The 54,366-nt window shown below is 66.3% G+C and carries 59 protein-coding genes and 1 pseudogene (2 of these 60 running past the window's edge); 34 read left to right on the top strand and 26 right to left on the bottom strand.

The genetic code is table 11. The annotated features are described in order from the left end of the window. A protein-coding gene (locus tag C265_RS01530) for a LysR family transcriptional regulator (RefSeq protein ID WP_010810292.1) crosses the window boundary here: on the top strand, positions 1-424 show its 3' end. It extends 479 nt beyond the left edge of the window; 424 of the gene's 903 nt are visible here — the last part of the coding sequence; its start codon lies off the left edge, out of view; it ends in the stop codon at positions 422-424. 224 nt (positions 425-648) lie between these two features. After that, on the top strand, positions 649-1,149 hold the full coding sequence (locus C265_RS01525) for a DUF6496 domain-containing protein (RefSeq protein WP_037023434.1): 501 nt from the start codon (positions 649-651) through the stop codon (positions 1,147-1,149). Positions 1,150-1,312: 163 nt separating this feature from the next. Here C265_RS01525 and C265_RS32720 read toward each other — a convergent pair. Then, positions 1,313-1,498 (bottom strand): annotated as a pseudogene (locus tag C265_RS32720) (biotin carboxylase N-terminal domain-containing protein); the annotation flags it as partial. Between the two features lie 77 nt (positions 1,499-1,575). Here C265_RS32720 and C265_RS01520 point away from each other — a divergent pair. Then, positions 1,576-2,538 carry a tripartite tricarboxylate transporter substrate binding protein gene (locus tag C265_RS01520; RefSeq protein WP_010810290.1) on the top strand — a complete coding sequence of 321 codons (963 nt, stop codon included), beginning with the start codon at positions 1,576-1,578 and terminating at the stop codon, positions 2,536-2,538. A gap of 15 nt (positions 2,539-2,553) precedes the next feature. On the opposite strand, the gene C265_RS01515 is transcribed toward C265_RS01520, so the two are convergent. The 9 genes from C265_RS01515 to C265_RS01475 all read right to left on the bottom strand — a co-directional run bounded on the left by C265_RS01515 (position 2,554) and on the right by C265_RS01475 (position 10,448). Next, a complete protein-coding gene (locus C265_RS01515) occupies positions 2,554-3,543 on the bottom strand; it encodes a D-glycerate dehydrogenase (RefSeq protein WP_010810289.1) in 990 nt (329 codons plus the stop codon). A 20-nt stretch (positions 3,544-3,563) separates the two neighbouring features. Continuing rightward, a complete protein-coding gene (locus tag C265_RS01510) occupies positions 3,564-4,508 on the bottom strand; it encodes a sugar kinase (protein WP_010810288.1) in 945 nt (314 codons plus the stop codon). Continuing rightward, positions 4,505-5,293: a sugar phosphate isomerase/epimerase gene (locus tag C265_RS01505; RefSeq protein ID WP_010810287.1), complete on the bottom strand. Its 789-nt coding sequence runs from the start codon at positions 5,291-5,293 to the stop codon at positions 4,505-4,507. Before C265_RS01505 ends, C265_RS01510 begins: the two co-directional genes overlap by 4 nt. After that, positions 5,290-6,024: an amino acid ABC transporter ATP-binding protein gene (locus C265_RS01500; protein ID WP_010810286.1), complete on the bottom strand. Its 735-nt coding sequence runs from the start codon at positions 6,022-6,024 to the stop codon at positions 5,290-5,292. The genes C265_RS01505 and C265_RS01500 overlap by 4 nt, the downstream gene beginning before the upstream one ends. Beyond that, on the bottom strand, positions 6,011-6,661 hold the full coding sequence (locus tag C265_RS01495) for an amino acid ABC transporter permease (RefSeq protein WP_010810285.1): 651 nt from the start codon (positions 6,659-6,661) through the stop codon (positions 6,011-6,013). The genes C265_RS01500 and C265_RS01495 overlap by 14 nt, the downstream gene beginning before the upstream one ends. Beyond that, entirely contained in the window at positions 6,658-7,416 is a 759-nt protein-coding gene (locus C265_RS01490; protein WP_010810284.1) for an amino acid ABC transporter permease, read from the bottom strand. Before C265_RS01490 ends, C265_RS01495 begins: the two co-directional genes overlap by 4 nt. 54 nt (positions 7,417-7,470) lie before the next feature. Beyond that, positions 7,471-8,274 (bottom strand): transporter substrate-binding domain-containing protein, encoded by an 804-nt coding sequence (locus tag C265_RS01485; protein ID WP_010810283.1) that lies wholly within the window; start codon positions 8,272-8,274, stop codon positions 7,471-7,473. A gap of 245 nt (positions 8,275-8,519) precedes the next feature. Beyond that, a complete protein-coding gene (locus C265_RS01480; protein WP_052181581.1) occupies positions 8,520-9,575 on the bottom strand; it encodes a LacI family DNA-binding transcriptional regulator in 1,056 nt (351 codons plus the stop codon). A gap of 129 nt (positions 9,576-9,704) precedes the next feature. Next, positions 9,705-10,448 (bottom strand): SDR family oxidoreductase, encoded by a 744-nt coding sequence (locus tag C265_RS01475; protein ID WP_010810281.1) that lies wholly within the window; start codon positions 10,446-10,448, stop codon positions 9,705-9,707. 98 nt (positions 10,449-10,546) lie between these two features. On the opposite strand from C265_RS01475, the gene C265_RS01470 reads away from it, so the two are divergent. After that, positions 10,547-11,443 (top strand): AraC family transcriptional regulator, encoded by an 897-nt coding sequence (locus tag C265_RS01470; RefSeq protein ID WP_010810280.1) that lies wholly within the window; start codon positions 10,547-10,549, stop codon positions 11,441-11,443. A gap of 138 nt (positions 11,444-11,581) precedes the next feature. Next, entirely contained in the window at positions 11,582-11,950 is a 369-nt protein-coding gene (locus tag C265_RS01465; protein ID WP_255266277.1) for an AraC family transcriptional regulator, read from the top strand. Between the two features lie 78 nt (positions 11,951-12,028). Here the strand turns inward: C265_RS01465 and C265_RS01460 are convergent, their stop codons facing one another. From C265_RS01460 to C265_RS01450, 3 genes are read right to left on the bottom strand one after another with little or no spacing between them, the layout of a single operon-like run. Further along, positions 12,029-12,544 carry a DUF1097 domain-containing protein gene (locus C265_RS01460; protein ID WP_010810278.1) on the bottom strand — a complete coding sequence of 172 codons (516 nt, stop codon included), beginning with the start codon at positions 12,542-12,544 and terminating at the stop codon, positions 12,029-12,031. A 59-nt stretch (positions 12,545-12,603) separates the two neighbouring features. After that, the gene (locus C265_RS01455; RefSeq protein ID WP_010810277.1) at positions 12,604-13,023 is read right to left on the bottom strand and encodes an organic hydroperoxide resistance protein; all 420 of its coding nucleotides are present in this window, start codon (positions 13,021-13,023) and stop codon (positions 12,604-12,606) included. A 33-nt stretch (positions 13,024-13,056) separates the two neighbouring features. Next, a complete protein-coding gene (locus C265_RS01450) occupies positions 13,057-13,368 on the bottom strand; it encodes a hypothetical protein (RefSeq protein ID WP_010810276.1) in 312 nt (103 codons plus the stop codon). A 414-nt stretch (positions 13,369-13,782) separates the two neighbouring features. Between C265_RS01450 and C265_RS01445 the strand changes: the two genes are divergently transcribed. The 8 genes from C265_RS01445 to C265_RS01410 all read left to right on the top strand — a co-directional run bounded on the left by C265_RS01445 (position 13,783) and on the right by C265_RS01410 (position 21,191). After that, a complete protein-coding gene (locus C265_RS01445; RefSeq protein ID WP_010810275.1) occupies positions 13,783-14,718 on the top strand; it encodes a dioxygenase in 936 nt (311 codons plus the stop codon). 42 nt (positions 14,719-14,760) lie between these two features. Further along, on the top strand, positions 14,761-15,510 hold the full coding sequence (locus tag C265_RS01440) for an SDR family NAD(P)-dependent oxidoreductase (protein WP_037023341.1): 750 nt from the start codon (positions 14,761-14,763) through the stop codon (positions 15,508-15,510). 51 nt (positions 15,511-15,561) lie between these two features. Continuing rightward, a complete protein-coding gene (locus C265_RS01435; RefSeq protein WP_010810273.1) occupies positions 15,562-16,446 on the top strand; it encodes a 3-keto-5-aminohexanoate cleavage protein in 885 nt (294 codons plus the stop codon). Between the two features lie 41 nt (positions 16,447-16,487). Beyond that, positions 16,488-17,465, top strand: coding sequence for a zinc-binding alcohol dehydrogenase family protein (locus tag C265_RS01430; protein ID WP_010810272.1), 978 nt, complete (start codon positions 16,488-16,490; stop codon positions 17,463-17,465). Further along, a complete protein-coding gene (locus tag C265_RS01425; RefSeq protein WP_010810271.1) occupies positions 17,462-17,803 on the top strand; it encodes a cupin domain-containing protein in 342 nt (113 codons plus the stop codon). The genes C265_RS01430 and C265_RS01425 overlap by 4 nt, the downstream gene beginning before the upstream one ends. 86 nt (positions 17,804-17,889) lie before the next feature. After that, complete coding sequence (locus tag C265_RS01420; protein WP_010810270.1) at positions 17,890-18,993, top strand: porin; 1,104 nt, start codon at positions 17,890-17,892, stop codon at positions 18,991-18,993. A gap of 87 nt (positions 18,994-19,080) precedes the next feature. Continuing rightward, positions 19,081-20,064 carry a tripartite tricarboxylate transporter substrate binding protein gene (locus C265_RS01415; protein WP_010810269.1) on the top strand — a complete coding sequence of 328 codons (984 nt, stop codon included), beginning with the start codon at positions 19,081-19,083 and terminating at the stop codon, positions 20,062-20,064. Between the two features lie 92 nt (positions 20,065-20,156). Next, on the top strand, positions 20,157-21,191 hold the full coding sequence (locus tag C265_RS01410; RefSeq protein ID WP_010810268.1) for a LacI family DNA-binding transcriptional regulator: 1,035 nt from the start codon (positions 20,157-20,159) through the stop codon (positions 21,189-21,191). Between the two features lie 21 nt (positions 21,192-21,212). On the opposite strand, the gene C265_RS01405 is transcribed toward C265_RS01410, so the two are convergent. Both C265_RS01405 and C265_RS01400 read right to left on the bottom strand, forming a co-directional pair. Then, complete coding sequence (locus C265_RS01405; RefSeq protein WP_010810267.1) at positions 21,213-21,524, bottom strand: hypothetical protein; 312 nt, start codon at positions 21,522-21,524, stop codon at positions 21,213-21,215. 303 nt (positions 21,525-21,827) lie between these two features. After that, positions 21,828-22,631, bottom strand: coding sequence for an SDR family oxidoreductase (locus C265_RS01400; RefSeq protein ID WP_010810266.1), 804 nt, complete (start codon positions 22,629-22,631; stop codon positions 21,828-21,830). A gap of 171 nt (positions 22,632-22,802) precedes the next feature. Between C265_RS01400 and C265_RS01395 the strand changes: the two genes are divergently transcribed. Next, positions 22,803-23,753: a GlxA family transcriptional regulator gene (locus C265_RS01395; RefSeq protein ID WP_010810265.1), complete on the top strand. Its 951-nt coding sequence runs from the start codon at positions 22,803-22,805 to the stop codon at positions 23,751-23,753. Positions 23,754-23,902: 149 nt separating this feature from the next. Next, the gene (locus C265_RS01390) at positions 23,903-24,367 is read left to right on the top strand and encodes a RidA family protein (RefSeq protein ID WP_010810264.1); all 465 of its coding nucleotides are present in this window, start codon (positions 23,903-23,905) and stop codon (positions 24,365-24,367) included. Positions 24,368-24,382: 15 nt separating this feature from the next. Here the strand turns inward: C265_RS01390 and C265_RS01385 are convergent, their stop codons facing one another. Further along, positions 24,383-25,294: a LysR family transcriptional regulator gene (locus tag C265_RS01385; protein ID WP_010810263.1), complete on the bottom strand. Its 912-nt coding sequence runs from the start codon at positions 25,292-25,294 to the stop codon at positions 24,383-24,385. A gap of 289 nt (positions 25,295-25,583) precedes the next feature. Here C265_RS01385 and C265_RS01380 point away from each other — a divergent pair, with 289 nt between their 5' ends. The 3 genes from C265_RS01380 (at position 25,584) to C265_RS01370 (ending at position 28,486) form a co-directional block, all read left to right on the top strand. Next, a complete protein-coding gene (locus tag C265_RS01380) occupies positions 25,584-26,294 on the top strand; it encodes an SDR family NAD(P)-dependent oxidoreductase (protein ID WP_010810262.1) in 711 nt (236 codons plus the stop codon). A gap of 147 nt (positions 26,295-26,441) precedes the next feature. Continuing rightward, the gene (locus C265_RS01375; protein WP_010810261.1) at positions 26,442-27,185 is read left to right on the top strand and encodes a response regulator; all 744 of its coding nucleotides are present in this window, start codon (positions 26,442-26,444) and stop codon (positions 27,183-27,185) included. Positions 27,186-27,214: 29 nt separating this feature from the next. Then, positions 27,215-28,486, top strand: a complete 1,272-nt coding sequence (locus C265_RS01370) for a sensor histidine kinase KdpD (RefSeq protein ID WP_010810260.1) — start codon at positions 27,215-27,217, stop codon at positions 28,484-28,486. A gap of 16 nt (positions 28,487-28,502) precedes the next feature. On the opposite strand, the gene C265_RS01365 is transcribed toward C265_RS01370, so the two are convergent. Continuing rightward, positions 28,503-29,981 (bottom strand): efflux transporter outer membrane subunit, encoded by a 1,479-nt coding sequence (locus C265_RS01365; protein ID WP_010810259.1) that lies wholly within the window; start codon positions 29,979-29,981, stop codon positions 28,503-28,505. 122 nt (positions 29,982-30,103) lie between these two features. On the opposite strand from C265_RS01365, the gene C265_RS01360 reads away from it, so the two are divergent. The 4 genes from C265_RS01360 to C265_RS01345 all read left to right on the top strand — a co-directional run bounded on the left by C265_RS01360 (position 30,104) and on the right by C265_RS01345 (position 34,797). After that, positions 30,104-30,592 (top strand): helix-turn-helix domain-containing protein, encoded by a 489-nt coding sequence (locus tag C265_RS01360; protein WP_010810258.1) that lies wholly within the window; start codon positions 30,104-30,106, stop codon positions 30,590-30,592. An 84-nt stretch (positions 30,593-30,676) separates the two neighbouring features. After that, positions 30,677-31,783, top strand: a complete 1,107-nt coding sequence (locus tag C265_RS01355; RefSeq protein WP_010810257.1) for an HlyD family secretion protein — start codon at positions 30,677-30,679, stop codon at positions 31,781-31,783. Continuing rightward, positions 31,783-33,381, top strand: coding sequence for a DHA2 family efflux MFS transporter permease subunit (locus C265_RS01350; RefSeq protein ID WP_010810256.1), 1,599 nt, complete (start codon positions 31,783-31,785; stop codon positions 33,379-33,381). The genes C265_RS01355 and C265_RS01350 overlap by 1 nt, the downstream gene beginning before the upstream one ends. Positions 33,382-33,744: 363 nt before the next feature. After that, on the top strand, positions 33,745-34,797 hold the full coding sequence (locus C265_RS01345; protein ID WP_010810255.1) for an alpha/beta fold hydrolase: 1,053 nt from the start codon (positions 33,745-33,747) through the stop codon (positions 34,795-34,797). Between the two features lie 209 nt (positions 34,798-35,006). Here C265_RS01345 and C265_RS01340 read toward each other — a convergent pair whose 3' ends face one another. From C265_RS01340 to C265_RS01330, 3 genes are all read right to left on the bottom strand, one after another. Continuing rightward, a complete protein-coding gene (locus C265_RS01340; protein ID WP_037023336.1) occupies positions 35,007-36,326 on the bottom strand; it encodes an epoxide hydrolase family protein in 1,320 nt (439 codons plus the stop codon). Between the two features lie 33 nt (positions 36,327-36,359). Next, on the bottom strand, positions 36,360-37,181 hold the full coding sequence (locus C265_RS01335) for an alpha/beta fold hydrolase (protein ID WP_010810253.1): 822 nt from the start codon (positions 37,179-37,181) through the stop codon (positions 36,360-36,362). A 71-nt stretch (positions 37,182-37,252) separates the two neighbouring features. Beyond that, positions 37,253-37,642 carry an MAPEG family protein gene (locus tag C265_RS01330; protein WP_010810252.1) on the bottom strand — a complete coding sequence of 130 codons (390 nt, stop codon included), beginning with the start codon at positions 37,640-37,642 and terminating at the stop codon, positions 37,253-37,255. Between the two features lie 123 nt (positions 37,643-37,765). Here C265_RS01330 and C265_RS01325 point away from each other — a divergent pair, with 123 nt between their 5' ends. Both C265_RS01325 and C265_RS01320 read left to right on the top strand, forming a co-directional pair. Continuing rightward, positions 37,766-38,725: a GlxA family transcriptional regulator gene (locus C265_RS01325; protein ID WP_010810251.1), complete on the top strand. Its 960-nt coding sequence runs from the start codon at positions 37,766-37,768 to the stop codon at positions 38,723-38,725. Positions 38,726-38,821: 96 nt separating this feature from the next. Further along, positions 38,822-39,256 (top strand): MarR family winged helix-turn-helix transcriptional regulator, encoded by a 435-nt coding sequence (locus tag C265_RS01320; protein WP_010810250.1) that lies wholly within the window; start codon positions 38,822-38,824, stop codon positions 39,254-39,256. A gap of 32 nt (positions 39,257-39,288) precedes the next feature. Here the strand turns inward: C265_RS01320 and C265_RS01315 are convergent, their stop codons facing one another. Continuing rightward, entirely contained in the window at positions 39,289-40,065 is a 777-nt protein-coding gene (locus tag C265_RS01315) for an enoyl-CoA hydratase (RefSeq protein ID WP_010810249.1), read from the bottom strand. Positions 40,066-40,359: 294 nt separating this feature from the next. Here C265_RS01315 and C265_RS01310 point away from each other — a divergent pair, with 294 nt between their 5' ends. The 4 genes from C265_RS01310 to C265_RS01295 all read left to right on the top strand — a co-directional run bounded on the left by C265_RS01310 (position 40,360) and on the right by C265_RS01295 (position 43,626). After that, a complete protein-coding gene (locus C265_RS01310) occupies positions 40,360-40,848 on the top strand; it encodes a helix-turn-helix domain-containing protein (RefSeq protein ID WP_010810248.1) in 489 nt (162 codons plus the stop codon). A 116-nt stretch (positions 40,849-40,964) separates the two neighbouring features. Then, positions 40,965-42,152, top strand: a complete 1,188-nt coding sequence (locus C265_RS01305; RefSeq protein ID WP_010810247.1) for a thiolase family protein — start codon at positions 40,965-40,967, stop codon at positions 42,150-42,152. A gap of 65 nt (positions 42,153-42,217) precedes the next feature. Beyond that, a complete protein-coding gene (locus C265_RS01300; protein ID WP_010810246.1) occupies positions 42,218-42,691 on the top strand; it encodes a MaoC family dehydratase in 474 nt (157 codons plus the stop codon). Beyond that, positions 42,688-43,626 carry a 2-dehydropantoate 2-reductase gene (locus C265_RS01295; protein ID WP_010810245.1) on the top strand — a complete coding sequence of 313 codons (939 nt, stop codon included), beginning with the start codon at positions 42,688-42,690 and terminating at the stop codon, positions 43,624-43,626. The genes C265_RS01300 and C265_RS01295 overlap by 4 nt, the downstream gene beginning before the upstream one ends. Before the next feature lie 103 nt (positions 43,627-43,729). On the opposite strand, the gene C265_RS01290 is transcribed toward C265_RS01295, so the two are convergent. Together C265_RS01290 and C265_RS01285 are read right to left on the bottom strand one after the other, a co-directional pair. Next, positions 43,730-44,071 (bottom strand): putative quinol monooxygenase, encoded by a 342-nt coding sequence (locus tag C265_RS01290; RefSeq protein ID WP_010810244.1) that lies wholly within the window; start codon positions 44,069-44,071, stop codon positions 43,730-43,732. 73 nt (positions 44,072-44,144) lie between these two features. Next, positions 44,145-44,894 (bottom strand): SDR family oxidoreductase, encoded by a 750-nt coding sequence (locus C265_RS01285; protein WP_010810243.1) that lies wholly within the window; start codon positions 44,892-44,894, stop codon positions 44,145-44,147. Positions 44,895-45,007: 113 nt separating this feature from the next. Between C265_RS01285 and C265_RS01280 the strand changes: the two genes are divergently transcribed. Both C265_RS01280 and C265_RS01275 read left to right on the top strand, forming a co-directional pair. Further along, positions 45,008-45,925: a LysR family transcriptional regulator gene (locus C265_RS01280; protein ID WP_010810242.1), complete on the top strand. Its 918-nt coding sequence runs from the start codon at positions 45,008-45,010 to the stop codon at positions 45,923-45,925. Between the two features lie 68 nt (positions 45,926-45,993). Then, complete coding sequence (locus C265_RS01275) at positions 45,994-47,373, top strand: FAD-containing oxidoreductase (protein WP_010810241.1); 1,380 nt, start codon at positions 45,994-45,996, stop codon at positions 47,371-47,373. A 29-nt stretch (positions 47,374-47,402) separates the two neighbouring features. Here C265_RS01275 and C265_RS01270 read toward each other — a convergent pair whose 3' ends face one another. Together C265_RS01270 and C265_RS01265 are read right to left on the bottom strand one after the other, a co-directional pair. Continuing rightward, positions 47,403-47,999 carry a DJ-1/PfpI family protein gene (locus tag C265_RS01270; protein WP_010810240.1) on the bottom strand — a complete coding sequence of 199 codons (597 nt, stop codon included), beginning with the start codon at positions 47,997-47,999 and terminating at the stop codon, positions 47,403-47,405. A gap of 83 nt (positions 48,000-48,082) precedes the next feature. Further along, positions 48,083-49,207: a nitronate monooxygenase family protein gene (locus C265_RS01265; RefSeq protein WP_010810239.1), complete on the bottom strand. Its 1,125-nt coding sequence runs from the start codon at positions 49,205-49,207 to the stop codon at positions 48,083-48,085. A 264-nt stretch (positions 49,208-49,471) separates the two neighbouring features. Here C265_RS01265 and C265_RS01260 point away from each other — a divergent pair, with 264 nt between their 5' ends. Next, positions 49,472-50,371: a hypothetical protein gene (locus C265_RS01260; protein ID WP_052181580.1), complete on the top strand. Its 900-nt coding sequence runs from the start codon at positions 49,472-49,474 to the stop codon at positions 50,369-50,371. Positions 50,372-50,479: 108 nt separating this feature from the next. On the opposite strand, the gene C265_RS01255 is transcribed toward C265_RS01260, so the two are convergent. Beyond that, positions 50,480-51,148, bottom strand: coding sequence for a GntR family transcriptional regulator (locus tag C265_RS01255; RefSeq protein ID WP_010810237.1), 669 nt, complete (start codon positions 51,146-51,148; stop codon positions 50,480-50,482). Positions 51,149-51,483: 335 nt separating this feature from the next. On the opposite strand from C265_RS01255, the gene C265_RS01250 reads away from it, so the two are divergent. The 3 genes in view from C265_RS01250 to pxpB are tightly spaced (at most 28 nt apart) and all read left to right on the top strand, a layout consistent with a single transcriptional unit that may run on beyond the window. Further along, positions 51,484-52,737, top strand: a complete 1,254-nt coding sequence (locus C265_RS01250) for an MFS transporter (RefSeq protein WP_010810236.1) — start codon at positions 51,484-51,486, stop codon at positions 52,735-52,737. A gap of 28 nt (positions 52,738-52,765) precedes the next feature. Next, a complete protein-coding gene (locus C265_RS01245) occupies positions 52,766-53,578 on the top strand; it encodes a putative hydro-lyase (protein ID WP_010810235.1) in 813 nt (270 codons plus the stop codon). A gap of 27 nt (positions 53,579-53,605) precedes the next feature. Then, positions 53,606-54,366, top strand: the 5' portion of a protein-coding gene (gene pxpB, locus C265_RS01240) for a 5-oxoprolinase subunit PxpB (RefSeq protein ID WP_010810234.1). The gene runs 883 nt beyond the window's last position; only the first 761 of its 1,644 coding nucleotides appear in the window; it begins with the start codon at positions 53,606-53,608; its stop codon lies off the right edge, out of view.

Here is a 54,366-nt window from a genome sequence, read left to right as displayed (position 1 = left end):
GCAGGTCGACTTTGTCTGGGTCGCGAGCGAGTCTTTTATCGACCAGACCGGCACCGACGATCCCCGGCGGCTGATGGCGGAGCAATTGCTGCTGTCCCTGCCGGTCGGCGCGGGCGGCACCCGGGTGCTCGACCAGTGGCTGGCCACCCGTGGCATGGCGGTCAACCGTCGCCTGGTGTGCAACAGCTGGGGCGCTGTGGTCGGCATGGTGGCGGAGGGGCTGGGTTTCGCCTTCATGCCAAGGCAGTGGGCCGAAGCGCTGGAAGCGCGCGGGGTGTTGCAGATCCTGAAGAAGGGCGGCGCGCTGGAACCGCTGCACTATGTCGTGCAATGGCGTCGCGACGACGCGCGCCTGCTGATCACGGAGATGCGCGATGTCATCAAGGACGTGATCGAATTCCAGGCGCCGCGTTGCCTGGTGTAGACCGCGTCTCGCAGGGTAGATTTGGCCCAAGGTGTGCAGATTTCGCACGCGGCAGTACAACCGTCGCCTCTATGAGTGGCAGTGGCGCGCCAGTTGCACGCCTGGAACGACATTTGCGAGGGATTTTTTTAACCCGCCGGCAGATGGCGGGCCCTGAACAGCGCCGCGGACATTGCATCTGCCATGGCCCGTGCCGGATGACCGCGGCCGTCATGGAGACGACCATGCCAAGGGCATCGAGCATAGCCCAAGCCAGGGCAGACAAGAGAGCAGGCAAGTCGCCGACCACCCAGGCCGGCCATTTCGTTCACGACGAGATCGAAGCCGTGCGAAAGGGTAAGCACGGCGTGCGCTCGGCCAAGCAGGCCATAGCGATCGGCTTGTCGGAGGCGCGCCGCGCCGGCGTCGAGGTACCGCCGAAGAAGGGCGCGACCAAGGCGGAAACCAAGGCTGCTGCCGCCAAGGCCGCACCGCGACGGGCGAGTTCAGAAAGCACGGCCAAGCGGTCCCAGGCCGCGCTCAAGGCACTCAAGCGCGAGAGCACCGCCGGTGCTTCTCCCAAGGCGCTGTCTGCCCAGGCCAAGAGCGCGGCAAGCAAGCGCACGGCGACCGATCGCTCGGCTGCCGCGAAGAAGGCCGCCAGCACCAAGGGAGCTGCCGGTCGCTCCGAAGCGGCCCGCAAGGCCGCTAGAACGCGTGCGGCAAGGAAGGAGTCAGCCCGTTAGCGAACCAGCGTACCGCTGTCGGCAAGCTGCGCGCCTGGCACGCCGCGTTCTCCGGCGTTCACCGCACTGAACCGACACGGAGGTAAGCCACCCACTCTCTCGCCGGCTTCGACTGTGCGGTCGAGCAGCGAGTAGGTCTCTTCGGCCAGGGGGCTGGCGTAGAATCTGTCGGTGCGCCCTCGGAGCCCGGAACGCCGGGGACACCGGCTTCGATCATGGCGCGTTTGGCGCTGACCTTGTCGCCCATGCGCCGGATCGAAGCCGCGGTAGGCCCGATGCCCAACCCGTCCCTTCCAACGGCTTCGGCAAAATCCGCGCTCTCGGACAAGAACCCATATCCGGGATGCGATGGTCTTTCACGTCGTGTGTCCGAGGCTTCCCCCAACGGAATCAACTTCTCCGCCCCCCCTGAATTGAGAGCCATAGATGCGATCGCCCCGCAAGCTGTTTCACATGGCCGCCCTGCTGGCCTCACTTGCCGCCGTCGGCCATGCGCCCGCGGCGCCCTACCCGGATCATCCTGTCGAACTCGTGGTGCCAAGCACGGCGGGCGGTGGTACCGACACGGTTGCGCGGGCCTTCAGCGAAGCCATGCGAAAGTACCTGCCGCAGCCGCTGACCGTGGTGAACAAGCCAGGTGCCAGCGGCGCCATCGGCATGACGGAAGTGGCCCGCGCCAGGCCCGATGGCTACAAGCTCGGCATCATCATCGCGGAAGCCGTGATCGTCCCGCATCTCGGGCCGACCACCCTCGACGCCGCCGAGCTGGTGCCGATCGCGCGCCTGAATGCCGATCCGTCGGCGATCACGGTCAAGGCCGACTCGCGCTGGAACACCATCGAGGCGTTCCTGGCATTCGCCGCGGCGCACCCGGGGGAGGTGCAGGTCGGGAATTCCGGCCCGGGCTCGATCTGGCACCTGGCGGCGACGGCGCTGGAGGACAAGGCGCACGTCAAATTCAATCATGTGCCGTTCTCCGGTGCGGCGCCGGCCCTGGTGGCGTTGATGGGCGGGCATATCGACGCGGTGGCCGTCAGTCCGGCCGAAGTATCGGCCTATGTGGCCGCAGGCAAGGTGAAGACGCTCGCGGTGATGGCCGGGCAGCGTGTCAGGGGCTTCGAGAACGTTCCGACGCTGCGTGAGCGCGGTATCGACCTCTCGATCGGCACATGGCGCGGACTGGCCGCGCCCAGGGGCACGCCACCTGAAGTGCTCGAAACCCTCGCGGCCGCCAGCCGCAAGGCGGTGGCGGACCCTGTCTTCGTGGCGGCGCTGGGCCGGCAGAACCTTGGGATTGCCTATGCCGACGCGGCGACCTTCAAGGCGATGATCGCGGCAGACAACGCGGTGATGAAGGTACTGGTGGCCAGGACCAACCTGCGGAAGTGAGGCAGCGTGTCCGTATCAGGCGGCTGCCCGGGCGGCAAAGGCCGCGAGGTCGAAGCGCGCGGCGGGCTGCCGCCCGGCGAGCGTATCCAGCAGGTTGCGCGTGGCGAGTTCGGCCATGGCGCGCCGGGTCTCATGCGTGGCCGAGCCGATATGGGGCAGGGCTGTCACCCTGGGATGGCTGCGCAGCGGTGAATCCTGCGGCAGGGGCTCGGTGGCGAAGACGTCCAGCCCGGCCGCGCGCAGGTGGCCGCTTTCGAGCGCCGCGAGCAGCGCGTCTTCCTGCACGATCTGGCCGCGGGCGCCGTTGACGAAGATGGCGCCCGGCTTCATCAGCGCGAACTCGCGCCGGCCCATCAGGCCACGCGTGCTGTCGGTCAGGGGCAGCGTGACGGCGACGATATCGGCTCGCTGCAAGGCATCGTCGAGATCCGTCCGGGTGGCGCGTCCCACCAGGTCAGGCGGTTCCGCCGCGGTCTCGTTGACGTAGAGCACCTCCATGCCGAAGCCGAGCGCCGCGCGTCGCGCCACGGCCTGGCCGATGCGTCCGAAGCCCAGGATCGCCAGGGTCTTGCCGTGCACGTCCCAGCCGAACAGGCCCTCGCCGATGTTGGCGGCCCAGCGGCCTTCGCGCACATGCGCCGCAAGCTCGACCAGGCGGCGGCTCGTGGCCATGATGAGCGCGAAGACAGTGTCGGCGGTGGTCTCGGTGAGTACGCCGGGCGTGTGGCACAGGGTGATGCCGCGCCGGTGCAGGCAGGGAAGGTCGTAGTTGTCGACTCCGACCGAAATACTCGAGATCACCTCCAACTGGCCCGCTTCGGCCAGTTCCGCTGCGCCCAGCTTCACGCTTGAGCCGATCAGGCCATGAGCATTGGCCAGCGCGGCGTGGAAGGCCGGCAGTTGTGCCGGCTGGCGCGGGTCGGCCACGATCACATCGTGCTCCGATTCGATCCTGGCGAGCAGGTCATCAGGAATCGGGCGGAACACCAGGACATTCTTGCGCATCGGTAATCCTTGCAGTGGCTTCACAAACTGGCGGCCGCCAGCTGGGCATGGGTCGGCAGGCCTTCGGTATCGCCGCGCACCTGCACCGCGCGGGCGCCGATCCAGGCGCCGCGCCGGACGGCGTCGCGCACTGGCCGGCCCTCCAGCAGCGCGCTGATCACGCCGACGGCAAAGCCATCGCCGGCGCCAACGGTATCGACAACATGCTCGACGCTGAATGCCTCGACATGGCCGGTGCCGGCCTCGCCATCGAAGTAGGCGCCGTCGGCGCCCAGCTTCACCACCACCAGCCTGGCGCCGCGGGCACGGTAGAAGGCGGCAATGCGTTCCGGCTCGGCGTGGCCGGTGAGGAAGCGGCCCTCTTCGATGCCGGGCAGCACCCAGTCGCACTGCTGCGCCAGGTCGTTCAGCGTCTCCCGCATCAACTCGGGCGAGGCCCACAGCGTGGGCCGCAGGTTGGGATCGAATGAGATCGTGCGGCCGGCGGCCTGCATGGTGGCGATGGCCTGGCGCGTGGCAGCCTGCGTGCCTGCGGCCAGCGCGGGGAACACGCCGGTGACGTGCAGGTGCCGCGAGCGCCGCAGCCACCTGCCGTCCAGGTGCTCCGGGTTCATGCGGCTCGCCGCCGAGCCGCGGCGGTGGTATTCGACGGGCGGATCGCTGCCGTCGTCGACCCGGCCCTTGAACTGGAAACCGGTGCGCTCACCGGGCTCGCACACCACCTGGCTGCAATCCACGCCTTCGCGCTGCATTTCGCCGAGCAGGTAGCGGGCCATCGAGTCGTCGCCCAGCCGGCTGGCCCAGCCAACCTTCAGGCCCAGGCGCGACAGGCCGATGGCCACGTTGGTCTCGGCACCGGCGGTGCGCTTGTGGAACGTCTGCGCGCCTTCGAGCGGCCCGGCTTCGCCGGCGACCAGCATCAGCATCGCCTCGCCCAGCGTGACCACGTCAAGATCGGTGCTCATGCGGGGACCTCCACCGAACGCAGCAGTTCGACATGATGGCGCGTGACCTGCACCAGGTCTTCGCCTTGCAGCGGGAATTCGATCGCACGCGCAACGTGCGTGGGCAGGCGGCGCAAGACGCTGCGCCATGGTGCCGCTGACTGATCAAGCGGGACCGCGATCCATTTGGCAGGCGTGCGCTGCACGCCTTTGCAGTGCACGTAGCCGACGCCGGCGCCGAAGACCTGCGCGGCGTCGAGCGGGTCTTCGCCGGTCCAGTGCCAGTTGCCCATGTCGAAGGTCATCGGCACGTTCTCGCCGAGCGCCGTGATACGCGCGAAGAAGTCGCGCAGCGGCGGTACGGTGCCGGCCTGGGCGGTCTGGTCGTTTTCCACGACGAGTTCGATGCCATCGTGCCGCAGCCAGGGAAGCAGTGCTTCCAGTGCCGTGCCTTCCCGATAGCCGCCAAGCGACATCTTGACCCGGGTCGCACCGAGCGCCAGCGCGGTCGTGAAGGCACGGTCGAGCGCGGCGGCATCGAGGCTGCCGGCTTCGCTCCAGAGGCCTTCCGGGCTGGACCAGACCACGCTCAGCCCATGCTGCCGGGCGACCTCGCGCTGTTCAATGACTTCATCCTTGTGCCCGCGCTGGAGTTCGCCGCGGAATTCCACGCCGTCCGCGCCGGCTGCCGCGGCAATCCGCGCGAGTGCGGCCTGTCCGTCGCGCAGGGCGAAGTCGGCGCCATAGGCTGTCAACGAGATCAGCACCGGCGGGCGCGAAGCACCATCTGCTTGCCAATGGCTCATTTCAGTGCTCCCGCGCCGAGGAATTGCTGCAGTTCCGGTGTCCGCGGCTGCGCGAACAGCGCCTTCGATGGCCCCGCCTCGTGGACCTTGCCCTGGTGCATGAAGATGGTGGTATGCGCCATGCGGCGCGCGAACTCCATTTCATGCGTGACCAGCACCATGGTCATGCCGGAGGCAGCGAGGTTCTCCATGACCCGAAGCACTTCCGCTGTCAGCTCGGGGTCGAGCGCGGAGGTGACCTCGTCGAACAGCATCACCTTGGGCTCCATCGCCAGCGAACGGGCGATGGCCACGCGCTGTTGCTGGCCACCCGAGAGCTGCTCGGGGTAGCAGTCCTTCTTGTCGAGCAGGCCGACCTGGGTCAGCACCTGGTCGACGATGCCGTCGATCTTGCTGGCTGCCATCTTCTTCACGATGGACGGCGCCAGCGCGATGTTCTCGCCCACGGTCAGGTGCGGAAACAGGTTGTAGCTCTGGAACACCATGCCCACGTCGCGGCGCAGGTCGAGCAAGCGCTTGCGGTCGTGATCCAGCTTGTGCCCGGCGACGGTGATGTCGCCGGCGTTGATCGTCTCCAGGCCATTCAGGCAACGCAGCATGGTGCTCTTGCCGGAGCCGCTGCGGCCGATGATGGCGACCACCTGGCCCGGCTCGATCGCAAACGAAACGCCCTTCAGGACTTCGACAGCGCCATATGACTTGTGCACGCCTTGTGCTTCAACGATTGACATGGAGCCTCCTTTCCATGCGCCGCGCCGCCGCCGACAGCGGGAAGCAGAGCGCGAAGTAGATAAGTGCGACGACGACGAAGACCGCGAAGGGCTGGAAGGTCGCGTTGTTGATCAACTGGCCGGCGCGGGTCAGTTCGATGACGCCGATGATGGAAGTGATCGAGGTGTTCTTGACCAGCTGGACCGAGAATCCCACCGTGGGCGGCAAGGCCAGCCGCACGGCCTGCGGCAGCACCACGTAGCGCAGCTGCTGCCAGCGGGTGAGGGCGAGCGCTTCGCTGGCTTCCCACTGTCCTTGCGGCACGGCCTCGATGCAGCCGCGCCAGATTTCGCCAAGGTAGGCGCTGGCGTAGATCGACATCGCCAGCATGGCCGCGACCATCGGCGACAGCTTGAGCCCGAGCACGGAGAGTCCGTAGTAGCTCAGGAACAGCACGATCAGCACCGGCGTGCCTTGCACGACCTGGATATAGGCCGTGCTGGCGAGGCGCAGCATCGGGCTTCTGGAGGTACGTGCCAGCGCCACCAGGAAGCCGGCCAGCGTGCCGCCGACGAAGGCGAGCAAGGTCACCCACAGCGTCCAGCGCGCTGCCAGCAGCAGGATTTCAAGATGATTCCAGGAGAACTCGGTGATCATTGCGCGCTCCCTGCAGCCGCTGCCGTCAGTTCCGCCTGCGCCATTGGCGCGATGCGGGCCGTGCGGGCCAGCTTTCGTGCGCGCGCCACCACGCGGCGCCGCTTGAACACGAGGTTGCCGATCAGGCCGAATATGGCGCGCAGCATCAGTGCCAGGCCGATATAGACGAACATGACCAGGATGTAGCTCTCGAAGGTGCGGAAGGTCTGCGAATCGACCTGGCTGGCGACCGCTGTCAACTCTTCCACCGAGATCGTCGACACCACGCTCGACGTCAGCATCATCAGCGTGAACTGGCTGGTCAGGGCCGGATAGACCTTCTCGAAAGCCGGCACCAGCGCGACGTGGCGGATCAGCTGCCAGCGTGTCATGCCCAGCGCGGCAGCGGCCTCGAGTTGCGAGCGGTGAACTGCCTGCAGGCCGGCCCGGATGATTTCCGTCGAGTAGGCGCCGAGGTTGACGGTCATGGCAATCACCGCGGCGGTGACGGCATCGATCTGCAGGCCCACGGTTGGCAAGCCGAAGAAGATGATGAAGAGCTGGATCAGGAAGGGCGTGTTGCGGATGGCTTCGACATATGCCCTGGTCGCACGCTGCAGCCAGGGGCCGCCAAAAGCGGCGGCAATCGCGCCGGCGGTGCCGACCACGGTGCCAAGCAGGATCGAGCCGAAGCTGAGCGCCAGCGTCATCGCCGCGCCTTCCGCGAAGCGGTCCAGCTGCGACAGCACCGGGGTCCATTCGAATTGGTAGTTCATGGGGGTCTCCTGGCACGCCGGCTGGCGCCGGCGCGCAACCTCAGACGGCCTGGTTCAGAACGCTTGCAGCGCAGGCAGCGCCTTGCCGGTCCACTTCTGCGCAATGGCGTCGAGTTCGCCATTCAGCTTGACGTAGGAGATGGTGGTGTTGAGCCACTGGCGCAGCTCGAAGGCGTCGCGGCGCACGGCCATTGAATTGGGCTGCACCGAGAACGCGAACTTGGCGTCGAACTTGCCGGCACCGCGCGCCTTCATGATCTCGTTGCCGGTGGTATTGGGCAGGGCAATGGCTTCGACCTGGTTGCTGATCAGCGCCTGCGCGCAGGTGGCATCGTCCTCGAAGCGGACGATGTTCATGCCGGGCACGGCCAGCCGGGTCAGCGCGGTGTCCTGCGTGGTGCCGCGCGTCACGCCCACCTTCTTCTTCCCGAGTTCCGTCAGCCTGGCGTACTTGGCAGCGACGGGCGCGAAGATGGTCAGCTCGAACGCGCTGTAGGGTGCACTGAACATGATGGCCCGCGCCCGCTCGGGCGTCGGCGCCAGCGTGGCGACCAGGAAATCGACCTTGCCGGCCTCCAGCGCCGGAATCCGGCTGGGCGAGGTGAGCGGAACGATATCGACCGGCACGCCCAGGTACTTGCCGAGCAGGTTGGCCACGTCGACGTCATAGCCGGCGGGCTTGCCGGTGGCGTCCGTGGTGCCGAAGGGCGGGGCGCCGGTCACCACGCCGATGGTGACCCTGCCCTTCTTGACGATCTCGGCGACGGTCTGCGCCTGGGCGGTGAAAGCGGCGCTGGTCAGGACCAGCAGAGTCAGCACGGGCGCGGCTGCGCGGCGCAACAAGCGTTGGACGTTCATCATGTCTCCTGCACGTTTATGGAATGTGTCGCTGGCGTCGCAGCGTTCGGCAAGCACCGTCTTGAAACCGGTTTCAGGATTATAGGAAACCGGTTTCAGAGATCCAGCAGTGGAAACCCTTACGGTCAAAAACTGCGTTTGGCGGATGTGGAAACAGGCACGTCAGGCACCCGCTGGACGTGCGCAGCGGGTGCAGGCGTGGATCAGGCGGGCACGGCGGGCGCCGGTGGGGAAGGGCTCTGCGATCAGGCGCGGCGGGTCGATCCGCGCGTGACCAGCGTGCCGGGCAACAGCACCCGGCGCGGCGGCAGCTGCGTGCCTTGCAGGCGCTCTATCAGGCAGTTGGTGGCAACGCGCCCGATATCGTCGGTGGGCTGGGAAATGGCGCTGAGGCCAGGACCGACCAGTGCAGCCCATTCCGGATCATCGAAGCCGATCAGGCCCAGGTCGGCGCCAAGCTGCCACCCTAGTCTGGCGGCCGATGCGGCCACGCGCAGCGAGATCACGGCGTTGGCCGCCAGCACGGCAACGGGTGCCTGTCCGGCGCCACGGCGCAGCGCGCGCAGCGCTTCATCCAGGGCATCGTCGTCACCCCGCTGGGCTTCAAAAACGGTCCCTCCAACCGTGTTCACGTGTTCGGCGACAAAGGCCCGGAACGCGCGCGCCCGCTCGTTGCGCGAGCTGATGGCCTTGATCGGCTCGCTGATGAACAGCAGGCGCCGGTAGCCGGCTTCGACCAGGTGGCCGGCGGCTTCCTGGACGGCGGTCTGGTTGTCCAGGGCCACCAGGTCGACTTCGGCATCGCCGACCTTGCGGTCGACCAGGACCACTGGCTTGCCCAACTGCGCCGCATCGGCCAGGGCGCCGGCATCGTGGCCCAGCGTGTGCAGGATAAAGCCCTCGACCCGGTAGGCCGACAGCGAGCGAATGGCTTCGCGCTCCAGTTGCTCGTCATTGCCGAGGTTGAACAGCATCACCATGTAGCCGGCGTCGCGACAGGCCTTCTCAACGCCGCGCAGCACGGCCACCGAGAACGAATTGGAGACATCCGCGACCACCAGGCCGATCAGGCGCGACTTGCCGCGCTTGAGCCCCTGCGCCATCGGGCTGGGGCTATAGCCGAGCGCGCGGATGGCCGCGGCGACGCGCGCCTCCACGTCCGCGGAAAGCTGCTCGCCGCCCCGGTTCAGGTAGCGCGATACGGTTGCCTTGGACACGCCCGCATAGTCGGCAACGTCCTGGATGGTGAGTTTCTCTGCAGGTTTCTGGTCGGACACAGGTCGGATAACAGGGCGCGGCATAGGGTTCGGGTCTCGGTGAAACCAGTTTCACGATTATGCCTCGGGCCTGTGGGGATGTGCCAGCCTCCGAGGCGATTGGGCTCCGATACCTGGTGCGGCGAACCGTCGAAGGGCCAGACCCTTCGACGGTTATCCCGAATGAGCCAGCGCTACCGCATCGGCACCTGCCGGAAACCGAAGCAGCCCGGACCTGTCGTTGGCGGCACGCCAAACCGCTTCGGCCACCTCGGCCTCGGTCGTCACCGCTGCCGGTTGCGAGAGGGAAGCAAAGATGCCCTGCGCGCAAGACGCGTATGCCTCGGGGATCAGGCCCTCCATGCGCGGTCCCCCGTTGCTGGTAAAGCGCGTGGTCGGTCCGTAGCCTGGCTCGACCAGCTTCACGCTCACGTTGAACGCTTCGAGCTCGAACGCGAGCGATGCGGTGAAGCCTTCGATGGCCATCTTGCTCGCGGTGTAGACGGCTACCATCGGCATCGGCGCCAGCGTCGTGCTCGAGGTCACGTTCACCACCACGCCCGACCTGCGCGCACGGAACTGGGGCAGCACTGCCTGGGTCATCGCCATCACGCCGAACGTGTTGGTCTCGAACACCTCGCGCGTCGTGGCCATCGGAGTGGCCTCGAAGGCGCCAAACAGGCCGATGCCCGCGTTGTTGACGAGCACGTCGATGGCTCCGCTCGCTGCAAGCGTGGCGGCGATGCTGTCGGGCTTCGTCACGTCGAGCGCCAGCACGCGGATCCGGTGGGATCGGGGCAAGAGTTCTTCGTTCGGCGTTCGCATGGTGGCGATGACGTTCCAGCCCTGCGCGTGGAAGTGGCGCGCGGTTTCAAGGCCATAGCCAGAGGAGCAGCCGGTAATCAGCACGGTTTTCATGAGGGTTTCGGTGGTGGTTTGGATGCCGGCAACGATAGCGGGGATGCGACGGACTGCCTACAATGAAAAGTCCAGATTTCATTTGCAATCGTCCGGCGATGAGCGATCCCCTGTCAGAAGTCATCTCGCTGCTTCAGCCGCGTGCCGTGTTCTCGAAGTCCATCAGCGGCGCCGGCCGCTGGGGTGTTCGCTACGCTGACTTCGGCCAGCCAAGCTTCTGCGCCGTGCTCGAGGGCAGTTGTCGTCTCGCCGTCGACGGCCAGCATGCCCTCACGCTTGAGGCGGGCGACTTCGTGCTCCTGCCGGCAACGCCGGGCTTCACCTTGTCGGGCTTTGAGCCGGTGGCGCCCGAGCGCATCGACCCCAAAGTCACGCCCGCGCCGATGGGCGAAGTTCGTCACGGCAGGCGCGGTGGACGCCCCGATGTGCGACTGCTCGGCGGCTACTTCGTCTTTGACTCGTCCAATGCTGCGTTGCTGGTGTCGCTGCTGCCGGCGCTGGTGCATGTGCGCGGCGCCGAGCGGCTTTCGGCAATCGTGCGGCTCGTCAGCGAGGAATCGGGTGAACGGAGGTCGGGGCGCGAGCTCGTGCTCACGCGCCTGGTGGAGGTGCTGCTGATCGAAGCGCTGCGCTCAACTTCGGGGGAGGACGCGCCCCCGGGGCTGCTGCGTGGCCTGACCGATACGCGACTCGCGTCAGCGATGCGGCAGATGCACGCCGATCCCGCGCGCTCGTGGACGGTGGCCCAACTCGCCAGGAAGGCAGCGCTGTCGCGCTCGACCTTTTTTGAGCGCTTCACGCGCGCCGTGGGAATGCCACCGATGGAATACCTGATCGCCTGGCGCATGGCCGTGGCGAAGGACCTGCTCCGTCGCCATGACATCGGGATCGCCGAAGTGGCTGAACGGGTCGGCTACGGCTCGGCAACTACCTTCAGCACCGCGTTCAGCCGGCACGTCGGCCAACCACCGAGTCTCTACGCGCGCAAACGCTAGAACGTCGTGTTCCACGCAGGGGCGAAGAAACCCTGATAGACGCAGATCGACTCACCGTCGAGCGCATCGCCAGCCTGACGGGCTTCACCGACCCGAACGCATGCGGCGGGCATTCCTGCGAATCTTCGGCGAACCCACCTGCACGAAGACCTCTCGGTTGAAAGGCTCGCAGATTCCGTGCATATGAGCCCACGCCACTTCGGCCGCGAGTTCCGGCTGAACACCGGTCAATCACCCGCACGTGCAGTCGAGCAGCTGCGCGTTGAAACGGCGCGCATCCTGGCAGCCAGGAAGATAAAGATTGCACTGCCAGAGAACGTGGCCATCGACGCCGAAGTCGACCTCGGCATGGCGGGCGATGCGTATTGCCTGCAGGCGCGCCTCAACGTGCACGTCCCAGGCGTGGAGCGCGAGACCGCGGAGGCCCTGGCGCACGAGGCGCATCAGACCTGCCCGTATTCCAAGGCCACGCGGGGCAACATCGACGTCACGATCAACGTGGTCTGAGGGGCGCGCGCGTGAAAGCGATAGGCGATCCCGCGCCGGCTCGGCTGAGCGTTGCCTGCTCGGCGCAGACAAGCCGGCTCAAACTGCGCGCGCCAGTCGCGCCTGCAGCACGTTGCTGATACCGGCGCCGATCGCGCCGAGCACACCGGCAGCGGCCAGCGCCCCTAACAACATCAGCGACGGTGGCTGGCTCGCAGCAAAGAAACTGATCAGGCCAAGGAAATAGGCAAGCGGATTGTTGATCCGTGGCAGCGCGCGCAGGCTGAGCACGAGTACCACGTCGCCGAACACCGCGAGCGGTGTAGCCAGGTCACCGAAGCGCGGCGTCAGCCATCCAATCAGCAGTCCGGTCGCAGCACCGAAGACGATGCCGAGCAGGAATGCCGCAAGGTTCGCTGCGCCTTCGCGCGCCGTCTGCGAGCCTGTGTTGAATGCGACCCAGCCAAGGAACATGGCCCAGGCGGGTAGCGCTGCGGTGAGCGTCAGGAAAGTCGTAACGGCAGCCACCACGGCCCCGATCAGGGTAATGCCATGGAACGTGCCTGGCGGGATATTCAGTGCCGCAGCCTGTACCGAAATGCCAATCTTCGGCATGGGAGCCTCCTTCCGGAAGATGACCTGCCCGGTTGGCCTCAGGCAGGTCACGGTGTGTGTCAGACCAGGTTGGTCTCGACGTGGATGTTGCCGTGCAGGGCCTTCGAGTATGGGCAGGTCCGGTGCGCGGTATCCACCAGTGCCTGGGCCACTTCACGGTCGATGCCGGGGATGTGGACATTGAGCCGGGCCTGCAGCAAATAGGCCTCGCCAGCCATGCCCAGGTCAACCTCGGCGTCGACCGAAAGCTCGGCCGGCAGCTTCACTTTCATCTTGCCGGCGGCCAGCCCGATCGCGCCGATAAAGCATGCCGACCATCCCGTGGCGAGCAATTGCTCCGGGTTCGTGCCCGGGCCTTTGGTGCCCGGCGAGGACAGTTGAAGGTTCAGCCGGCCGTCATCGCTATGGGCTTCGCCGTCGCGTCCGCCTGCGGTGATGTGGACTTTGCCGGTGTACAGCACTTTTTCGATACGGGTCATGATGCGCTCCTTGTTTGTTCAGAAAGTCGGGGTTCAGGCGTAGGCGCCGTCAAGATAGGGGTCGACACTGCGCGCCGGGTCCGCTGAAACGCCGGTGCGGTCCAGGCCGGACAGGGTGCGTGCGCCGTCGTAGTACGGATCGACGTTGCGCGCACCGTCCGTGAACGGGTCGACGGCACGCGCGCCGTCGCTGTACGGGCTGCGTGCCTCTTGCACGGAGCGGGCACCGTCGGTGAAGGGGTCTCGCGCGCCCGGCTGGGACAGTGCGGCGGCCTGCGCACCGGCAGCGGCGGCAACCAGGGCGATGGCGAAGACAAAGCGCTTGGCGATGTTGTGGGTAGTCATGATCGTCTTCCTTAAAGGTTTGGGTTCGGTATTGCGCGGCAGGGACTGGCTTTGTTGAGGTTCGCCGCCGGGCCACGGAATGCATTTAAGGCGATCGATGTATCTGGCCCGTAGCGCGTGAGGGGTGTCTCTGTCGAAACACGTATCGTTGCAGCTGCGTGATACAGACGGGTACAAATTCATGCGCGAACGGGCTGGGGAGCCGCATCGGCAGGGGACTCGGACAGGCTTATGCGCCACATTCTGCGCCTCTGCATGCACCTAGGGTTTCTCCCGAAAATCCTCCGTACGCCCTTGTTTTGATTGTGATTCTGGTTGAACGGCAGCCGTTGCTAGTCGTGGCGGTGACCAACTTCGACCTTGACCATCCGTCGAAACCGCCGATAATGCAAACGTTTGCAAAGGAGGCAAAACATGGAAACTTCCAGCGAGCGGCAGGCGCCACAAGGCGAGCGTCTGGCGCTGATCGAGGACGAACACTCGGTGACAGGCGTGGTCCAGGCGGCCATGGCCAATACCGCCAATCCCCGCCTGCGCTTCATCATGGATTCCCTGGTGCGGCACCTTCACGGGTTCCTGTCCGAGGTGCGGCTGTCCGACGAGGAATTCGAGCTTGCCCTGGGGTATATCGCCAGCCTGGGCCATGCGACCAATGCCAAACACAACGAGGTTGTGCTGGCTGCCGACGTGCTGGGGCTGTCGACGCTGGTGACCGTCATGAATAACAGCACCAGGGACGGGCGCACGCCCGGCGCGCTGCTGGGCCCGTTCTATCGCGCCAACGCGCCGCGCTATGACTGCGGTGACTGCGTGGTGCAGGACGACGCGCCTGGCTTGCCGCTGCTGGTCAGCGGCACCGTGCGGGCGACCGATGGCACGCCGCTGCCAGGCGCCCTGGTCGAGATCTGGCAGGCGTCGCCGGTGGGACTGTATGACAACCAGGATCCGGCCCAGCCCGACCGCAACCTGCGCGGCTGCTTCCATACCGATGAAAGCGGCGGCTACCACTTTCGCACGGTACGGCCTGCCGGCTATCCCGTGCCGACCCACGGCCCGGTAGGCACGCTACTGGCCGAGCAGCAGCGCCATCCGTACCGGCCGGCGCATATCCATTTCATCGTCGCGGCGCCGGGTTACCGGACGCTCGTCACCCAGGTGTTTGCCGACGCGCCGGACAAGCTGGAATCCGATGTCACGTTCGGCGTGCATCGGCAGCTGGTTGGCGATCTCCGGCTGCACCACCAAGGCCCCAGCCCGTGGGGCGATGTGCCGGCGCCGTTCTACACACTGGCGTTCGATTTCACGCTCGAGCCCGGCGAGCAGACCTTCCCGAAGCCGCCGATCGACTGATCGCCGGATCGGCTTCCCCTGACCCATTCCCACATTGAAACCATGAGTGCTACTTTTCTTTCCGGCAAGGTGGCCGTGATCCTCGGCGGCACCGGCGCGATCGGCTTTGCCGCCGGTGAAACGCTGGCGCGCCTTGGCGCAAGCGTCGTGCTGACCGGGCGCGACGCCGACAAGGCGGCCAGTGCCGCGGCGGCCTTGCCGGCCGGCAACCATCTTGCCGCTGTGGCCGAGGTTGCCGACAGCGCCTCGCTGCGCGCGCTGGCCGACGAGGTCAGCCATCACTACGGCCGCGTCGATATCCTGGTGAACACCGCAGGCTTTACGCGGGCGATCCCGCACGCCGACCTGGACGCCCTGGACGATGCGCTGATCGATGAACTGTTTGCCATCAACTGGCGCGGGCAGTTTGCTGCGATCCGTGCGTTCGCGCCGCACCTGCGCGCCAATGGCGACGGGCTGGTGGTCAATGTCGGGTCCATCGCCGGCCGTACGGGGCAGGGCAGCAACGTTGCGTACTGCGCTGCCAAGGCCGGGCTCGATGTCATGGCGATGTCGCTCGGGCGCGCGCTGGCGCCGCATATCCGCGTGCTGAACGTATCACCGGGCGTGGTCGATACCGCCTTCGTGCCGGGACGCGACAGCGGCTTCAACGAGCGCGCCGCCAAGTCGACGCCGCTCAAGCGCGTCGGCCAGGCACAGGACGTGGCCGATGCCATCGCGGCGTGCGCGACGTCGCTGCGCTTTGCCACCGGCACCACCATCGTCGTGGACGGCGGCCGCCAGCTTGGATAGGCCGGGCCCCGCTTGTTTACCCAACCGAATTTCCATCACTGACCTTCGCTCATGCACGCACGCAAGACCATCATCACCTGCGCGGTGACCGGTAATATTGTCACCCCGGAGCAGCACCCCGGCTTGCCGGTCACGCCGGCCCAGATTGCCGACGCCGCGCTGGAAGCCGCCGAGGCCGGCGCAGCCGCCGCCCACATCCACGTGCGCGACCCCGAAACGGGGCGCCCGTCGATGTCGCTCGACTACTACGCCGATGTCATCGACCGCATCCGCAAACGCAACCGCTCGCTGATCATCAACCTCACCACCGGGCCCGGTGGCCGCTTCGTGCCGAGCGAGGACGAGCCGCGCGTGGCCGCGCCGGGCACCACGCTGCTGCATCCCGCCAAGCGCGTCGAACACATCGCGGCGCTGCGCCCGGACGTCTGCTCGCTCGACCTGAACACCATGAACTCCGGCGGCGACGTGGTCATCAACACGCCCACCAACGTGCGCAAGATGGCCGGCGTGATCCGCGCGGCCGGTGTCATGCCCGAGCTGGAGATCTTCGATTCCGGCGACCTCAATATGGCGCTCGACTTCATCCGTGAAGGCGTGCTGGACGGCCCCGGCCTGTGGACCCTGGTGCTGGGCGTGAAGTACGGCTTTGCGGCCACCCCGGAAACCATTTTCTACGCGCGCAACATGCTGCCCGCCGGCGCCCACTGGTCGGCCTTCGGCATCGGCCGCGCGGAGTTCCCGATCGTGGCCCAGGCATGGCTTGCAGGCGGACACGTGCGTGTCGGCATGGAAGACAACATCTATCTGGAGAAGGGCGTGCTGGCGCCAAGCAACGCGGCGCTGGTCGCCAAGGCGCGCGACATCGTCAGGTCGCTCGGCGGCGAGATTGCGTCGTCGGCCGAGGCCCGGCGCACGCTTGGCCTGCGCGAGGCCTGATCCCGGCCATACCGAACCAAACATTTCAGGAAGGAATCACCATGAACACGATTCGAGTCAGCGAGAAAGCCGCCAATATCGACGCCCTGCAGCTGGAGCTGCTCGGCGTGCCGCGCCCGGAAGCGGCGCAGGGTCAGGTCATCATCGAAGTGGCCAGTGCCGGGGTCAACCCGAGCGACGTGAAGGCAACGCTCGGCCTGATGCCGCATGCGGTCTGGCCGCGCACGCCGGGCCGCGACTACGCAGGCCTGGTGGTCGACGGTCCCTCCGAACTGCTGGGCCAGCAGGTCTGGGGCAGCGGCGGCGAGCTCGGCATCCGCCGCGACGGCACCCATGGCAAGTATCTACGCATCCAGGCCAGCGCCGTGCGCGCCAAACCGGCGTCGGTGTCGCTGCTGGAAGCCGGCGCCGTGGGTGTGCCGTTCATTACCGCCTATGAAGGGCTGCGCCGCGCGGGCATGCCGCAGGCTGGCAGCACCATGCTGGTGTGTGGCGGCAATGGCAAGGTGGGGCAGGCTACGATCCAGATCGCCACCGCGCTCGGCGCGCGTGTTTTTGCGGTGGAGCGCACCGCGGAAGCCTATCGCGGCCATGCCAGCGGCGACGTGCGCATGATCGATGCCAGCAGCGAATCCATTGCCGCGGTGGTGCGCGAAGAGACCGACGGACACGGTGCGGACATCGTCTACAACACGGTGGGAAGCCCCTACTTCGAACAGGCCAACCAGGCCATGGCGATCGGCGCGGCGCAGATCTTCATCTCGACCATCGAGAAGCCGGTGCCGTTCGACATCTTCGCCTTCTATCGTGGCCAGCACACCTATGTGGGCGTCGACACCCTTGCGCTGGACAGCAACGCCTGCGCGGGCATCCTTGACCAGCTCGCACCGATGTTCGCCTCGGGTGCGCTGCGGCCGTTCCCGGTCTTCTCCGACTACACCTATTCGCTCTCCGACGCCAAGGAGGCCTACCGGGCGGTCCTGCAAGGCGCGACCGAACGCGTGGTGCTGAAGCCGTGAACACGACCCGGTTCGCGCAGGCGCCGGCCTACTTTCCGGCCAATCATGAAGGCATGCACTGCCTGCGCCTGCAAGGGCATGAAGCGGGACCGTCCGAAGCCTTGTGGATGGGGGTCTCGGTGCTGTTGCCGGGCGGCCATACGTCGATGGATGCCGCGCCCGTGGAAAAGCACTACGTCGTGCTGGAAGGCGAAGTCTGCATCGCCACGCCCGACGAGCGCGTGACGCTGGCCCAGTTCGATTCCGTGCGCGTGGCGCCGGGTGAGGCGCGGCAGGTGTTCAACCCGGGCAATCGGCCGGCGATGCTGTTGCTGGCGATGCCGTATCCCAAGAGCTGATGTTTTTTGGGCCGGACTGCAAACGATTGCAAAAGAGCGGGGCAGACGGCCCGCCCACAACAACCACGACAAACCAGGGGAGACAAATGAAGTCCATCAGAAAGCCCAGCCATCTGCTCATGCTGGCCATGGCCGCAGCCTGTGGCGGCGAGGCCAGCGCGCAGTCGGCCGTGACGCTGTACGGGCGCATCAATACGGCACTGGAGTATTCCTATGCCAACACCGCGACCGACGGCACCCGCCTTGGCGGCGTGGGGCGCCTGACCAACAACCGCTCAGTCTTCGGCATGCGCGGCGAAGAAGGCCTGGGCGGCAGCCTGAAAGCCATCTGGCAGATCGAAAGCAATTTCTCGCTCGATACCGGCCAAGGCCAGGTGGCCGGGCGCAATACGCGGGTGGGGCTGCAGGGCGATGCCGGCACGCTGTTCCTGGGGCATTGGCAGACCCCATACACCGAATCGACAACGGCCTACGATCCGTACTATCCGACCACCGCCGGCTATATGGCGCTGATCGGCAACGGCTCCACGTCCAGCTCCGACAACGTCCAGGACACCAGCTCGTTCGACCGCCGGCAGAAGAACATCATCGTCTACAAGTCGCCGTCGTTCGCCGGCTTCAGCGGCGCTGCGGCGTGGGGCGTGAATGAGGAGAAGACCACCGTACCGCGCAATCCCGGGTTGTATTCGTTCTCGGCGGCCTACGACAACGGCCCGCTCAACGTGGTGCTGGCCTATGAAGTCCACCAGCACTACCAGACCGCCGGCCGCAACGATGATGCGATGAAGGCGGGCGTCTCGTACAAGTTCCCCACCACCACCGTGGCGCTGCTCTATGAACGGCTCCACTACCGCACCGCGACCGGCGACCTGACCCGCAACGGGTACTACGCGTCGCTGGTGCAGAAGCTCGGGCCGGGCAGCGTGCGCGTCGGTTTTGGCCTTGCCAGCAATGGCGCGGGCAATGCGACCGAGACCGTGGGCTTCTTCCGCAGTGGCGCGGAAACGGGTGCCACGCAGGTCACGGTCGGCTACGACTATCCGCTGTCCAAGCGCACCGCGCTGTATGCGTACTACAGCCGCATCAACAACAAGCGCAATGCGATCTACGACTTTGCCATCAATGAACTGGGCGTGAGCGCGGGTTCAGACCCGCAGACGGTCGCGCTCGGCATGCGGCACTTCTTCTGAAGCAGGGCGGCACGCCCGGCATGGGCATGCCGCATTCATCGGCGATGCGCGGTGTTCGCGCTCGCTTCTGGAGTGAGGAGACACAGAATGATTCGATCCATCCAAGGCACCGTGCTGGCGCTGGCGTCATCGCTCATGCTGGCGGCCGCACCCGCCGCCCACGCGCAACCGCAATATCCCAGCAAGCCGATCCGGCTGGTGGTGCCGTTCTCGGCCGGCAGCGCCACCGACATCCTGGCGCGCATCATCGGCAGCAAGATGGGCGAGGGCGGCACTTACCAGGTGATCGTGGACAACCGCCCCGGCGCCGGCGGCACCCTGGGTGCCACCGGCGTGGCCAAGGCGGCGCCGGATGGCTACACGCTGATCCTGGTTTCGGTCGGGCACGCCATCAACGCCACGCTGTATCCCAAGCTCTCGTATGACACGGTGAAGGACTTCGCGCCGGTCTCGCTGGTGGCCACGGTCCCCAATGTGCTGGTGGTCAATGCCGCCAGCAAGTACAAGTCGGTGCGGGACGTCGTCAACGCCGCCAAGGCGACGCCGGGCGGGCTGAATTTCGACTCGGCGGGTTCGGGCAGCTCCACCCACCTGAGCGGCGAGATGTTCAAGATGCAGGCCGGCATTGACATCGTCCATATCCCGTACAAGGGCACGGGCGAAGCGCTGACCGACGTCATGGCTGGCCGGGGCGACATGATGTTTGCGCCCAGCGTATCGGCCATGCCGTTCGTCAGGCAGGGCAAGCTGCGGGCGCTGGCGGTCACCACGGCCAGGCGCGCCAGCGCGCTGCCGGAGATTCCCACGGTGGCGGAGTCCGGCTTCCCCGGCTACGCGTTCGACTCCTGGTTCGGCGTGCTGGCGCCCGCCGGCACCCCGAAGGAAATCGTCGATGCGCTCAATGCCGAGATCGGCAAGGCCTTGGCCGCGCCGGATGTGCGCGAGCGCCTGGCCGCCCAGGGCGCGGAGCCAAAGCGCTCGTCGCCGCAGGAGTTCGCTGCCTATATCCAGGCGGAGATCGGCAAGCTGGCGCCGGTGGTCAGGCAATCCGGCGTGAAAGCGGGGCAGTAGCGGCACCCGGCAGGCGTGCGGCGACGGCGCGGGGCTGGCTTAGAATGGTGGTTTCCAACCCTCCCCGGGCTGCCGCCCCGCCAACTGCCGTCATGCCTGAGCGCAAGCGCCTCACCCTGAAAGACCTGGCTGCCGAGATCGACGTGCATTACTCGACCATCTCGCGAGTGATGAACCCGGCCACGCGGCACCTGGTGGCTGAGGACGTGGCGGCCCGCATCCTGGAGGTTGCCGAGGCGCGCGGCTTTCGCCCCAACCGCATCGCGGCGGGGCTGCGCACCCAGCGTTCCGGACTGGTGGGCGTGGTGCTGCCCGATATTTCCAACCCGGTGTTTCCGCCCATCCTGGCCGGGATCGAATCCGTGCTGGCGCAGCAGGGCTACGTGCCGATCGTGGTCAATGCCGGTACCGACAAGAGCCGGCAGCGCTTTGTCATCGACCAGATGATCGGCCGGCAAGTCGAAGGACTGGTGCTTGCCACCGCAGAACGGGACGATCCGATCCTCGCCTACTGCCTTAAGCAGCATATCCCCGTGGTCACGGTCAACCGGGGCGATGACACGGGCCGGGTGTCCTGCGTGGTGAGCGACAACCTGCTGGCCATGCGGCAGACGGTCGACCACCTGGTCGGCCTGGGCCACCGCCGCATCGGGCATATTGCCGGGCCAGCCACGCTGTCGACCGGCTTCCTGCGTCGCGAGGGCTTTCTTCAGGCGGTCAAGCGCCACCGCCTGCGCCGCGGGGAATGGCAAGTCATGGAGGCCGCCAGCTATTCGCGCGAGGCCGGCCGGCTCGCATGCGAGCAGCTCTTCGCGGCATTTCCGCAGGTGACCGCTATCGCCGCCGGCAATGACCTGGTGGCGATGGGCTGCTACGACTACCTGCGCGAGCACGGCATGCGTTGCCCCGAGGATGTCTCGGTGGTGGGCCACAACGACATGCCTTTCGCCGACGCCCTGACGCCGCCGCTGACCACCGTGCGCATTGCCGTCCACGAAATGGGCGAGGAGGCTGCCCGCCTCCTGCTCAGGAAGATCGACAAGCCAGCCTCCGATGCCGTCACCGTGCAACTGACGCCGCAGCTGATCGTGCGGGGTTCCACGGCTGCGCCGCGCGCAGCGGAATAGCCGAGGGTCAATGCCCTGCTATCAGGCGTGGGCGCCGTCCTGGTAGGGATCGAAGCTGCGCGCCGGATCAGCGGACGGACCCGTGCGGTCCCACCCGGCCAGGATGCGTCCGCCCTTGTCGTACGGATCGACATTGCGCGCGCCCTCGGTGTACGGGTCGCGTGCGTCCAGCACGGCGCGGGCGCCGTCGGTGAATGCGTTGCGTGCGTCCTGCACGGAACGTGCGCCTTCGCTGAACGGATCGCGCGCACCGGGACCGGCGGCCTGGGCGCCGGCGGCGGCAGCTGCCAGGGCGAGGGCGAGAACAATGCGCTTGGTGAGATCGGTAATCATGGTCGGTTTCCTTGAGGTCTGGGTTGAACTGCGCGGCCGGGGGATCGTCTTGTCGACGCATGCCGTCGGTCCACGAGATGCATTAAAGGAAACCGGTGTATCTGCGCTATAGCGTGGAGACCCTGTTTCTGTCAGGGCACGTATCGTCCCCTGTGCTTGATACATAGCGGTACAAGAGGACCATGGGAGGCGCCTGCTGGCGTAGGTGGCAGGGAGGAGGCGCGCGGCGGCCGGAGCGCTTGCCGGATACCGCGCGCCCCGGGGAAGGTGGTGTAAAGGCCGCGCGCGTCCGCGAGCCGTCAGTTACCGGGCAACGCCGTACCGGGTAGCGGGCTGGTCACGCGAAAGATTGGGGCCGAGCGCGGCGCGTGCTGCCTCGAACGTGTTCCAGTCGGCCACGTCGGGCAACGACGGCACGGTAATCACCTCGCCCTGGTCCAGCCCTGCCAGGGCCGCGTCGACCAGGTCGTCGCCGCTCATGACTATCGATTGCGGCAGGTTCTCGACCGGCTGGCCGGCGGTGTCCCAGAACTCGGTGCGGGTGGCCCCCGGCAGGACCGCCTGGATGCGCACGCCCTTGCCCGCAAGCTCATGTTGCAGCGACTGGGTAAAGGCCAGCACAAACGCCTTGGTGGCGCCGTAAACACCGTTCAGGACCTCGGGCGCGACCGCCACGATCGAGGCGATATTGATGATGGTGCCCTCGCCGCGCGCAACGAACGCCGGGGCGGCGGCGTAGGTGAGCCGGGTCAGCGCCGTGACGTTGAGCTCGATCATTGCCTGCATGGTGTCGACATCCGATTGCAGCAGCGGTGCAGCGCCGCCGAAGCCGGCGTTGTTGACCAGCGTGGTGATGCTTGCATCCGTGCGCAGGATCTCTTCGATGCGTCGTACATCGGCTGCCTGGCCAAGGTCCGCGGTCACGATCTCGACCGAGCGGCCGGTATCGTCGGTAATCCGGCGGGCCAGTGCTTCCAGCCGCGCGCGGTTACGCGCCACCAGGATCAGGTCGTGGCCCCTGCGCGCCAGGCGCTCCGCATAGATGGCGCCGATGCCGGAAGAAGCACCGGTGATGAGGGCGGTGCCGGAATGGTTGTGCGTGGTCATGTCAAAGCTCCAGATTCAGTGAGGGCGGGGATGTTGGTGGCGGTCGGCGCTGGATCGGCCGGCTGCGTGAAGCCAAGATTAGGCGCACAATGGCGTTGGCACCAATGTCATAGATGCCACCTTTTCTGCCATCCGGGAAGGACACCTTCCTGCTGCCCTCGGGAGATCGACATGCATCACGTGGCCCTTGCCCTCTATCCCGGCTTCCAGGCGCTGAACCTCGCGGTCTCGACGGTGCTGGAGTTCGCCAACCGCTCGCTCGGAGAGCCGCTGTACAAGGTCCACCTGCTGTCCGAGCATGGCGGCCCCGTGTTGAGTTCCGGTGGCTTTTCCGTCGGCACCGAGCCGTTCGGCAAGCGTCGCTTCGACACCGTGCTGGTGGTGGGAGACAACGACGTGCTGCCCACGCCGCCCGCCCTGGTGAAGTTCCTGCAGCGTGCGGCGCGGACTTCGCGGCGCATCGGCGCCACCTGCACCGGTGCCTTCAACCTGGCCGAGGCCGGGGTGCTGGACGGCCGCCGCGCCACCACGCACTGGTACTACGCGGAGCAGTTGCGGCGGCGCTTTCCGAACGTCGGCGTGGAAGAGGACCGCATCTTCATCATCGATGGCCCGGTCTGGACCTCGGCCGGGATGTCGGCCTGCATCGACCTGGCGCTGGCGCTGGTGGAGAAGGACGCGGGCGCCGCGGTTGCGCGCGATGTGGCGAAGTTGCTGGTCGTGTATCACCGGCGCGCCGGCGGCCAGTCACAGTTCTCGGCACTGCTGGACCTGGAACCGCGCTCGGACCGCATTCGTGCCGCGCTGGATTTCGCGCGGCAGAACCTGCAACAGGAACTTTCGGTGGAACAACTGGCGGATGCGGCGCACCTGAGCCCGCGGCAGTTCGCGCGCGCATTTCGTGACGAGACCGGGCAGACCCCCGCCAAGGCCGTGGAGCACCTGCGCGTGGAGGCGGCCAGGCTGATGATGGAAGGCGGCCGCCATGCCATCGATGTGGTGGCGCGGGATACCGGCTTCGGCGACCGCGAGCGCATGCGGCGTGCGTTCCTGCGGGCGTTCGGCCAACCGCCGCAGGCGATCCGGCGCATGGCGCGCGGCGACGAACTGCAGACTGCGTAGGGGCGGCCGTGCCGGTACAGGGGCATGCAAGGAAGTCGGGTATCCGACTTGTTACCCCAGGTACCAATTCCTGTTCCGCGCCATGCCTTTATCCCAGGCGGGCGCGCACATAGAGTTGGTCGCGTGACCCTCACCTGATTGGAGCCAGCATGTCTGTGCAAGAACGTCTCGCAGCGCGCGGCCTGGTGCTGCCGCAGCCACCGCAGCCCCTGGGCAGCTATACCGCGGTCAGCCAGGCCGGCGACCTCCTGTTCATTTCCGGGCAGTTGCCCTTGCAGGATGGCAAGGTGGTCTGGCAAGGCCAGGTCGGCAAGGACCTGGATGTCGGGCAGGGCAAGCGTGCCGCCGAGCTGGCGGCGCTCAACGTGCTGGCGCAGATCCATGCCTACCTGGGTGGCTTCGAGCGCCTGGACCACATCGTCCGCGTCGACGGGCACATTTCCAGCGCGCCCGGCTGGTTCGGGCAGCCGGCGGTGCTCGACGGTGCCTCGGACCTGTTTGGCGAGGTGCTGGCAGAGAAGGCCGGCCACGCGCGCACCATTTCCTCGCACTTCCAGCAGCCGGCGAATGCGGCCGTGATCCTCGTGGTCATTGCCCAGATCCGGCCTGAATAAGCGCGGCGTGAGCCGCTACGCCGAGAACTTCTCGACCAGGAAGTCGACGAACGCCCGTACCCGGCGCGAGACGTGGCGCGCGGACGGGTACAGCAGCACAAAGGGGCGCGTACTGCCGCCGTAGTCCTTCAGCACCTCCACCAGCGTGCCGTCGCGCAGGTCCTGTTCCACCACGAAGCGGTAGGTCTGGAACAGGCCCGCGCCGGCGCGCACCAGAGTGGCCCCGCCCAGGATGTCTTCTGACGCCGCATACGAGCCGGCGGTCACGATATCCGTGTCCTCGCCGTTGACCCGGAACGTCCATGGGATCCGCCGGCCGCTGCTCGGGCGCTCGAACTGGATGCACTCATGCCTGAGCAGGTCCTCCAATGACTGCGGTGTGCCGGCACGCCGCAGATAGCCAGGCGTTGCCACCACCACCAGCTCCGCGTCTTCCAGCTTGCGCGCGATCAGGTTCGAGTCATCCGGCGCACGCCCGCGCACCGACAGGTCATAGGTGTCATCGGCGAAATCCACGTTGCGGTTGCTGATGTGCACGTCGATCTCGACTTCGGGGTAGCGCTCGCGGAATGCCGGCAGCACTGGCAGCACGCGATAGTGCGCGTAAGGGGTCGGCAGGCTGATCCGCAAGCGCCCCGCGGGGGCAGCCTGCTGGCCGCTGATCTGCCGCTCCGCGTCCACCAGCTGCGCCAGTGCGCCGCGGCTCTGCTCGAAATACACCCGGCCTTCGTCGGTCAGGCGGATCTGCCGCGTGGTCCGCACGAACAGCCGCACCCCCAGGCGCTCTTCAAGCCTTTGCACAGTGCGGCTGACTGCGGGCGGTGTCACGCCCGCGGCCACTGCCGCCGCGGTAAAGCTGCCCAGCTCCGCGGCCAGGCAGAACAGCTCGATGCTGCCAAGCTGAAGGTCATCGAATTGCCGTTTCATTTCTTTGCTTGCGACCGCAGGCCGCACCGGATCAAGCGATGTATCCATCATATGTGCGCCACTGGCAGAAGTCGATGTCCGGGCCGTGGCCTGCGCCGAAGTGACCACGAGGCTGCGCACGCCAGGCGCGCCGGAGGATTCGTCCCGCTCCATTTGTGCTTGTGGCGCAAGACTGTTTGTGCCGCCAGGGTCTTCGAATACGGAAGCGAATTGCCTAGATTGGAACCCATCGGAGCCGCCGGCCCGATCGGCAAACAAGCCGATTCAATCTACATCGAGGTTCAAGAAAATGAGTGCAGCACAGAAAGTCGTAGTCGTCACGGGCGCATCGCAAGGCATTGGCGCCGAACTGGTCAAGGCGTTCCGGGAGCGCGGCCATCGCGTTGTCGCCACGGCGCGCACCATCAAGCCGTCGGACGACCAGGACATCCTGGCAGTCGCCGGCGATATCGCCGATCCGTCCACGGCGCGCCGCGTCGTCGCCGAGGCCGTGGCAAGGTTCGGCCGCATCGACACCCTGGTCAACAACGCCGGCATCTTCGTCGCCAAGCCGTTCACCAGCTATACCGACGAGGACTACGCGGCCGTCACCGGCATCAACCTGACGGGCTTCTTCCATATCACGCAGCTGGCCATCGCCGAAATGGAGAAGCACCGCAGCGGCCACGTGGTCAGCATCACAACCAGCCTGGTCGACCATGCGATCAGCGGGGTGCCGTCGGTGCTGGCCTCGCTGACCAAGGGTGGCCTGAACGCCGCGACCAAGTCGCTTGCCATCGAGTACGCCAGGACCGGCATCCGCGCCAACGCGGTCGCGCCCGGCATCATCAAGTCGCCGATGCATGCGCCGGAAACCCATGAGGCGCTGGGCGCCCTGCACCCGGTGGGGCATATGGGCGAGATGCGCGATATCGTCGATGCGGTCCTGTATCTCGACAACGCGCCGTTCGTCACGGGCGAGATCCTGCATGTAGACGGCGGCCAGAGCGCAGGGCATTGAGCGGACACCCCCGCGGCGCGCGCCAGCGCACCGCGGGTGTTACCCGACGGCGCGACGGGGGAATACCCGTCGCGCCGTATTGCGTTAATCTTTCGGTGCCCGGCGCCGCGCCTGGCGGTTTTCAATCAATCTGCCAAGGTGACGCCGATGGAAGCACACACCGACCACATCCTGATCGTGGATGACGACCGCGAAATCCGTGAACTGGTCTCAACCTACCTCACCAAGAACGGCTTGCGCGTTACCGTGGTGCCTGACGGGCGGCACATGCGATCGTTCCTGGACGTCAACAGCGTCGACCTGATCGTGCTGGATGTAATGATGCCGGGCGAGGATGGCCTGGTGCTGTGCCGTGAACTGCGGGCGGGCAAGCACAAGGCCACCCCGGTGCTGATGCTGACCGCGCGCAGCGACGAGACCGACCGCATCATCGGCCTGGAAATGGGCGCCGACGACTATCTTGCCAAGCCTTTCGCCGCACGCGAGCTGCTGGCCCGCATCAAGGCGGTGCTGCGGCGGACCCGGATGCTTCCGCCCAACCTGCAGATCACCGAGGCCGGGCAGCTGCTTGCATTTGGCGACTGGCAGCTCGACACCACCGCGCGCCACCTGATTGACCAGGATGGCGTCATCGTCGCGCTGAGCGGCGCGGAATACCGGCTGCTGCGCGTCTTTGTCGACCATCCGCAGCGCGTGCTCAACCGCGACCAGCTGCTCAGCCTCACGCAGGGCCGCGAAGCGGAAATGTTCGAGCGCTCGATCGACCTGCTGGTCAGCCGCTTGCGCCAGCACCTCAGGGACGACGCGCGCGAGCCCCGCTACATCAAGACCGTGCGCAGCGAGGGCTATGTCTTCTCGACGCCCGTGGAGATCCGGGAGGCACGCCAGTGAATCTCCGTGCCTTGCCCTGGCCCCGTACGATGGGCGCGCGGCTGTTCCTGATCCTGCTGGCCGGCCTCATCGTCGCCCATGGCCTGTCGTTCGGCGTACTGTTTGCCGAGCGCTACATCACCGCGCGCAAGGTCATGCTCGGCACCCTGGAGACCGACGTCTCCACCTCGATCGCCATCCTCGACCGCCTGCCCGCGGCGGAGCGCCCGCAGTGGCTGCGCCACGTGAATCGCGGCGCCTACCAATACATCCTGGGGCCGGGGCTGCCAGGCGTGCCGGAGATGTCCGCGCAGGCCACGGAAGTCGCCGACCGGATCATGGAAGCGAGCGGCGGCCGCTTCCCGGTCAGGGTCGAGTCCATCCCCGGCCAGGGCAAGCGCATGCAGGCCCACCTGACCCTCAGCGATGGCAGCCCGCTGACCATCGACGTGCATCCGAAGCCGACGCCGGTGGCGCAATGGCTGCCTTATGTGCTGCTTATCCAGTTGCTGCTGCTGATCCTGTGCTGCTGGCTTGGCGTGCGCCTGGCGATCCGCCCGCTGGTGGCGCTGGCCAATGCCGCCGACGCGCTCGACCCGAATGCCAGGACCCAGCCGCTGGGCGAGACCGGGCCCACCGAACTGGTGCGCGCCGCGCGCGCATTCAATGCCATGCGCGAACGCATTGCCCGCTTTGTCGAGGAGCGCGTGCAGATTCTGGCCGCGATTTCCCACGACCTGCAGACGCCGATCACGCGGATGAAGCTGCGCGCAGAAATGACGGAAGACTCTGAGGAAAAGAGGAAGCTGGTGCAAGACCTCACCGAGATCGAAACGCTGGTGAAGGAGGGGCTGGCCTACGCGCGCGCCATGCATGGCGATGGCGAGACGCCGTCGCGGATCGACATCGGCTCGTTCGTCGAGAGCCTGGTCTACGACTACCAGGACACCGGCAAGGCCGTCACCATCCTGCAGCGTGCCGGCGGCACCCTCGACACGCGCCCGCACGCCTTGCGCCGCATCCTGACCAACCTGACCGACAACGCCCTCAAGTTCGGCGGGGCGGCGGAGCTGAGCGTGCACCGCGAGGACGGCGGCGCGGTGACCATCAGCGTGCTCGACCGCGGGCCCGGCATCCCGGCTGAGCAGCTGGAGTCCGTGCTGCAGCCGTTTGTCCGGCTTGAGGCATCGCGCAACCGGGAGACCGGCGGCACCGGCCTGGGCCTGGCGATTGCGCACCAGCTTGCGCTGGCCATCGGCGGCTCACTGACGCTGCGCAATCGCGAGGGCGGTGGCCTGGAGGCGCGGCTCAGGGTGGGCTGAGCCGCCGCCCGCTACGTTACCAGCCACCCCCCAGCGCACGGAACGTTGCCACCGCCGCGCGGGCATTGTCGGCGCCCACACGTGCCTGCTGGTCGCGCGCGGCCAGCAGCAGGCGGTCTTCCTCCAGCACTTCGAACAGGCTGACCGCGCCGCCCTTGTAGGCGTCCTCGGCGGCGCCGCGCGAGCGCGCGTGGGCAGCCACTTCCACTGTCAGCTCCTTGCCCTGCAACTCCAGCTGGGTCAGCGTGATGATCGCGTTTTCCACGTCCTCGGTGGCGCGCAGCATGGCCTTGCGGTAGGTGGCCAGGGCTTCGGCGTTGGCGCCTTTGGCCTGCGCCACTTCGGCATCGACCCGGCCGAAGTCGAACAGCCGCCAGCGCAGTCCCGCGATCGCGGCGGGCTGGAAGGCGGACCCGGTGAACAGCTTGCCGGCGGAGAGGCTCTCGAAGCCGAGCAGCGCTGACAGCGACAGCTTCGGGTAGTACTCGGCAGTGGCCACGCCGATGCGGGCACTGGATGCCGCCAGCCGGCGCTCCGCGGCAATCACGTCCGGGCGGCGTTGCAGCAGGTTGGCCGGACCTTGCGCCACGGCGATCTGCGGCACGGCGGTGCGCTCGGTCGGCGTCAGGAGTTCAGCGGCATAGGTGCCCGGATGCGCGCCCATCAATACATCGAGCCGGTTCAGCTGTGTCTCCAGTTCGATCTGCAGCGGCGGGATGGTCACGCGGGTCTGTGCCAGCTGTGCTTCCGCCTGCGCGCGTTCCCGCTCGGCGCCGATGCCATCGGCCAGCCGCAGCTGCACCAGCTCGAGCAGCTTTGCATTGGTCCGCACCTGCTGTTGCGCGATGGCGATGCGCTGCTGCGCGCCGCGCACGCGGAAGTAGGCATCGGCCGCTTCGGCGGCTACCAGCACGCGCACGCCCATGTGCTCGGCTTCCGCGGCCTGGGCCTCCGCGCTGGCGGCCTCTGCGCCGCGCCGCAGGCCGCCGGCCACGTCGATCTCCCAGCTTGCTCCCACACCAGCGCTGTACACCGTCTTGTTGCGCTCAAAGCCCGGCGCGTTCTTGCCGAGGCTGCCCAAAGGCCCTTCCAGCGACTGGCGCTGCCTGGCCACGCTGCCGGACAACGATGCCTGCGGCAGCAGTTCGGCGCCGGCGTGGCTGGCCGCGGCGCGGGCCTGGTCGACCCGCGCAATCGCCGCCGCCAGGTCGAGGTTCTGCTCCAGCGCGCGCTGGATCACGCGCGTCAGCGCGGGATCGTCAAAGCCCAGCCACCAGCTGTCCAGTGACGGCGCGGGCTGCGTGGCCTCGCGGGCGTCCAGTGCCGCTGCGTGCGGGTAGGCCGCGGGCATGTCCGAGGCCGGCATGTGGTAATCGGGGCCGGCCGCGCAGGCCACCAGGGTGGCCGCGGCGCTGGCCGCAAGCAGGGTGGGCAGGAGGCGGGCGATACCGGCGCGGGTGCGCCGGAGCGGGGGGCGGAATGGACTTTGGGGCATGACGGACACCTTTCAACAGCGACGAATAAAGCACAAGCCAAAAACTAACTTGCATGATGATAGTTACTACTCTAGACTAACTTTCAAATTGATAGCAACCCCAATTTCGGAGGAAGCCACTCATGCAGAGAAAGCCGCTTGCTGAGACGCCTTGCCCCATCGCTCGCACGCTGGCCTGCGTTGCCGACAGCTGGAGCCTCCTGATCCTGCGCGAAGCGTTCTATGGCGTGACGCGCTTTGATGAGTTCCAGCAGAACCTGGGCATCGCCCCCAACATGCTGACCCGCCGCCTGAACTCGCTGGTCGAGGACGGCTTGCTGGAGCGCCGCCCCTACTGCGACCGCCCGCCCCGTTCCGAGTACATCCTGACCGAGCGCGGCTATGACTTCCGCCCGGTCCTGCTGGCCATGCTGGCCTGGGCCAACAAGCATCTCGCGCCCGAGGGCCAAAGCGTGCAGCTCGTCAACCGACTCACTGGCGAGCGTGTCGAGCCGGTACTGGTCGATGCCGCCAGCGGCCGCCCCGTCACCGACCCCGATTTCCACATCGTCCCCGGGCCGGCGGCTACCGACGGCCTGCGGCGCCGGCTGGACCGCTCGGCCGAAGCCTGACCCGAACTATCCCGAACCCTACCGAACCCTCCACCCATGCCGCCTCGCAGGCGGGATAAGTCCTGAAAGCAGAAAGGAAGTGCCATGAGCAGTAATACGCTGACTGAACGGGCGGGTACCGAACCCGTTCCCGCTTCGAAATCCAAGGCCAGCCCCAGGCGGCTGCTGGCGACCGGCGCGCTGGTTGTGGCCGGATTGGCCGCAATCGGATACGGCTACCACTGGTGGACATCGGCTCGCCACCTGCAGCGTACCGACGACGCCTACGTCGGCGGCGATGTCACGGTGATCGGCGCCAAGGTCGGGGGCTACATCGCGGAAGTCGCGGTGACGGACAACCAGACGGTCCACGCGGGCGATGTGCTGGTGCGTATCGACGACCGCGACTACCGCGCTGCACTGGCCAAGGCCGAAGGCGCCGTGGCGGCGCAACAGGCACTGCTGGCAAACCTGGATGCCACCGCGCGCCTGCAGGAGGCGGTCATCGCCCAGGCCAAGGCCGGCATCGCGGCCACCAATGCCGACACCGTACGGGCGCGCGACGACCAGGTGCGCTACGCCAGCCTGGTGGCGAAGGCGGCTGTCTCCATCCAGAGCTCGCAGAAGGCTGACTCGGACTACAAGCAGGCCCAGGCCAATGGCGAGAAGGCGCGTGCGGCGCTGCTGGCCGCGCAGCGCCAGCTGGACGTGATCGGCACGCAGAAGCAGCAGGCGCAGGCGTCGCTGGCGCAGGCGACCGCCGAGCGCGACATCGCGAAGCTGAACCTTGGCTATACGGAACTGCGCGCGCCCGTGGACGGCACCGTGGGCAACCGGCGCGCCCGCGTCGGCGCCTTTGCCGGTGCCGGCAGCCAGTTGCTGTCCATCGTGCCGGCCAGCGGGCTGTGGGTGGACGCCAACTTCAAGGAAGGGCAACTGGCGCACATGCGCCCCGGCATGCCGGTCGAAATTGAAGCCGATGTGCTGCCGGGGCGGGTCTTCCATGGCCACGTCGCCAGCCTGGCGCCGGCCACCGGTGCGCAGTTCAGCGTGTTGCCGCCGGAGAATGCCACCGGCAACTTCACCAAGATCGTCCAGCGCGTGCCGGTGCGGATCCGCCTGGACGAGCAGGATGCCCGGCTTGGGGTCCTGCGCCCGGGGCTGTCGGTGATCGCCCAGGTCAACACGCAGCCAGGCAAGCAGGTGCAGTGATGACCACGGCTACCCTGACCACCCCTGCGTCCGCCGTGGCGATGCCGGACGAGATGTCCACTGCCGCCAAGGTGTTCGCCTTCAGCACGATGTGCGTGGGCATGTTCATCGCCTTGCTCGATATCCAGATCGTCTCCGCCTCGTTGCGCGATATCGGCGGCGCGCTCTCGGCCGGCGCCGATGAAACCGTGTGGGTGCAGACCAGCTACCTGATCGCCGAGATCATCGTCATTCCCTTGTCTGGCTGGCTGTCGCGCGTGATGTCGACGCGCTGGCTGTTCGCCGCCTCCGCGGCGGGCTTCACGGTGGCCAGCCTGCTGTGCGGGGTGGCGTGGGACATCAACAGCATGATCGTGTTCCGGGCGCTGCAAGGTTTCCTGGGCGGCTCGATGATCCCGATGGTGTTCACCACGGCCTTTGCCTTCTTCGTCGGCCCCCAGCGTGTCATCGCCGCCGCCACGGTCGGCGGGCTGGCCTCGCTGGCGCCGACGCTGGGGCCCACCATCGGCGGCTGGATCACCGATCACTATTCCTGGCACTGGCTGTTCTTCATCAACCTGGTGCCGGGTATCTTCGTCACCATCGCCGTGCCGCTGCTGGTCAAGATCGACCGGCCCGACTGGTCGCTGGTGCGCGGTGCCGATTACCTGGGCATGGTGCTGATGGCGCTGTTCCTGGGTTGCCTCGAATACACGCTGGAGGAAGGGCCGCGCTGGGACTGGTTCGGCGACGACGTGATCCTGGCCACCGCCTGGATCTCCGGCCTGTCGGGCGTGGGCTTCATCTGGCGCACGCTGACCTATGCCAACCCCGTGGTGGACCTGCGCGCGCTCAAGGACCGGAACTTCGCGCTCGGCTGCTTCTTCTCCTTTGTCACCGGCATCGGCATCTTTGCCACCATCTACCTGACGCCGCTGTTCCTGGGGCGCGTGCGCGGCTTCAGCGCGCTCGATATCGGGCTGGCGGTGTTTTCCACGGGCGTGTTCCAGATGGCATCGATCCCGCTCTATGCCTTCCTGGCCAACCGGGTCGACCTGCGCTGGTTGATGATGATCGGCCTGGGGCTGTTCGCGGTGTCGATGTGGTACTTCGCGCCCATCACGCACGACTGGGGCGCGGCGCAACTGCTGCTGCCGCAGGCGCTGCGCGGCATGGCCCAGCAGTTCGCGGTGGCGCCCACGGTGACACTGACCCTGGGCAGCCTGCCGCCGGAGCGGCTCAAGCTTGCGTCCGGGCTGTTCAACCTGATGCGCAACCTGGGCGGGGCCATCGGCATCGCCGCCTGCGCGACCGCGCTCAACAACCGCGGCAACCTGCACTTCCTGCGCGAGGCAGAGCACCTGAACATCCGTAATGAAGCCATGGGCAACCTGTTGCAAGGGATCAGCGACCAGTTCGTCGCGGTCGGGCACGATGCCCTCGATGCGCAGACCGCCGCCCTCAGGCAATTGTGGGGACTGGCCTGGCGCGAGGCGCAGACCCAGACCTTTGGCGACATCTTCCTGCTGATCCTGGTCTGCTTCGCGATCGCCACCGCCATGGTGCCGCTGATGCGCAAGGTTGCAGCGCCGAAGGGTCCGTCGGCAGACGCGCATTGATTGTGGAACGACCATGAAAGTCAGTCTGTGCAATCGGCTCCTGCCTGTCGCGCTGATCGTGGCGAGCGCCACGGTGGCATATGCGGGGGAGCGCCCGCGCGAAAACGGTGTGGCGTGCGCTCGTGCAGCTAATGCCTATTGCAATCTTCCAGATCAGGGCAATAGGCCAATGCCGCAAGGCGTGCCGCAGGGAGAGTCCGCTTGACCGGCGTGCCAGTCCTTCAGCCGGGCTGCTTTGTATCGAAGTATGTCGCCATCGCGGATACATACACAGCGATACAAATCCCCTGAAATCCGACACATTCCGCTTGCCATGGCCTCCTAGACTCGTGCTCACATTGATCACGCAAACGGGAGAAGCAAATGTCGAAGACAGTCGATCTACCTCGTCGAGGCTTTCTGGGTGCAGCGGCAGTGACGCTGGCCACCGCGCCGTTCGGGCTGCCGCAGGCCGCCCGCGCGCAAACCGGTGTGTCGAAGGCGCCGGCGCTGCCCTTGACCACGCCGGGCACCCATGCCAGCTTCGCGCCGGTCAAGCAAGTCAACGCCGGCGTGCTCAATATCGGCTACGCCGAGGCCGGCCCTGCCACCGGGCCGGTCGCGCTGCTGCTGCACGGCTGGCCCTACGACATCCACAGCTTTGTCGACGTGGCACCCCTGCTGGCGGCCCGCGGCTATCGCGTGATCATTCCCCACCTGCGTGGCTTTGGCTCGACGTCCTTCCTGTCTGCCGACACCATGCGCAACGGCCAGCCCGTAGCGATAGCCGCCGACATGATCGCGCTGATGGACGCGCTGAATATCCGCAATGCTGTAGTGGCCGGCTTTGACTGGGGCGCGCGCACCGCCGACATCATGGCGGCGATCTGGCCGGACCGCTGCAGGGGGCTGGTCGCGGTCAGCGGCTACCTGATCGGCAGCCAGGCAGCCGGCAAGCAGCCGCTACCGCCCGAGGCCGAGCTCCAGTGGTGGTACCAGTTCTATTTCTCCACCGACCGGGGCCGCGCCGGCTACCAGAAGTACACCCACCAGTTCGCCAGGCTGATCTGGAAACTGGCATCGCCGCAATGGCAGTTCGATGATGCGACCTTCAACCGCAGCGCCGCCGCCTTCGACAATCCCGACCACGTCGAAATCACCATTCACAACTACCGCTGGCGGCAGGGGTTGGCCAGCGGGGAAGCCAGGTTCGACGACCTCGAGAAGCGGCTCGCCACGGCACCCGCCATCGGCGTGCCCACCATCACCATCGAGGGCGATGCCAACGGCGCGCCGCACCCCGAGCCGAGCGCCTATGCCAGCAAGTTCACGGGCCGCTACGAGCACCGGGAACTGACAGGCGGGATCGGCCACAACCCGCCGCAGGAAGCGCCCACGGCGTTTGCGCAGGCGGTGCTCGATGTAGACAGGCGCTGACGCATGAGGGGCGCAATGCGCAGATTGCTGATACTGGCTGCCATGACGCTGTCAGCGCTGGCATCGGAGCTGGGCGGCGCTGGCCATCGGTGCGCATGGTCGGGCATGCCCCGGACCATGCGCCCGGATAAGCGGGCACGAAACAAGGGCGGCCCGGGCGCTGAAGGCATTGCCATGCTTCAGCGCCCGCCGCCGCCCGCCTGCCGCGCTCAGCGCAGCGACCTGAACGCTGCGCGCAACTCTTGAGCGAACAGCTGCGGCTCTTCCCATGCCGCGAAGTGTCCCCCCTTGTCGACCTTGTTGAAGTAGGTCAGCCGGGGGTAGGCGCGCTCGGCCCAGGTGCGCGGGGCTTGATAAAGCTCGCCGGGAAATACCGTCACGCCTACAGGCACCTTGATCTGTCCTGTCATCTGCTCCGCGGCGTTGAAGTTGTTGGTGTTGTTCTCCCAATATAGCTGCGCGGACGACGTGGCGCTGTTGGTGAGCCAGTAGAGCGTGATGTCGTCGAGCATCTCGTCCCTGGTCAGCGAGCGCTCGGGGTTGCCACCGCTGAAGGTCCAGGCGGCAAACTTGTCATAGATCCATGCCGCCTGCCCTGCGGGGGAATCCGCCAGGCCATAGCCCACGGTCTGCGGGCGGGTCACCATCATCGCGGCATAGCCGCCGCCCAGCGTATATAACTTGTTCATCGACTCGAAGGCTGACCTTTCGGCGGCGGACAGGCCGGCCGGCGCTGCTTCGCCGTTCTTCAGCGCCCGGGCGACGTCCGCTGGCACGGTGGCGGGCATATTGACGTGAATGCCGAGCAAGCCCTGTGGTGCCTGGCGGCCCTGCGCATGCGCCACGACCGAGCCCCAGTCGCCGCCCTGTGACACATAACGTGTGTAGCCCAGCCGCTTCATCAACACATCCCACGCACCTGCAATGCGGTCGGGACCCCAGCCGGTCCCGACGGGTTTGCCGGAGAAGCCGTAGCCGGGCATCGACGGAATCACCACATCGAAGGCGTCCTCGGCACGGCCGCCGTAGGCGGTGGGATCGGTGAGCGGGCCAATCACCTTCAGCAGTTCAAAGACCGAGCCCGGCCAGCCGTGGGTGATGACGAGCGGCAGCGCATTGGGATGGCGCGATCGCACATGCAGGAAGTGGATGTCGAGCCCGTCGATCCTGGTGACGAACTGGGGGTAGGCGTTCAGCTTTTGCTCTGCCTTGAACCAGTCGTAGTCGTTGCCCCAATAGCGCACCAGTTCCTGGATCTTCGCCAGCTGCACGCCCTGCGATTGATCGGATACCGTCTCGCGGTCTGGCCAGCGCGTGGCGGCGATGCGCTGGCGCAGGTCGGCCAGTGCCGCTTGCGGGAAGCTGGCGTGGAAGGGGCGAATGGATGCGTCCTCGGTCGCCGCGCGTTGCGGGATTGCGCCGCCTTCGGCGGCCGGCGATGCCTGGGCGTGGCTTGGCAAGGCCAATTGAGCCAGGCATAAAGCGATCGTGGCGATGGCAGGTGCCGTGCGTGCTGCGTGGAGTTTCATGTCGATACCAGGTAGAGGGAAAGTGGAATCCGGTCAGCGGCGTGTCGTTGGCGGGTGCACGTCGGGTTTCGGCTGATACACCGCGGCGGCGTAGATGGCATCCGCAACCTGCTTCGGCCTTGACAGCTGCGGTACGTGGCTCGTCGGCAGTGTCACGATGCGGGCGGAGATCTTCTGTGCCATCGCTTTCTGCAAGGCGGGCTGGATCATGTGATCCTGCTCGCTGAGGATGTACCAGGACGGCCTGGTCCGCCATGCGGCAACCGTGACCTTGTCCTCGAAGCTCTTGCCGCTGACGGGTCCCTGTGTCGCCGCCATGATCCGGGTCTGGGCCGCTGGCACGTCCTGGGCGAAGTGTTTGGACATCCCCTCGGGCGTCAGCGTCAGGAAACCGTCCTTGTCAGCGACGATGAAGCTGGATCCCGCGGGCTTTGGGTAATCCTTGGCCAGGTCCGCCACCGACTGGTTTTCCGAAGGTGCAAACGCCGCGACATAGACCAGGGCCTTGACGCGCTCATGCTGTCCGATTTCAGAGATCACCACACCGCCCCAGGAATGCCCCACCAGCACGACCGGTCCGGCCTGCTTGTCGAGCGCGCGGCGCGTGGCGGCCACGTCGTCGGCCAGGGAAGACAGCGGGTTCTGGACCGATACAACATTCAGTCCCCTGGACTGGAGCAGGGCAATGACCTTGTCCCAGGCCGATCCGTCGGCAAAGGCGCCGTGCACAAACACCACCGTGGTAGCGCGGGTGTCAGCAGCCGGTGCGGCGGCGGCTGTGCTCGCAGCGGCTGCAAGGCTGCTGACGGTGGCAACAAGCGCCGCAGTCCTGATGAACGTATTCAATGTCTTCATGCGATTCCCCTTAAGGGTCAGGTACTAATGGGATTGGAGAGTGGCCGCTCTGCCGGCATCGGCAGCCCGGGTCAGACGGTGAGGGCGGCCACGCAAAGGGCGGTCCCGAAGGCATACGTTCCAAGGGCACCAACGGCGCGGGCCGGATTCGGCCTGGACATGGAGGGCCAGGCAAGCAGTGCAACCACCAGGAGCACGCGACAGGCAGTTGCACCTGCCATGCACCAGACCGCCCAGCCAGGCGGATGCTGAGTTCCGAGGTACAGGAAGAGCAGCGCAAGGAACGGCGCGTACTCGGTGGTGTTGCCATGAGCGCGGATCAGCCGTGCCAGCAGTTGATCGGGCTCGGATGGGTAGCCGCTCAGTACGCCGATCCTGGACCGCTGCACCGAGGTGGCGAGTCCGAGCGAGAACAGAAGCAGACCGAGGACAGTGGTGCAGGCCAGCGCAATGATGTTCATTCGATACCTCGTGGATGGTCGATAGCGCGCATTGGGAGAAGCCCATCGGGAGTTGATTGACAGTTTCAGGATAGGGTCCTAGCCTTTGTCCTGAATGACGAACTTCCCTCGTTTCAGGACAACATGAACCAAATCGGCCTCGTGCTCTTCCCCGGCTTTCAGATGCTCGATTTGGCGGCGGTGTCGGTCTTCGAGATGGCTAACCTCGAAGTGCGGGTCCCGGCCTACGAAATCCATGTCGTCTCGGAACGCGGCGGGGCCGTGAAGAGTTCAATGGGCACGGCGATCCAGACCACCGCGATGGATCCGCTGGCTTTTGACACGCTGATGGTTGGGGGCGCTACCTCGGTGCCGGCGCCATCGCCCAGGCTGCTGCGCCTGCTAGGCCATGCACTCGAGCCGACCAGGCGCATGGCCAGCATCTGCACAGGGGCGTTCATCCTCGCCGAGGCCGGCATCCTGGACGGCCGGCGGGCTACTACGCATTGGCACCATGCCAGTACGCTGCGGCAGCGCTTTCCTGCGGTGCGCGTCGAAGACGACCGCATCTTTGTCCGGGACGGAACGGTGTGGACATCGGCCGGCATGACGGCATGCATCGACCTTGCGCTGGCACTGGTAGAGCAAGACCTGGGGACCGACGTGTCGCGCGCAGTCGCGAAGAAGCTCGTGGTTCATCACCGCCGTGCCGGGGGGCAGTCCCAGTTCTCGATGCTGTCGGAACTGGAATCGAGGTCAGAGCGCATACAAGCGGCATTGACCTACGCCAGGAATCATCTGCACCAGGATCTGTCGGTGGAGCTGCTCGCCAGCGCCGCCAACATGAGCCCGCGGCATTTCAGCCGCGAGTTCCGGCAGAGCACGGGCCAGTCCCCGGCACGTGCCGTCGAGCGCTTGCGCGCCGACACGGCCCGCCTGCTCGTGGAAGCCGGCACGCTGACGATCGAGCGCATCGCCAGCAAGACCGGCTTCTCCGACCCGGAGCGCATGCGCCGGGCGTTCTTGCGGATTTTCGGCGAGCCGCCGCAATCCCTCAAGCGTGCCGCCCGTGCGCGGCGCAGCGAAGAGCCGGCCGCCGTGTGACGGACGGCCAGGCGCTGTGCGTCACGCTATTCGGGACACCGGCGCATGATAATATTCGCATGCGAACAAAATCTCACCCTTTATGACGCACCAGACATGGAACATCGCCTCGTCTACCTGTTGAACGTGGGTCAGCGGCGCCTGCAGCGGTGGTCACAAGCGCGCACTGCCGCGGGTGGCGTGACATCAGCCCAGGCCGGACTGCTTTTCTTCCTGGGCAGCAACGATGGCGCGCTGACGAGCGAGGCTGCCGCGGCGCTGGACCTGGGCGCGCCCGGGATGAGCGGCCTGGCCGACCGGACCGAAAGGGCCGGCCTGATCGAGCGCCGGCCGGACGAGAACGACGGCCGTGCCTCGCGCCTGTGGCTGACGGAGGCAGGGCGCCTGGCGCGCCAGCGTTCCAAGGCGAGCATGAAGGCATTGAATACCAGGCTCACCGAAGGTTTCACCGCCGCCGAGATCGACGTGGTGGCGCGCTGGCTGACCAGCCTGCAGACAAAGTTTCCGGCCGCGGACGAGGGCGAGGTGTAGCCTCGCAGCGGCCGGAGAGCGAGGCAGTCGACTCACTGCGCGGCAACCCTGGTGAAGTCTGGTTTGCGCTTTTCGGCGAAGGCCGAGAATGCTTCCCGGGCTTCCGCACTGGCCAGCCGCTCCTCGAACCTGGCGCTTTCGCTGTTCATCTGCGAAACCAGTTTTTCCGCATTGCGCATGAGCTGTTTCATTGCGCTCAGGGAGCCGGCCGGCCTGGCGGCAATCTTCTCGGCCATCCGGCGCGCATCCGTGCGCAGCTGGTCATTGGCGCAAACCTTGTTCGCGATGCCCCATGCCAAGGCCGTTTGCGCGTCAAGCGGCTCGCCCAGCGCGAACATCTCGAAAGCCCTGACGTGCCCGATCCGCAGCGGGAGCAGGTAACTCGAAGCCGCTTCGGGAACCAAGGCGAGATTGACGAAAGGCGTGATCAGTTGCGCGTCCTGGCCGAGCACCACGTAATCACAATGCAGCAGCATGGTGGTCCCGACGCCGACGGCCTTGCCATTGACCGCGGCGACAATCGGTACGGTCGAATTGGCAAGGGCGCGCAGGAAGCGATGCACGTGACGTTCGCTGGGGCCATTTCCCGACGCGATCGCCGCGAATTCGCCGAGATCATTGCCGGCCGTAAAGCTGTCCCCGTCCCCCTGCAGCAGCAATACCCGGATAGCCCGGTCCTGCTGTGCCTGCTCGATGGTGTCGGCAAGTGCGCCGTACATCTCGTTCGTCAAGGCGTTCATCTTGTCCGGCCGCGCAAGCGTCATGGTCAGCACGCCGCCGGTGAGGTCAATGCGGATTTCGGGGGTCATTGGTCGGTCTCCAGGTGAGAGTTGCACGCTGCCGTGCAGGCATCGCGATTAAGTTCGCATGCGAAGTATATAGATAGTTCGTGTGCGAAGTAAACGGTTGAGGCCGGGCAGTGTGCGGAATCGGCGTCTGGGCGGCGGTGCCCTCCACATAGACGGTGTGGGCAGGGGCGTGCTTCCGGTGCCTCGCGGGCGCGGAATACAGCACAAGCGAAAAACGAACTTGCATGATGATAGTGACTACCCTAGACTGACTTTCAAATCGATAGCAAGTAGTGTCTCTCGAGGAAGCCAATCATGCAGAAGAAGCCACTTGGCGAAACGCCGTGTCCGATCGCTCGCACCGCGGCCCGCGTCGCCGACAGCTGGAGCGTATTGATCCTGCGCGAAGCCTTTTACGGCGTGACCCGGTTCGACGAGTTCCAGCAAAACCTGGATATCGCGCCCAATATGCTCACGCGTCGCCTGAACTCGCTTGTCGAAGAAGGCATGCTTGAGCGTCGCCAGTACTGCGACCGCCCGCCCCGCTCCGAGTACATCCTGACCGAGCGCGGGCGCGATTTCCGCCAGGTGCTGCTGGCGATGCTGGCCTGGGGCAACAAGCATCTCGCGCCTGAAGGCGAAAGCGTGCAGTTGACGAATCGGCGCACCGGCGTGCGCGTGGAACCTGTGCTGGTCGACGCCGCCAACGGGCGCCCGGTCACCGATGCCGACTATCACCTTGCACCCGGCCCCGCCGCCAGTGACCGCGTGCGCCAGCGGTTGTCGCGCTCGACAGACGCCTGAGCCGGATTTCCCGCGCAGCCAATTCTTGTTGCAACCTTCAAGACCCGGCTACCGGGCGCATACCGCATGGAGTGCGTGCGGCCGATTGAAACTGATTGTTTGGTAGGGAGAATGCGATGCATGCAAGAGATGTCGTGCTGTGCCAGCCGGTGCGCACCGCCATTGGCGCCTACAACGGCTCACTGAAGACCGTTCCGGCGGTTGATCTCGGCGCCGCAGCGATACGGGCAACCGTGGCACGGGCGGGAATCGATCCAGGCGAGGTCGGCAGCGTGGTGTTCGGAAATGTGATCCAGGCCGGCAACCGCATGAACCCGGCCCGGCAGGCTGCCATTGGGGCAGGGCTGCCGGTTTCGGTTCCGGCGATGACCGTCAACCGCGTTTGCGGCTCGGGGGCCCAGGCCATCGCCACGGCAGCGGACGAGGTACGGCTCGGCTATGTAGATATCGCCATCGCCGGCGGCATGGAGAACATGGATCGCGCGCCATACCTGATGCCGTCCGGCCGCTGGGGTCAACGCATGGGCGATTCCGTCCTGTACGACAGCATGCTGCACGACGGCCTGTTTGACGCCTTCTCCGGTGAGCACTCCGGATGGCATACCGAGGACCTTGTCGCCCGCTACGCGCTGACCCGCGAGGCCCAGGACCGCTGGGCCGAGCGTTCGCAGCGGAATTTCGCGCTGGCGCAGGCGAACGGGCGATTCACCGGCCAGATTGCCGGGGTGGCGACCAAAGGGAAGGGCGGTACGGCCATGTTCGAAGTGGACGAAGCCAACCGCCCTGATACCAGCCTCGATACGCTCGGCCGGCTCAAGCCGGCGTTTCGCCCGGACGGCACGATTACCGCCGGCAATGCGCCCGGGCTCAACAGCGGCGCAGCGGCCATGATCATTGCCGAACGTGCGCTGGCTGAAGCCAGGGGGCTGCAGCCGTTGGGACGATTGGCCGCTTACGGTGTCGGGGCCGTGGAGCCCGGCATGTTCGGGCTGGGCCCGGTCCCGGCGGTGCGGCAGGCGCTGCAACGCGCCGGCTGGGAGCTGGGCGACATTGAACGCATCGAGATCAATGAAGCATTTGCCGCGGTGCCGCTGGCTGTCGCGGTGGAGCTCGGATTGCCGCACGACATCATCAACGTCGACGGTGGCGCCATTGCCCACGGCCATCCGATCGGTGCGACCGGCGCGGTGCTGACGACGCGGCTGCTGCATGCCATGCGCGCCGACGGCATACGGCGCGGCATCGTCACGCTGTGCATCGGCGGCGGACAAGGGATTGCGCTGGCGCTCGAGACGCTGGCCTGATCCGTCTGTTCTCGTAGCGGGCATGCATTGATGCAAAGTTCAGCACAAACCATCTGGAGGAGAAAATGAACATTCAATACATCGAGGATCTCGCGGCGGGCCAACGATACGGTTCGGGGCGGCTGACCGTCGCGCCTGAACGGATCAAGGCCTTTGCTGCCGAGTTCGACCCGCAGCCCTTCCATCTCGATGAAGCCGCCGCCCGCGACACACTATTTCGTGGACTGGCTGCGAGCGGTTGGCATACCGCTGCGCTGACGATGCGCCTGCTGGTCGACGGCGAATTCCGGCCCGCGGGCGGCATCGTCGGCGCGGGCTTCGAGGAGCTGCGCTGGCCAAGGCCGGTTCGCCCTGGCGATGAACTGCATATCGAGAGCGAGATACTTGAAGTGCGGATTTCGAAATCGCGCCCCGACCAGGGCGTGGTGAAGGTGCGTACCACAACCTTCAACCAGGCCGACGAGCCAGTGCAGGTTTTCACCGGCAACCTGATCGTCCAGTGCCGCCCCGCAGCCGCCGCGCAGGCAGAGGCGTCATGAAGATTCTTGTACTCGGTGCCGGGGGTATGGGCGGCTACTATGGCGCGCGCCTGATCGAGGCAGGCGCGGATGTCACCTTCATGTTGCGGCCTGGCCGCGCGCGGGCGCTGGAACGGGTTGGCCTGGCCGTGCGTAGCGAACTTGGCGACTTCCATCGCCCGGTAAAGATGGTCCTGGCCGGTCAGGTCGGCGCGCAGTTCGACGTGGTACTGCTGGCATGCAAGGCCTACGACCTTGCCGACGCGATCCGGGCCATCAGCCCGGCCGTTGGCCGGGACACTGCGGTATTGCCTCTGCTCAACGGCCTTGACGCCTATGACCGGCTCGACCAGTGCTTTGGCAGGCAACGCGTGCTGGGTGGAGTCGCATACATAGCGACAACGCTGGCGGCGGATGGAACCGTCGTGCACGCCGGCCGCATGGACCGGCTGGTAGTCGGCCCGCGCGCCGCGCAGGGGTCGGCATTGGCCGCGGATTTCCATGCGCTGGTGTCCAGGGCGGCCGGTACGCGTGAGCTATCGGGCGCCATCGGGCAGGAGCTGTGGAACAAGTGGGCCATGATTGCCGCCGGCGCAGTGATGACATGCCTGATGCGCGGGACCGTGGCGGACATCATGAAGACCCAGGATGGCCGTCGCCTGATGCTTGACGCGATTGCGGAGTGCCGCACGGTGGCGCAACTGTACGGCCATGCCATCCCTGAACCCGTTGTCGCTGCCATGCAGGCCCGACTGCTGGACGAAGCATCGACCTGGGCTGCCTCGATGATGCGGGATATAGCGCGGGGCGCCCCACGCATAGAAGCCGACGCCATCGTCGGCGATCTCATCAAGCGCGCAGCCGGGTACGGGCATGAGCTTCCGTTGAGCCGTGCGGCATATTGCCACCTGCAGGTCTATGAGCGCCAGCGCGCTGCGCACCAGACGGCTGGTTGAGCAGCCTTCGCCCATTCATGGAAATCACCAATCACGACATGACTATGCCGTCAGACTGTGCTGCGCGCGACCGAGGATGTCGAAAATGCCTTCTCGGCGCTGATCAAGCGTGAAGATCCGGCCGGCACGCTGGCACAAGGCGAGACATCGCCGGCGTTAGAAACTCCGGCGTGCGTGGTGCTTTCAGCAGATCGGCCAGCACCGCCTCGTATTCGCGCCGGTAGGACGCTTTCAGGTGGTGGTCCCTGAAATGCTGCTCGCTGCAGGCCCAGTTCTCATAGAGAACCAGGGTGTCAGGATCTTCGAGCGAGCGGTGCAGATACGTGTTGATAAAGTCCGGCTCCTTCGACATCTGCTCGAGGACATCAAGCAGTCTCGACTCTAGCTCAGCGCGCCGCTCGGGCTTGCCCGGCAGATGGACGATAAAGGCAATGGATTGGTTCATGAAGCTGCTCCAGGCAGGATGGGCCACCTCATGCGCAGACCGCGCCCACGCCGCGGCCCGCAGAGGCATTGACTTACAGTTGGCTCATGCCGCCGTCGGCGATGATTTCCGTACCGACGATGAAGGCCGATTCGGGCGCCGACAGATGCAGCACCGTCGATGCAATCTCCGCCGGCAGGCCGAAGCGGCCCAGCGGAATCTGGCTCTGGATCTGCGCGGCAGTGGCCGACAGGGTGTCGGCTTCCAGGCCCAGCTTGCCGTACAGCGGCGTCGTCACCGGCCCGGGGCTGACCACATTTACCCGGATGCCCGAGCTGACCAGCTCACCCGACAGGGTCCTGGCCAGCGAGATCAGTGCTGCCTTGCTGGCGGCATACACGGAAGACATCGGCATGCCGATGCGCGCATTGATCGAGCCGTTCAGCACGATCGACGTGCCCGGGTTCAGCAGCGGCAGCAGCGCCTGGATCTGGAAGTACGCGCCCTTCACGTTGGCGTTGAAGGTGGCGTCCCACAGTGCCTCGTCCACATCGGCAACGGCGGCAAACTTGGCAATGCCGGCGTTGATGAAGACGGCGTCCAGGCGGATGCCTGCGTCGGTCAGCTGGCGAGCCAGGTCACGCGCGGCCTGCACGGTGCCGGTTTCGTTGCGGATGGCGATGGCCTCGTTGCCGAGCGTGGCGCGGGCGCCCTCCAGTGCCGCTGCGTCGCGGCCGGTGATGACCACGCGGGCGCCTTCCTGGGCGAATGCCTGGGCAGCCGCCAGGCCGATGCCGCTGTTGCCGCCAGTGATCAGAACGGTCTTGCCTTCGAAGCGATTCATGATGTCCTCCAATCGGGAAAGGTGAACTTGAACAATTGCGTGACTGGAGTATGGGCGCTGGCCTCCGGTTTGCCATACGATCAATCCGACGAACACGTTCGAAGGAGTTGCACATGTTGTCGGAAGACGAATTGGCCCTGCTGGAGGCCATCCGGGAGGCCGGCAGCCTGTCGCGCGCGGCGGCCAGGCTGGGCAAGGCGCCGTCCACGGTGTCGCACGCCGCGCGGCAGCTGGAGCAGCGCTTTGATGCACTCTTGTTCGACCGCCGCGGCTACCGCCTGCAGCTGACGCGCGCCGGCGAATTGCTCACCGAAGAAGCCGCCCGGCTTGCACAGGATGTCGCGCGCGTCACACAGCGCGTGCGGCAGGTCGCCAACGGCTGGGAAGACCGGTTGTGGATCGTGACCGACGAGCTGATGGAATTCGAGACGCTGATGCCCGTCATGCATGCGTTCGACGCGCAGGAATCCGGCGTGGCGCTGCGCGTCACACACGAAGTGCTGGCCGGCACCTGGGAAGCGCTGCGGGATGGCCGCGCCGATCTGGTCATCGGTGCCACCAACGAGCCGCCCGCCATCCCCAACCTGGGGTGGTTCGAGCTGGGCGTGATCGAATGGGTGTTTGCGGTCTCGCCCCGGCATCCGCTGGCGGCCGCGCGCGAACCATTGACACGTGAGGAGATCGCCCGCCATCGTGCCGTGGTGGTGGCAGATTCATCACGCCTCACGGGCGGCCGCGCTTACGGCATGGTGGGTGGTCAGCGCTTGCTGGCCGTGCCGAGCGTGCGAGCCAAGACCCTGGCGCAGCGCGATGGCCTGGGGATCGGCTGGCTGCCCAGGCACCGGGTCGGCTCGCTGCTGCAGCGCGGCGAACTGATAGAGAAGCGCACCGCCGACCCGCGCGAGCCCAACCTGCTCTACGTGGGCTGGCGCGGCGATCACGAAGGCCGCGCGCTGCAATGGTGGCTGGAGCAGTTGCGACGGCCTCGGCTGGCCAGGCTGCTGGTGCGGGGCGTCGACGCCTACGCGTAGCTGGCAGGGCAGCGTCGCACCATCTAAAGTACCTTGTGGCTTTGCGGTACCAGGCAAGGAGAATCGTGATGGCTCAAGGATTCGACGCGATCATCATCGGCACCGGACAAGCCGGCCCCGCACTCGCTGCGCGGCTGGCCGGCGCGGGCATGAAAACGGCCGTCATCGAGCGCGCGCGTTTTGGCGGCACCTGCGTGAACACCGGCTGCATTCCCACCAAAACCCTCATCGCAAGCGCGTACGCAGCGCAACTGGCGCGGCGGGCTGCCGAGTACGGTGTCACCATCGGCGGGCCGGTCGCGGTCGACATGAAGCAGGTGAAGGCACGCAAGGACGAGATCTCCGGCCGTTCCAGCAACGGTGTGGAACAGTGGATGCGCGGGCAGGAGAACGTCACGGTGTATCAAGGTCATGCCCGCTTTGAAAGCGCGCATAGCGTGCGGGTCAACGGCGAACTGCTGGAAGCTGACCGGATTTTCGTGAACGTCGGCGGCCGGGCCCTGGTTCCGCCCATGCCCGGGCTGGACCAGGTGCCGTACCTGACCAACTCGAGCATGATGGAGGTGGATTTCCTGCCGGAGCACCTGATCATCGTTGGCGGCAGCTACATTGGCCTTGAGTTTGGCCAGATGTACCGGCGTTTTGGGGCCAGGGTGACCGTTGTCGAAAAAGGCCCGCGCCTGATCCAGCGCGAAGACGAGGATGTGTCGCAGGCGGTGCTGGAGATCCTGGAGCGCGAGGGGATCGAAATCCGGCTCAATGCCAACTGCCTGAGCGCGCGCAGGGAAGGCGACCACATTGCGGTCGGGCTGGATTGTGCGGACGGGGCGCGCGACGTCCACGGCTCGCACCTGCTGCTGGCGGTCGGGCGCGTGCCCAACACGGAGGACCTGGGGCTGGACCAGGCGGGGGTGGAGACCGACACCCGCGGCTATATCCAGGTAGACGAACAGTTGCGCACCAATGTCCCCGGCATCTGGGCGCTTGGCGACTGCAATGGCCGCGGAGCGTTCACGCATACGTCGTACAACGACTATGAGATCGTCGCTGCCAACCTTCTCGACAACGATCCCCGCAAGGTGACGGACCGCATCGCAGCCTATGCCATGTTCATCGACCCTCCGCTCGGCCGCGCCGGCATGACGGAAGCAGAAGCCCGGCAATCCGGACGCAGGCTGCTGGTCGGCTCTCGCCCCATGAGCCGCGTCGGGCGAGCCGTGGAGAAGGGCGAGAGCCAGGGCTTCATGAAGGTCGTGGTCGACGCCGATACCCGCATGATCCTGGGCGCCGCGATCCTCGGCGTGACCGGCGACGAGGTGATTCACTCACTGCTCGACATCATGTATGCCAAGGCACCCTATACCACCATCAGCCGCGCGATGCACATCCATCCGACGGTGTCGGAGCTGGTGCCGACGCTGCTGCAGGAATTGCGGCTACAGGCTTAGCTGGCGCGCCGGCTCGACCGGGGCGCACATCAGAGGAACGGCGCAATGTTCGCCATCGCGCGCGTCACGTAGGCCACCTTCTCGCCCACTGGCGCCACATAGTCAATCGCGTTGCGTGCAGCCTCGACGCCTTCCAGACGGGCGATGAACCAGGCGGCCAGGTACTGCGACGCCAGGCATCCGCCGGCGGTTGCAACGTTTCCCTTGGCGACAAACGGCTGATCGAGCACAGCCACGCCTGCCTCCACTACCCATGGCTTGGAGATCAGGTCCGTACAGGCCGGAACGTCGTTCACCAAGCCCAGTTTGGCTAGTATGAGCGTGCCCGAGCATTGCGCGCCCAACAACTGGCGCGTCGGGTCGAAGCGGAGTTGCGACATCAGCGCGGTATCGGCGACGACTTCCCGGGTTCGTATCCCACTACCCACCAGCACAGCGTCCGCGTTGCATGCGTCCTCCAACGATGCTTGCGCCTCCATCACCACACCGTTCAGCGAACGCACCTTGGCCGCCGGACTGGCGATCGAAACCCGCCAGCCGGGCCGCTTGACCCGGTTGAGGATGGAGAGCGCGATCAGCGAGTCGATTTCGTTAAAGCCTTCGAAGGTCAGGATGGCGATATGCATGGGGCCTCGTGGGAGTGGCGACGTTGGGTTGCGCCATCGTAGAGCCGGCAGTCAGTACATTCAAATAATTGTTATAGATACGCTCAGGCTGCGTCCTGCGGGTCCGCAAACGTCGCCATGCGCAGGATCGCTTGCCTGAGCTCCGACCTGAGTTGCGCCACCAGCTCCGCGGCCGGCAGGGACCTGGCCAGCGGCGCTGCCTGCCCGGCCCACTGCGCCGCGTACTCAGCGCTCCCCGCGGCCTTGGCAGCGGCGTGAAGCGCCTTTCCCGCGTCATAGGCGATCGGGTAGTCCGGCACCGGAGGTGCGTCGGCGGCGGCGCCGAGTGCCGTGAGCCGGTTGGTGAAGCCCCTGGCCGCGCGGCCCGATATGGCGCGGGTGAGCGTGGTCGCGCGCGGCTGGGGCGCGGTCAGCGCCGCGCGATAGGCGGCATCGGCAGATGACTCCGGGCAGGCGACGAATGCGGTGCCAAGCTGGGCGGCTTCTGCCCCGAGAGCCAGTACCGCGGCAATGCCTGCCCCGTCCATGATGCCGCCCGAGGCAATCACCGGAAGTTTCGTGCCCAGCACCAGAAGACGCACCAGAGCCAGCGTGCCGAGGCCTTCGTCGTAGCCATCGGTGTCGAAGGCGCCGCGGTGTCCGCCAGCTTCAATGCCTTGCGCGACGATGGCGTCCACGCCGGCGGCCTCTATCTGGCGGGCCTCATGCAGGGACGTTGCACTGGCCAGCAGCACAATGCCGGCCGCGCGCAGCGCGTCAATTTTCTGCTTGGCGGGAAGGCCAAAATGGAAGCTCACAACCGCTGGCTTTTCTTCCAGCAGCATCTGGAACATGGCGTCGTCGGCCACGAAACTCCTGTAGATCTCGCGCAAGCTGGCGGGTGTGGTCGCGCCGTGCTCGGCAAACTGGGCGGCAAGGTAGCTGAGCCAGGCCTGCTCGCGCACCTCATCGGCCTTGGCGGGGGCGTGGCAGAACAGGTTGACGTTGAATGGCTTGCCGGTCAGCGCTCGTGTCTCGCGGATTGTCTTTCGCGCCGCTTCGGCATCCATTGCCCCGACGCCGAGCGAGCCCAGCCCGCCGGCCTCTGACACGGCTGCAGCCATGGCCGCTGTGCTGACACCGGCCATGGGCGCCTGGATGATGGGCGTGGAAATGCCCAGGATCGAACAAAGGTTGCGGCGCTGGCTGGAAGGCCTGGAAGTGTCCATGAAAGTCTCTTTCGCTTTGATGTGCATGATTCCGCTCGGGAAATTTTCGAAGGCGAGGCTGTGTCGGAGGGTATCGAGAATGCCATGAAATCTCGCGGCGTGAGAAGTTGCTGCGGCTTCGCAATGCATTGTTCATCGCGCGACGCATCCGGACCTGTCGGTGCCGGGCAAGGTGGCTTACCGCGCGCGCCCCGCATTGCGTGCCTGGAATACCCGGCAACTATCGACTAGCTTGAAAGCCTTGGGCCGCTTTGATGGGGCATCATGATGAAGAGGATCACAGGGCGCCTGGCCACCATTGTCTCCGTGGGTGTAGCAGCGGGCCTTACTGCCGCAAGCGGCGCGTGGGCCTCTGACATCGTCTGCAAGCCAATTGCGCGCGAATCCCCCGTACGCTGCAACAATCCGGATGGCTCCGGGGTGAGATGCAACCTTGCGACGGACGAGGCCGGTCCGCAGGCGCGCCCGCGGCATCTGATCTGCGATTCCCCCAGGCTGTCAGAGCGCTACGAGCGCATTTACGCCGAGCAGCAGAGGATGCTGCGCAAGGGCAGGATCCTGGACTCGGACATCGCGGCGTGGCGCGGCCGGCGCGATGCGTGCGGCTCGGTGCGCTGCCTGGAAAGCATGTTCGCGAAATTCTGGCGAGAGCGGGATTCGATGCGAATCGCACCGGGCCGGTCCGACTCCGCGAATCAAGCTGCAACGGCGGTGTCGCCACCCGCCAGCCAGGAGGCGGCACCGCCGCCTGTGGTGTCTTCCGCGCAGGGCTCGCAGACCTCAACGCAGATCCCTGCGCCGACGCAGCGCGTGCAAGAAGAGCCGCCGCCGGCAGAGCCGCTTGCCGCGGCGGCTGGACCGGAACCCGTCGAACCAACACGGCCGACGGCTCCGGCTGTTGAAACGCTGCCTGTCTGGCAAGCCACAGCGCCTCCCGTTGCCGAGAACAAGAACAGCCGCCCGGACAAGTCCCATCCGGCAGCCCTTGCCGTGGAGAGTCTGCTTTCAGGACTGGTCGTGATGGGTGCGGGTTTCCTGTGGACGCGCCGTGCCGCGCGCGCACAGGATCGGACGCGTTTCGCCATCCCGGCGGCGGCGGTGGTCGTCTATGGCTTGCTGCTTGTGAATGCGCTGCTGCTGCCGTTTACGCTTGCCGTGAAGTGAGGACACTGGCGCCTTACCGACGACAATGCATGGCTCCGCATCTTGAGCAGGCGGTGGCCATTGCGGCTCGGCGTGCAGCAGCTATGCATGGATGCGCCGCACCGGCGTTCAACGCCCCTTGAAAATCGGATGCCGGGCGCAAACCGACAGCACGATGCGCTCGGACTGCACCAGGTAGTCGTTGAGGGCTGCGGCACACTCTGCGAGCTTGCCCGCCTCGAACAACTGCAGGATGTGCTGGTTCAGCTCGACATATGGGCCATGCAGGAATTCGGGATCCTGCAGCATGCCGAAAGCCAGGCGCAGCTCGGCCAGCAGGTGGGCGAACATCACGTTCAGCCGCTCGCTGTCGGCCAGTTCCACGATCGCCATATGGAACTCCATATTGGCGGTACCCGCGCCTTGCCAGTCGCCGCTGTCGCGGCAGCGCAGTCCCATTTCCACCGCTTCGCGCAGGTGCTTCCTGGCTGGATGGCTGGGGTAGGCCTGGGCGATGGCCTGGCACTCGATCATGCGGCGCACGCGGTAGATGTCGATGATGGCCGCAATGCTGGGAATTGCCACGGATACCCCGCGGTTGGGTTCGTGCTTGAGCAGGCCTTCCTTGGTCAGCACGCGAAAGGTCTCGCGCAAGGTGTTGCGCGAGATCTGCAGGCTCTCGCTAAGCGCGGCTTCCGACAAGCGCTGCCCGGGCGCGAATTCGCCATGCACGATGCGCTGGCGAATCTGCTCCGTGACCCGCTCGGCCAGGTTTCTTACGTCAGTACTGGATGTCATGTTGGCTTGCGTCAGGGGCGACAGGTTCCGGCATGCCCCGTGCGGCGATGTTATCTCACTTTGTTGAACAATAGGCACAAGATTGGTGCGAAGTCTGCCCTGCAGACGTGACTTAGGTGTATACGAGAATCGAACCTCAGCCAATATTGTTCAACAATAAGTCACGGTGGTTGAGTCATACGTGCAGATAGATGAACATGGCATGTGTTTTGCTAAACAACGGCTGGGGTGCGGGGCCGCTGTCTTAGTGGTCTTGCTCGCTACCGGAACTTCGTCGTGAAGACATCGCGACGAGCCTTGTCCACGCTTTGTCCTTATCCATAGTGAGCGCAACCATGTGGCTTAAAGAAACAAATCAGGCGGAGCGCAAGACGCTCTTTGCCGCCTTCGTCGGCTATGGGGTCGATGCCTTCGACTACATGATCTACACCTTCATGATCCCCACCTTCATCCTGGTGTGGGGCATGACCAAGGCCGAGGCTGGCTACATCGCGACGGGCGCGCTCATCAGCTCGGCCATCGGCGGCTGGCTGGCCGGCATCCTGGCCGACAAATATGGTCGCGTGCGGATCCTGCAGCTGACCGTGCTCTGGTTCAGTTTCTTCACGTTCCTGAGCGGCTTCACCCAGTCCCCCGAGCAACTGTTCCTGACCCGCATGCTGCAAGGCCTGGGCTTTGGCGGCGAATGGTCAGTCGGTTCCCTGCTGATCGCCGAGATGATCCGGGCCCGCCACCGTGGCAAGGCGGTCGGACTGGTGCAAAGCAGCTGGGCCATCGGCTGGGGCCTGTCGGCGATTGCATTCTGGGCGGTCTATGCCGTGTTCGAGCAGCAATACGCATGGCGCGTGCTGTTCTGGGCCGGCGTGCTGCCAGCGGTCTTTATCCTGTATATCCGCCGCAATATCTCCGAGCCCGAGGTGTATCAGGAAACCAGGGCCAAGCTGGCCCGCACCGGGCAAAGCAATAACTTCATGCTGATCTTCAAGCCCGGCGTGCTGCGCGTGACGGTGCTGGCAAGCCTGCTGGCGACCGGCATGCAAGGTGCCTACTATTCGGTGACGACCTGGCTGCCCACCTACCTCAAGATGGAACGCAATCTCTCCGTGCTCAACACCAGCGGCTACCTGATGGTGCTGATCGCCGGGTCCTTCGCCGGCTACCTGACCAGCGCCTGGCTGTCCGACCGCCTGGGGCGCCGGCGTTGCTTCATGCTGTTTGCGGTGAGCGCGGCCTTCCTCGTGATCTGCTATACGCAGTTGCCGATCACCGACGCCGCGATGCTGGTGCTGGGTTTCCCCCTGGGTTTCTTCCTGTCCGGGATCTTCTCGGGGATGGGGGCCTACCTGACGGAGCTGTATCCGAGCCATATCCGCGGCTCCGGCCAGGGCTTCTGCTACAACTTTGGCCGTGCGGTCGGTTCCATATTCCCGGCCATGATCGGGCATATGAGCGCATCGATGTCGCTGGGGGTTGCCATCGGCTATCTCGCCGCCGGCGCCTATGGGCTGGTCGTTATCGCCTGCCTGCTGTTGCCGGAAACGCAAGGGCGCGAATTGCTCGCCGAAGCCGGGGCCGAGGCTGCGCATTGATCTGATCCAAGACACTGGAGCAACACGCATGCAAGATTCCGCATTGGAACGCACCCGCATCGCCGCCGTGAACGCCGCGCGCGCCGCGCGCGCAAGCTACCGTGCCGGCACGGTACAGCCTACCGCCGGCATTGCACCGGGGATGACGCAAGCCAACATGATCGCGTTGCCGCGCGACTGGGCCTGGGACTTCCTGCTGTACGCGCAACGCAACCCCAAGGCCTGTCCCGTGCTCGACGTGATCGAAGCGGGTGCACAGCAGACCGTGCTGGCGCAAGGGGCCGATATCCGCACCGATATCCCGCTGTATCGCGTGTGGCGCGACGGCAAGCTGGCGGAGGAGGTGGCGGATGCCACGCCCCTGTGGACTGAGCACCCGGACCTGGTCACCTTCCTGATCGGCTGCAGCTTCACCTTCGAGACGCCGCTGCAAGAGGCAGGCATCGAGGTGCGGCATATCGCCGACGGTTCCAACGTGCCGATGTACCGCACCAACCGCCAGTGTCGCCCGGCTGGCCGCCTGCATGGCGAGATGGTCGTGTCCATGCGGCCCATCCCTGCGCATCGGGTTGCCGATGCGGTTTCCATCAGCGGACGCTTCCCGTCGGTGCACGGCTCGCCCGTCCATGTCGGCGATCCGGCCGCGCTGGGCATTGCCGACCTCGCCAGGCCTGACTTTGGTGACGCCGTGCGTATCGAGCCGGGCGAGATCCCGGTGTTCTGGGCTTGCGGCGTCACGCCCCAGGCGGCCGTGATGGCGTCAGGCGTGCCGTTCGCCGTGACGCATGCGCCGGGCCACATGTTCATTACCGACGTGCCAGACAGCACGTATCACGTCTAGGACCTCCGGGTCATTGCGGAGCTCGTTTTGCGTTTTCTGCCCGTCACTTCGAATGCACTGCTGGTGGAACTGGCCGACCTGGACCAGACCCTGGCCCTGCTGGCCTCGCTGCAGCGCGATCCCGTGCACGGCGTGGCGGAGCTGGTGCCCGCCGCGCGCACCATCCTCGTTCACTTCCGCCCATCGGCCATCAGCGCCGCCGCGCTGGTATCGGCCATCGCCGCGCGCGACCTGTCGCAGCGCGTCGAGCGCAGCAACATCCTGGTCGAGATTCCGGTGCGCTATGACGGCGAGGACCTGGCCGAGGTGGCCCAGCTGCTTGGCATCACGCCCAGGGAAGTGGTGCGCCGCCACACCGGCAGCGAATACACCGTTGCCTTTACCGGCTTTGCGCCAGGCTTTGCCTATCTCAGCGGCGGCCATCCCAGCTTCGACGTGCCGCGCCGCAGTACGCCGCGCACGCGTATTCCCGCCGGCGCCGTGGGCCTGGCTGGCACCTTCAGCGGCGTGTACCCGCAGGCAAGCCCGGGCGGCTGGCAGATCATCGGGGTTACCCCCGTGGCCATGTGGGACCTGAATCGCGAACAGCCTGCGCTGCTGCAGCCCGGCTATCGCGTGCGCTTCATCGACATCGCCACGCTCGATGGCGTGCTCGATGCGGGCAGCGCCATCGCCGCCGGCGTCCCGGCGCGCCAGCCGTTGCCGACGGACAAGGCGGCTGCTGCCGCGGCGCTGAAGGTGAAGGCCACCGGGCTGCAGACCGTGTTCCAGGACCTGGGCCGGCACGG

This window comes from Cupriavidus sp. GA3-3 (assembly GCF_000389805.1).
Lineage (GTDB): Bacteria > Pseudomonadota > Gammaproteobacteria > Burkholderiales > Burkholderiaceae > Cupriavidus > Cupriavidus necator_D.
The sequence above is the reverse complement of the archived record's forward strand: the minus strand, read 5'-3'. Positions and strand labels throughout refer to the sequence as shown.

Excerpts from the sequence above, each read along its gene's own strand:
- C265_RS01525 (WP_037023434.1), top strand. The coding sequence starts at position 649 with ATGCCAAGGGCATCGAGCATAGCCCAAGCCAGGGCAGACAAGAGAGCA.
- C265_RS01520 (WP_010810290.1), top strand. The coding sequence starts at position 1,576 with ATGCGATCGCCCCGCAAGCTGTTTCACATGGCCGCCCTGCTGGCCTCA.
- C265_RS01515 (WP_010810289.1), bottom strand. The coding sequence starts at position 3,543 with ATGCGCAAGAATGTCCTGGTGTTCCGCCCGATTCCTGATGACCTGCTC.
- C265_RS01510 (WP_010810288.1), bottom strand. The coding sequence starts at position 4,508 with ATGAGCACCGATCTTGACGTGGTCACGCTGGGCGAGGCGATGCTGATG.
- C265_RS01505 (WP_010810287.1), bottom strand. The coding sequence starts at position 5,293 with ATGAGCCATTGGCAAGCAGATGGTGCTTCGCGCCCGCCGGTGCTGATC.
- C265_RS01500 (WP_010810286.1), bottom strand. The coding sequence starts at position 6,024 with ATGTCAATCGTTGAAGCACAAGGCGTGCACAAGTCATATGGCGCTGTC.
- C265_RS01495 (WP_010810285.1), bottom strand. The coding sequence starts at position 6,661 with ATGATCACCGAGTTCTCCTGGAATCATCTTGAAATCCTGCTGCTGGCA.
- C265_RS01490 (WP_010810284.1), bottom strand. The coding sequence starts at position 7,416 with ATGAACTACCAATTCGAATGGACCCCGGTGCTGTCGCAGCTGGACCGC.
- C265_RS01485 (WP_010810283.1), bottom strand. The coding sequence starts at position 8,274 with ATGAACGTCCAACGCTTGTTGCGCCGCGCAGCCGCGCCCGTGCTGACT.
- C265_RS01480 (WP_052181581.1), bottom strand. The coding sequence starts at position 9,575 with ATGCCGCGCCCTGTTATCCGACCTGTGTCCGACCAGAAACCTGCAGAG.
- C265_RS01475 (WP_010810281.1), bottom strand. The coding sequence starts at position 10,448 with ATGAAAACCGTGCTGATTACCGGCTGCTCCTCTGGCTATGGCCTTGAA.
- C265_RS01470 (WP_010810280.1), top strand. The coding sequence starts at position 10,547 with ATGAGCGATCCCCTGTCAGAAGTCATCTCGCTGCTTCAGCCGCGTGCC.
- C265_RS01460 (WP_010810278.1), bottom strand. The coding sequence starts at position 12,544 with ATGCCGAAGATTGGCATTTCGGTACAGGCTGCGGCACTGAATATCCCG.
- C265_RS01455 (WP_010810277.1), bottom strand. The coding sequence starts at position 13,023 with ATGACCCGTATCGAAAAAGTGCTGTACACCGGCAAAGTCCACATCACC.
- C265_RS01450 (WP_010810276.1), bottom strand. The coding sequence starts at position 13,368 with ATGACTACCCACAACATCGCCAAGCGCTTTGTCTTCGCCATCGCCCTG.
- C265_RS01445 (WP_010810275.1), top strand. The coding sequence starts at position 13,783 with ATGGAAACTTCCAGCGAGCGGCAGGCGCCACAAGGCGAGCGTCTGGCG.
- C265_RS01440 (WP_037023341.1), top strand. The coding sequence starts at position 14,761 with ATGAGTGCTACTTTTCTTTCCGGCAAGGTGGCCGTGATCCTCGGCGGC.
- C265_RS01435 (WP_010810273.1), top strand. The coding sequence starts at position 15,562 with ATGCACGCACGCAAGACCATCATCACCTGCGCGGTGACCGGTAATATT.
- C265_RS01430 (WP_010810272.1), top strand. The coding sequence starts at position 16,488 with ATGAACACGATTCGAGTCAGCGAGAAAGCCGCCAATATCGACGCCCTG.
- C265_RS01420 (WP_010810270.1), top strand. The coding sequence starts at position 17,890 with ATGAAGTCCATCAGAAAGCCCAGCCATCTGCTCATGCTGGCCATGGCC.
- C265_RS01415 (WP_010810269.1), top strand. The coding sequence starts at position 19,081 with ATGATTCGATCCATCCAAGGCACCGTGCTGGCGCTGGCGTCATCGCTC.
- C265_RS01410 (WP_010810268.1), top strand. The coding sequence starts at position 20,157 with ATGCCTGAGCGCAAGCGCCTCACCCTGAAAGACCTGGCTGCCGAGATC.
- C265_RS01405 (WP_010810267.1), bottom strand. The coding sequence starts at position 21,524 with ATGATTACCGATCTCACCAAGCGCATTGTTCTCGCCCTCGCCCTGGCA.
- C265_RS01400 (WP_010810266.1), bottom strand. The coding sequence starts at position 22,631 with ATGACCACGCACAACCATTCCGGCACCGCCCTCATCACCGGTGCTTCT.
- C265_RS01395 (WP_010810265.1), top strand. The coding sequence starts at position 22,803 with ATGCATCACGTGGCCCTTGCCCTCTATCCCGGCTTCCAGGCGCTGAAC.
- C265_RS01390 (WP_010810264.1), top strand. The coding sequence starts at position 23,903 with ATGTCTGTGCAAGAACGTCTCGCAGCGCGCGGCCTGGTGCTGCCGCAG.
- C265_RS01385 (WP_010810263.1), bottom strand. The coding sequence starts at position 25,294 with ATGAAACGGCAATTCGATGACCTTCAGCTTGGCAGCATCGAGCTGTTC.
- C265_RS01380 (WP_010810262.1), top strand. The coding sequence starts at position 25,584 with ATGAGTGCAGCACAGAAAGTCGTAGTCGTCACGGGCGCATCGCAAGGC.
- C265_RS01375 (WP_010810261.1), top strand. The coding sequence starts at position 26,442 with ATGGAAGCACACACCGACCACATCCTGATCGTGGATGACGACCGCGAA.
- C265_RS01370 (WP_010810260.1), top strand. The coding sequence starts at position 27,215 with ATGGGCGCGCGGCTGTTCCTGATCCTGCTGGCCGGCCTCATCGTCGCC.
- C265_RS01365 (WP_010810259.1), bottom strand. The coding sequence starts at position 29,981 with ATGCCCCAAAGTCCATTCCGCCCCCCGCTCCGGCGCACCCGCGCCGGT.
- C265_RS01360 (WP_010810258.1), top strand. The coding sequence starts at position 30,104 with ATGCAGAGAAAGCCGCTTGCTGAGACGCCTTGCCCCATCGCTCGCACG.
- C265_RS01355 (WP_010810257.1), top strand. The coding sequence starts at position 30,677 with ATGAGCAGTAATACGCTGACTGAACGGGCGGGTACCGAACCCGTTCCC.
- C265_RS01350 (WP_010810256.1), top strand. The coding sequence starts at position 31,783 with ATGACCACGGCTACCCTGACCACCCCTGCGTCCGCCGTGGCGATGCCG.
- C265_RS01345 (WP_010810255.1), top strand. The coding sequence starts at position 33,745 with ATGTCGAAGACAGTCGATCTACCTCGTCGAGGCTTTCTGGGTGCAGCG.
- C265_RS01340 (WP_037023336.1), bottom strand. The coding sequence starts at position 36,326 with ATGAAACTCCACGCAGCACGCACGGCACCTGCCATCGCCACGATCGCT.
- C265_RS01335 (WP_010810253.1), bottom strand. The coding sequence starts at position 37,181 with ATGAAGACATTGAATACGTTCATCAGGACTGCGGCGCTTGTTGCCACC.
- C265_RS01330 (WP_010810252.1), bottom strand. The coding sequence starts at position 37,642 with ATGAACATCATTGCGCTGGCCTGCACCACTGTCCTCGGTCTGCTTCTG.
- C265_RS01325 (WP_010810251.1), top strand. The coding sequence starts at position 37,766 with ATGAACCAAATCGGCCTCGTGCTCTTCCCCGGCTTTCAGATGCTCGAT.
- C265_RS01320 (WP_010810250.1), top strand. The coding sequence starts at position 38,822 with ATGGAACATCGCCTCGTCTACCTGTTGAACGTGGGTCAGCGGCGCCTG.
- C265_RS01315 (WP_010810249.1), bottom strand. The coding sequence starts at position 40,065 with ATGACCCCCGAAATCCGCATTGACCTCACCGGCGGCGTGCTGACCATG.
- C265_RS01310 (WP_010810248.1), top strand. The coding sequence starts at position 40,360 with ATGCAGAAGAAGCCACTTGGCGAAACGCCGTGTCCGATCGCTCGCACC.
- C265_RS01305 (WP_010810247.1), top strand. The coding sequence starts at position 40,965 with ATGCATGCAAGAGATGTCGTGCTGTGCCAGCCGGTGCGCACCGCCATT.
- C265_RS01300 (WP_010810246.1), top strand. The coding sequence starts at position 42,218 with ATGAACATTCAATACATCGAGGATCTCGCGGCGGGCCAACGATACGGT.
- C265_RS01295 (WP_010810245.1), top strand. The coding sequence starts at position 42,688 with ATGAAGATTCTTGTACTCGGTGCCGGGGGTATGGGCGGCTACTATGGC.
- C265_RS01290 (WP_010810244.1), bottom strand. The coding sequence starts at position 44,071 with ATGAACCAATCCATTGCCTTTATCGTCCATCTGCCGGGCAAGCCCGAG.
- C265_RS01285 (WP_010810243.1), bottom strand. The coding sequence starts at position 44,894 with ATGAATCGCTTCGAAGGCAAGACCGTTCTGATCACTGGCGGCAACAGC.
- C265_RS01280 (WP_010810242.1), top strand. The coding sequence starts at position 45,008 with ATGTTGTCGGAAGACGAATTGGCCCTGCTGGAGGCCATCCGGGAGGCC.
- C265_RS01275 (WP_010810241.1), top strand. The coding sequence starts at position 45,994 with ATGGCTCAAGGATTCGACGCGATCATCATCGGCACCGGACAAGCCGGC.
- C265_RS01270 (WP_010810240.1), bottom strand. The coding sequence starts at position 47,999 with ATGCATATCGCCATCCTGACCTTCGAAGGCTTTAACGAAATCGACTCG.
- C265_RS01265 (WP_010810239.1), bottom strand. The coding sequence starts at position 49,207 with ATGGACACTTCCAGGCCTTCCAGCCAGCGCCGCAACCTTTGTTCGATC.
- C265_RS01260 (WP_052181580.1), top strand. The coding sequence starts at position 49,472 with ATGATGAAGAGGATCACAGGGCGCCTGGCCACCATTGTCTCCGTGGGT.
- C265_RS01255 (WP_010810237.1), bottom strand. The coding sequence starts at position 51,148 with ATGACATCCAGTACTGACGTAAGAAACCTGGCCGAGCGGGTCACGGAG.
- C265_RS01250 (WP_010810236.1), top strand. The coding sequence starts at position 51,484 with ATGTGGCTTAAAGAAACAAATCAGGCGGAGCGCAAGACGCTCTTTGCC.
- C265_RS01245 (WP_010810235.1), top strand. The coding sequence starts at position 52,766 with ATGCAAGATTCCGCATTGGAACGCACCCGCATCGCCGCCGTGAACGCC.